Genomic DNA, 57,671 nt, shown 5'->3' with positions numbered 1-57,671 from the left:
TGGTTCGAGAAGTGATTTTAAAGTTTACCGGAGTAGAGCATCGGATTGAGTTTGTTGCAGAGAAACATGGAGTTTTCTATTACAATGATTCTAAAGGAACAAATCCGGATGCAGCAATCCGTGGGATACGGGCGATGAACCGTCCAACGTGTCTGATCGGCGGAGGATATGATAAGGAATCGGAGTACGATGAATGGATTCAGGCATTTGACGGAAAAGTAAAAAAATTTGTTCTGATTGGTAAAACAAGAGAAAAGATAGCTGCCTGTGCCAGAAAATACGGATTTCCGGAAGAGGATATTCTTATGGCAGACACTTTTGAAGAGGCAGTGGCATTCTGTACGGCGAATGCACAACCGGGAGACGCAGTGCTTTTATCACCGGCATGCGCAAGCTGGGGAATGTTCAAAAATTATGAAGAACGTGGAGATAAATTCAAAGAACTTGTAAATGCATTATAGGGAGTGATGAACGATTGCCGCGTTCCGATAAAAAGAAAACATACGATACAACACTGCTTGTAATTGTATTTCTGCTGGCGGGGATAGGACTTTTAATCCTTTACAGCACAAGTGCATATAACGGGCGTGTGAAATTCCATGATTCTTTTTACTATTTGAAAAAACAGGCTTTTGCCACACTACTTGGATTTGGGATGATGTTTCTTACCGCGAAGATTGATTATCATATATGGCGGCCGCTGGCGCTGCCGGGATATCTGCTTGCGATTGCGTTGTCTACAGCCGTATTATTTGTGGGAGAAGAGATTAATGGGTCCAAAAGATGGTTATCTTTGGGCCCGTTGTCATTTCAGCCGTCTGAATATGCAAAGGTAGCGCTGATTCTCTATCTGGCCTGTATCGTTGTACAGAATGTAAAAAAGATTGACCGGATCGGGACGTTGATCCGGATTATGCTTCTGGTGCTTCCAATCGTAGGACTTGTAGGCTCTAATAACTTGAGTACGGCAATTATTATTCTTGGGATTGCGGTTATTTTGATTTTCATCGCAAGTCCGAAATACGGACAGTTTATATGGATGGGGGCAGCCGGAGCAGGATTTCTTGGGATTTTTCTTGCGCTGGAGAGCTATCGTCTGGAACGGATTGCAATCTGGAGGCATCCTGAACTTTATGAAAAAGGGTATCAGACATTGCAAGGGCTTTATGCCATTGGCTCCGGAGGGCTGTTCGGCGTGGGACTTGGGAAAAGTATTCAGAAACTCGGATTTGTACCGGAAGCGCAAAATGATATGATTTTTTCTATTATCTGTGAAGAACTTGGTCTTGTCGGGGCGAGTACGATCATTATTTTGTTTCTTATATTAATCTGGCGTTTCTTCGTAATTGCGACAAAGGCAAAGGATCTCTTTGGGGCGCTGATTGCATCAGGAGCTATGGCGCATATGATGATTCAGGTCATTTTAAATATTGCGGTCGTTACCAATAGTATTCCAAATACCGGGATCACACTTCCGTTTATTAGTTATGGAGGAACTTCTGTCATGTTTCTTCTGATTGAGATGGGGCTTGTATTGAGTGTTTCAGCCACAATCACATAGAGGATAAAAGACATAAGAGATGAGTTGTGAAGCCGGCTTCCTTGTGGTTGGAAAAGTTTGTCGGAAGTTTTGCGGGAAAAAGGGGTTGGCGAAGAATCGGAAGTCTGATAGAATAAAAAGGATACCAGAAGAAACAGCAATGCGAGGAGGATCTGTTATGGAAGGGGAAAAACGAAGGATAAAAGGAAAAATCGTGCGTCAGATCTATGCAGTTCTGATTATACTTCTAGGCCTTCTGATTCTGGGAATGAGTGTTGTGATTTTATTTCACACAAAAGAGATTGAGGTTGGCGGATTGGAATATGCTTCCGACACGGAAGTCATAGAATGGGTAAAGCAGGATGAGATGTCTGCAAATACACTTTATCTGCTTTGGAAATATCGCATGCAGAAACCGGAGCTCCTTCCGTTTATAGATGAGGTAAAGGTTACGTTAAAGTCTCCCTGGTCAGTCAAAATAAATGTTACGGAGAAAAAAATTGTCGGATATATTGCAGCGGAGGAAGGCTATTATTATTTTGACAAGGAGGGACTTGTTGTATTCCAAAATGAAGTACCATTGGAAGAGGTTCCGTGTATTGAAGGAATGGAAGTGGAAGAGAAAAAGCTGTACCATCAATTAAAGACTGCAGACAATAAGGTGTTTGCACATATTCTTGATGTAACACAGCTTTTGAAAAAGGAAGAATTAAAACCGGACAGAATTTTAAGTGACGGAAAGAATGTAACGCTGTATTTTGGCGCAATTTGTGTGGAGCTTGGTTCAGGAGGTTATGCCAATAAAGTTGTACAGCTTCCGGCAGTGCTTGGAAAACTGGAAGGTCAGACCGGAATTCTGCAGATGAAGTATTATAATGCAGACAGTAAATATATTAGTTTCCGCCGGACGGATCCGGAAGCGGAGGCGGCAAAAGCGGAAGCAGAAGCTGCAGCAGCAGAGGCAGCCCGGCAGGAAGCTGAAAATCAGGAAGAAGGAGCCGGGGATGCGCAAGAGAACGCAGAAGAAGACGGCATGACAGATGACGGCATGGGAGATAATATTGACAGCAGCGATACATCCGGGGAGGACTACGGAAGCGATTCCGGAAGTGACTCGGGAGAAGATTCTTATGAGGGAGAAGATTATTAAATTCCAAAGAAAAAGAAATGCATTTTAAGAAACAAAAAATATTCCCGTAAAAAGCATAAAAATTTAGAAAAATAGAAAAAATGCTATTGATTATTTTCCAGAAAACTTATATTATATAACTATGTGGACATTGCACTATTAAAATAAGAAAAGGCAGCAAGGGAAGTATAAAGATAAAAGGTGACAAAGGAGGAGAAACTCTTGTTAGAAATTAAGACAAATGAATCAGAAGCAGCAGCAAGAATTATAGTGGTTGGTGTCGGTGGAGGCGGAAATAACGCAGTCAACCGAATGATAGATGAACAGATCGTTGGTGTTGAATTTATCGCGATCAACACAGATAAACAGGCACTTCAGTTATGTAAGGCTCCGACATTAATGCAGATTGGAGACAAGCTTACAAAAGGACTTGGTGCAGGAGCAAAACCGGAGATCGGTGAGAAAGCAGCAGAAGAAAGTGCAGAAGAAATCCAGGCAGCATTAAAAGGTGCAGACATGGTATTCGTTACATGTGGTATGGGCGGCGGAACAGGAACAGGTGCAACTCCTGTTGTTGCAAAGATCGCAAAAGACATGGGTGCTTTGACTGTAGGTGTTGTTACAAAACCATTCCACTTTGAGTCTAAGACTCGTATGAACAATGCGTTATCAGGAATTGAGAAATTAAAAGAAAATGTAGATACATTAATCGTCATCCCGAATGACAAGCTTCTTGAGATCGTTGACAGAAGAACAACAATGCCGGAAGCTTTAAAGAAAGCGGATGAGGTACTTCAGCAGGGTATTCAGGGAATCACAGACCTGATCAATGTACCGTCTCTGATCAACCTTGACTTTGCCGATGTTCAGACAGTTATGACAGACAAAGGTATTGCTCATATCGGTATCGGTTATGGTAAGGGTGATGAGAAAGCATTGGATGCAGTAAAAGAGGCTGTAGCAAGTCCATTGCTTGAGACAACAATTGCAGGTGCTTCTCATGTTATCATCAATATTTCCGGAGATATTTCTCTTATGGATGCAAGTGATGCAGCAGAATATGTTCAGGATCTTGCAGGAGAAGAGGCAAATATCATCTTTGGTGCGATGTATGATGATTCTAAGACAGATGAAGCAATCATTACAGTTATCGCTACAGGTCTTCATACAACCGGAGGCGCAGCAGCAAAATTGAAATCAAGACTGGAAGGACAGCGTCAGGCATCCGTATTTGGCGGACAGCAGGCTCCTCACCAGGGAACACAGAGAGGTCTTGACTACAGCATGGCACCGGGACAGTATGCGACACCGCATTACACACCGGGACAGTATTCTCAGAGAACATCTGATCAGGCTCCTTCTTTCAATCAGCCAAAGGCTCCGCAGGGAAGCAGAGTGAAAGAACAGTCCATTAAGATTCCGGATTTCTTTAAGAGATAAGAAATGCTATAAAAGAATCAGAACATAATCAGAAGAGTCATTGTGACAGGCAGAACAATTGCCGTCCGATGACTCTTTTTTTGGTTACATAGAAAATCTCTTCGGAATCCGATGTAATCGAAAACGCATTTCCTGTAAAAAGTTGCAGATAGCAGTTCCTGTCGAAAGATTTCCGGTTTTTCTTACTGCATCTGACAAAATTCTAAAATATTTTATTCTATAATAAACGTTGCTTGCATACCAAATCGATTTTGTATCAAAAGAAGAAAGAGGGCGGAACATGTATTATGAATTGTATATAGATGTCTTGTTTCTCGTAAATTTTATGATGGATTATCTGCTTTTACTGGCAGTAAGCAGAATCCTCACATGTACTGCCACACATGTGTCAATCTTTGCGGGAGCATTTATGGGAGCAATCTCTACCTGTGCGGTTATCTGCATACCGGGGCATCATTTTCTGATGAAATTCATTTTGTTCCATATTGTCATAAATACTATTATGATTCGAGCAGGACTTAAAATCAAGGAAAGAAAAAAGTTTCTTCAAGCGTATTTACTCCTTTACATATGCGCTTTTTTTCTGGGAGGTGCGATGCAGTTTCTCGGGAGTCATGTGAAAACAGCGGGGCTTTTTGTGCTGATTGCTGCAATCAGTTATGAAGTGATGCAGGGAGCTTTCTGGATGCTGGCACAATTGCGGAGTATTCAGAATTACAGATGCAAAGTGACGGTGTATTTGAATGGAATTTCCCATACCGTAGAAGCGCTGATTGATACTGGAAATCAGCTCTGTGATCCGATTACAAAAGTACCGGTTCATGTACTGGGTGCAGAGACGATGCCAAAGGAGTGGAAGAGACAGAAGGTGCAGGGAATTCGCATGATTCCATTTCATTCTGTTGGAAAGAGTGAAGGAATGATTCCGGCGATTTTTGCAGAAAAGATGGTTGTAGAATCGGGAAAAGAGAGTATCTGTATTGAGAAACCTTTAATCGGAATCTGCCAGGAAAAAGCGGTTTTTCAGGGGAGCTGCCAGATGATTTTAAATCCTGATATATTTTAGGAGGGATAGGAAAATGGTCATTAAAGTTGCCGTACCACACCAGTTTAAATTTAAAGTGATTCCAAATCTTCGGACACTGCTGTTTCAGAAAGAACAGGAAGTACATTATATCGGCGGTTCGGAGGTGCTTCCGGCGCCGCTGGAGGCAGAAAAAGAAAATGAAGCAATCAGGAATCTTGGATCGGAATACGATGAAGAGGCAAAAAAGCTTCTGATTGAACATAATCTTCGGTTAGTTGTTTATATTGCAAAAAAATTTGACAATACGGGAGTAGGAGTGGAAGATCTGATTTCGATTGGAACCATTGGGCTGATCAAAGCAATCAATACATTTAATCCTTGTAAAAATATTAAATTGGCTACATATGCTTCCCGCTGTATTGAAAATGAGATTCTTATGTATCTGCGCAGAAACAGTAAGACGAAAATGGAAGTCTCGATAGATGAGCCGCTTAATGTGGACTGGGACGGAAATGAACTGCTGCTGTCGGATATTTTAGGTACAGAGGAAGATACGATCTACAAGGATATGGAGACAGAAGCAGAGCGGAAAGTGCTGATCCGGGCGATTGGAAAGCTGTCTGACCGTGAGCGTACGATTGTGATGATGAGATTTGGGCTGAATGAACCGGATGGGAAAGAAAAGACACAGAAAGAAGTTGCAGATCTTCTTGGAATCTCTCAGTCTTATATATCCAGACTGGAGAAAAAAATCATGCAGCGGCTTCGAAGAGAAATTGTCAGATATGAATAAAAATATGTTAAAAAATATTATATTTTTGTAAAATATAAAAAAATAGTCAGATTTATGATATAATATTGGAAGATAAATGCTTTTGACATAATATTATGACTGACAAAGGGGGTTGAACTTATGAAATTAACATTCATAGGAGCAGCGCATGAGGTGACAGGAAGCTGTCATTTACTGGAAACGAACGGGAAACACATTTTGATTGACTGTGGTATGGAGCAGGGGCCGGATTTGTATGAGAATCAGGAACTGCCGGTAACAGCAGGGGAAATCGATTATGTACTTTTAACACATGCACATATTGATCATTCAGGTTTGCTCCCTTTGCTTTATAAAAATGGATTTACAGGACAGATTGTTACCACATTTGCTACAGCAGATCTTTGTAACATTATGCTTCGTGACAGTGCCCATATTCAGGAATTCGAGGCTGAGTGGCGCAACCGCAAGGCAAGGCGTTCCGGAGCAGAATTATATGAGCCGCTGTACAAGATGCAGGATGCGTTGGGGGCAATCGAACATCTTGCACCGTGCGGCTATAACCAGATCATAGATCTGTGTGATGGTGTCCGGGTAAGATTTACAGATATAGGACATTTGCTCGGATCGGCAAGTATTGAAATCTGGATCAAGGAAGCGGATGTGGAGAAGAAGATTGTCTTTTCCGGTGATGTAGGTAATGTGAATCAGCCGATTATTAAAGATCCGACACCGGTAAGATCCGCAGACTATGTTGTGATTGAATCCACTTATGGCGACCGGACGCACGGAGATGAGATACCGGATTATGTGACAGAATTTACAAGAATCCTTCGGGAGACATTTCAAAAAGGCGGCAATGTTGTCGTACCTTCCTTTGCGGTTGGCCGTACGCAGGAACTGCTGTATTTCATTCGTGAGATCAAAGAGAAGAATCTGCTTCCGGAGTTTCCGGGCTTTGAAGTGTATGTAGACAGCCCGCTTGCAATTGAAGCAACGCATGTATTTACAAAGAATATGAGGGAGTGCTTTGACGAAGATGCACTGGCTCTTGTGAATGCGGGAATCAACCCACTGATCTTTCCGGGATTAAAGACAACGATTACAAGCGAAGAGTCAAAACAGATCAATGCAGACGAGCGGCCGAAAGTAATCATTTCCGCTTCAGGTATGTGTGAAGCAGGTCGGATTCGCCATCATTTGAAACATAATCTCTGGAGAAAAGAGAATACGATTCTGTTTGTCGGATATCAGGCAGTAGGAACGCTTGGACGTAAGCTCCTTGAGGGAGCCCAGGTTGTGAAGCTCTTTGGAGAGACGATCGAGGTTCATGCGAGGATCGAATCTCTTCGCGGTATCAGTGGTCACGCAGATATGAATGGACTGCTTGGATGGCTTGATGGATTTGAAAAGAAACCGGAGCAGGTATTTGTAGTACATGGCGAGGATCAGGTTACAGATTCCTTTGCTCAGACGATTACGGACAGATTTGGGATTCCGGCATTTGCACCGTATTCCGGCGGAATGGTAGATCTCGCTTCCGGAAAGATTCTGACAGAAGGCGTAAAACAACCGAAGAAGAGTGTTGAGAAGCCGTCTACTGCAAGAGCACGCAGTGCATTTGAACGTGTCATTGCAGCTGCAAGACACCTCATGAATGTTGTTTTGAAGAATGAGGGGCTTGCCAATAAAGATCTGGCGAAGTTTGAATCACAGATTCATAATCTGGCTGATAAATGGGACAGAGATGATGTGGATCTGTAAAGAAATAAGATCAGAAGAGTTTGTCAAGGTCTATTAATTTTTATATTTTCCTTAGAATTGTATAGAAGCGCCGGTATAGGTGAAGAATCTTAGAAAGAAATCTTTCTAGGAGGATACTAGCATGGCGCTAAATAAAGTGGAAATATGCGGTGTCAATACGTCAAGTCTGCCGCTGCTAAAAGAGGAAGAAAAAGACGCTCTGTTTGAGCGGATCAAGGCAGGAGATGAAGCGGCAAAGGAAGAATATATCCGCGGAAATCTCAGACTGGTTCTGAGTGTAATTAAGCGTTTCTCCGGCAGCAACGAAAATGCGGACGATCTGTTTCAGATTGGATGCATTGGGCTGATTAAAGCAGTGAATAATTTTAATACAGAACTGGATGTAAAGTTTTCTACTTATGCGGTTCCAATGATTATCGGAGAGATTCGCAGATATATGAGAGACAATAATTCAATCCGTGTCAGCCGCTCGCTCAGAGACACCGCTTATAAAGCAATTTATGCGAAAGAAAGTTATGTGAAAAGAAATTTAAAAGAGCCAACGATTCAGGAGATCGCAGAAGAGATTGGAATTTCAAAAGAAGATATCGTATTTGCGCTTGATGCGATCCAAAGTCCTGTCAGTCTGCAGGAGCCGGTATATAATGACAGCGGCGATGCAGTCTATGTGATGGATCAGATCAGTGATAAAAAGAACCGGGAGGAAAATTGGATAGAGGAGCTGTCTCTTCAGGCGGCAATGAACCATTTGAATCCACGGGAGCGTTATATTATCGAGCTTCGCTTTTTCCATGGGAGAACGCAGATGGAAGTAGCGGAGGATATTCACATTTCCCAGGCGCAGGTCAGTCGTTTGGAAAAGAATGCGCTGAGAACAATGAAGCATTATTTAGAGTAGCTGAATTTGTAAGCACATACAGGAATAAAAAATGCAGCCCCTGCATATACTGTAATGTAAGGGGTTGATAGAAAGCATGTGTGCGGAAAAAAGAAAACGGTTCCTGAAAAAAGCGGGAATTGCAGCGATCATCTTATTGAGCATCATCGTGCAGACGGCAAGCTCGGCAATGTTTTAATGCCGGGGTTGCCGTTTTTCGTTGCAAGCAAAGCCTGAGCGTGTTATCATGTTTCCGAAAGGATGTGGCAGGAATGAATGTATGTATATTTGATCTGGACGGAACGCTGACAGATACACTGGAATCGCTTGTATATGCGACGAATCAGACGTTGGAAAACTTAGGACTGAATCCGATTACAGCGGAGCAATGCCGGGCATTTGTGGGAAACGGTGCGAGAAAATTAGTGATGGCTGCACTGGAAGCAGGAGGAGACAGAGAACTTACACATATGGAAGAAGCAATGGAATTGTATCTAAAGATATTTTCTGAGAACTGTCTTTATCATGTGAAGCCGTATGAAGGAATTTTAGAATTACTAAAAGATCTGCAGGAGAGAGGAATACGTCTTGCGGTACATTCGAATAAACCGCATGAACAGGCAGTAGATGTCGTGAGAAATATTTTCGGAGACGGGATTTTTGATGTTGTACAGGGACAGGAGGAAGGTCTTGCGCGAAAACCTGATCCGGCCGGAGTTGTACGGATTGCCGGACAGATGGACGTGGATATCAAGGAATGTATTTACATTGGAGATTCGGAAGTAGACATTCAGACCGGGGCAAATGCAGGCATTCCGGCAGTCGGAGCAGCCTGGGGATTTCGCGGCAGAACGCTTCTTTCTGAGGCGGGAGCAAAAATAATAATTGACAGACCGGAAGAATTGCTGCATTATGTTTAATATAGGACATATGAGGAGGAGAGACAATGTACGAATATGATGAAGAATGTTTAAGAGTATTCTTAAAGAAACAGGCACAGTTATTTGATGAACCGGTGGCAGAGACACTTGAGGAAGCAGAAGCGTTTCTGGAAGATTGTATGGCTGTTGTCGTAGATTCCGTGAAGGAAGTGAAAGAATACCTTGATGAAGCAGGAATGGATGTGGACGGTATGAGTGATGAAGAGATCGAAGAAGCATCCGAAGTATTCGCATTATCTGACGGACGTTATCTGATTGTAGAAGGATAACAGAGGAATCCAGAAGGTCCGGATTCGGACGACAGGAAAGAAGCCACAGTTTTATGACGCTGTGGCTTTTTTCAATGCTGTCTCGATGGCATCTAAAATGATGCGGGAAGTGTACGGATTATCTTCAGAACAGGAAATGTCTTCAAGGGATTGTTTCTCGCAGATTTGTTCTGCAATTTCTTCAATAGTTGGCTGGATAAGAGGAAACATAGTAGTGACAGCTTCACTCAGATTGACAAAGCGAATGGAGTTGATTTTGTTTTTATCAACAGTAACTTCGACTTCCAGTTCCATATTGTTTAAAGTAATCCCCGAAGTATACACACCTGGCACATAGGAGGCGCTTTTGGAGGCGTCTTTTTTGTGACCGGAACCGAACATAAAGAAGAGAAAAAGGATGAGAAGAATTGTCAGAACAGCGAAAATGACAGTGTAGATAATTTCCTTCATATGAAGTACAACGATTTTAGTTTTTGAATTCATACAGGCCTCCTGATTCATGAAAAATTCTGATGTTGTTTTTAATAATATATGAGACAGCGCAGAAAAGTATTCATAATCATGGGCTTAGGAATAGATTAAGAAAAGAGAGGAAGATAGAAGATGTTTATTATTGTAGGACTTGGAAACCCGGGAAAAGAATATGAAGGTACAAGACATAATGCGGGATTTGATGTCATAGACAGACTGGCAGATCAATATCATATTTCTGTAGAGGAGCGCAAGCACAGAGCTTTCTGCGGGAAGGGCGTGATCGGAGGACAGAAGGTAGTTCTTGTGAAGCCGCAGACATACATGAATCTTAGCGGGGAGAGTGTAAGGAGTATTGTAGATTACTATAAGATTGATGAAGAAAGTGAGCTGCTTGTAATCTTTGATGATATCAGTCTTGATGTAGGACAGATCCGTATCCGGAAAAAAGGAAGTGCGGGAGGGCATAATGGGATTAAAAATATTATTGCTCAGCTTGGGACAACGGAGTTTCAGCGAATTAAAGTCGGAGTTGGTGAGAAGCCAAAACACTATGATCTGGCAGATTATGTGCTTGGACATTTTTCCAAAGGAGAACGGGAAATTATGGAAGAGGGCTATGAAAGAGCAGTAAAAGCAGCAGAACTGATTGTAGCCGGAGCGATTGAAGAAGCAATGAATGAATATAACAAAAAAGTTGTTGTAAAGGAGTCTTAAGATGAAGGCTTTTGTAGAGCCGCTCTATGAGCTGGCAGAATTTGAGGAAATCAGAAAAAAGAGTAAGACAGGCGGTGGAATGCTGCTTCTCTCAGGTTGTGTTACTTCTCAGAAGACACACATGATGTATGCGCTGAGTGAAGGATTCCGACACAAATTAATCATCTGTGCCAGTGAATCTAAGGCGAAGGAGATGTTTGAGGAGTATCGGTTTCTTGATTCAGACATTTACTATTATCCGGCAAAGGATCTTCTCTTTTATCAGGCAGATATCCGGGGAAAAGAACTGATCCGGGAGAGAATGGAAGTGCTTCAGGCATGGATGGAGGAGGAACAGCTGACGGTTGTTACAAGCTTTGACGGTTTTATGGATTCTCTGATCCCGCCGGAAGAGATGAAGAAGCGAGTGATTCGGATCGGGGCAGCAGATGAACTGGATCTTCAGAGTATGGAAGCGTGTCTTGTAAAATTCGGATATGACAGGGAAGTACAGATTGAGGCGCCGGGACAGTTTGCAGTGCGCGGAGGGATTCTCGATATTTATCCACTGACGGAGGAAGTGCCAATCCGTATTGAACTGTGGGGAGATGAAGTGGATTCCATCCGTACTTTTGATGTGGAAAGCCAGCGTTCTATTGAGAATCTGGAAGAGGTTCTGATCTATCCGGCAACAGAGTTTCCGGAAGAAGAGGCAAAAAGAAAGTCATTTCTTGAGTATTTTGATGCGAAAGATACGATTTTGTTTCTTGATGAGCCGTCGAGATTGCTGGAAAAGGGCAATGCGGTAGAGGAAGAGTTTGTTCAGGCGCAGACCAATCGATTTGAGAGTGGCTATCATGTATCAGAGGAAGAAATGAAACTCTTTTCGGTAAAAGAGATTGTAAAGAAGATGAACGGATTTTCCATGATAGGATTCTCTATGTTAGATACGAGAAATCCGGAATTTCAGCTCAAAGACAGTTATCTGCTGACAGCAAAGGGGGTAAATCCCTATAACAATAGTTTTGAGACGTTGACAAGAGATCTGAAGCGGCTGAAACGAAGCGGCTACCGGGTAATTCTTCTGTCAGGTTCCAGGACGAGGGCAAAACGTCTTGCGGAGGATCTGAGAGACTATGATCTGAGCAGTTTCTACAGTGAAGATCAGGAACGGGCAGTAGGAGCGGGAGAGATTATGGTGTCTTATGGCCATGTGACAGAAGGATATGAGTATCCGATGCTGAAATTCATGGTCATTTCAGAGACGGACATTTTCGGAAAAAAGAAAAAGAAACGGAAACGTAAGACGTATGACGGACAGCGGATACAGAGCTTCTCAGAATTGAAGATTGGAGACTATGTGGTACATGAAACACATGGACTCGGAATTTATCAGGGAATTGAGAAGATGGAAGTGGACCGGGTAGCAAAAGACTATATTAAAATTGCTTATGCGGCAGGAGGAAATCTCTACATTCCTGCAACGCAGCTTGATCTGATACAGAAATATGCCAGTGCGGATGCAAAGACGCCGAAGTTAAATAAGCTTGGCGGAACGGAGTGGAAAAAGACAAAAGCCCGTGTGCGCAGCGCCGTGCGGGATATTGCGAAAGATCTGGTAGCGCTTTATGCTGCAAGACAAAAAGAGCAGGGATTCCAGTATGGGCCGGATACGATCTGGCAGCAGGAATTTGAGGAAATGTTCCCGTTTGAGGAGACAGATGACCAGCTGGCAGCGATTGCGGCTACGAAGGAAGATATGGAAAGTACGAAGATTATGGACCGCCTTGTCTGCGGAGATGTGGGATACGGAAAGACGGAGATTGCGATCCGGGCAGCATTTAAGGCAGTGCAGGAAAGTAAACAGGTTGTATATCTTGTTCCGACAACGATTCTGGCTCAGCAGCATTATAATACATTTTTACAGAGAATGAAGGAATTTCCGGTGCGGGTGGATCTGCTCTGCCGTTTCCGAACAAGCGCCCAGCAGAAAAAAACGATAGAGGATACGAAAAAAGGACTGGTAGATATTTTGATCGGAACACACCGGCTTCTGAGCGATGATATCGTGTATAAAGATCTGGGGCTGCTAATTATTGATGAGGAGCAGCGGTTCGGGGTACAGCATAAGGAAAAGATCAAAAAATTAAAAGAAAACGTAGACGTACTGACATTGACGGCGACACCAATCCCGCGGACGCTTCACATGAGTCTGATCGGAATTAGAGATATGAGTGTTCTGGAAGAAGCGCCAATGGACCGTATGCCGATTCAGACGTATGTGATGGAATATAGTGATGAGATGGTGCGGGAGGCGATTGAACGTGAGATTTCCAGAGGAGGACAGGTATATTATGTGTACAATCGCGTCAACGATATTGAAGAGATCACAGATCGGATCAGGAAACTTGTTCCGGATGCAGTCGTAGAATATGCCCACGGGCAGATGCGGGAACATCAATTAGAAAAAATTATGTTTGAATTTATTAATGGTGAGATTGATGTGCTCATTTCTACAACCATCATTGAAACCGGACTTGACATTTCCAATGCCAATACAATGATTATTCACGATGCAGACCGCTTCGGTCTGTCGCAGCTTTATCAGCTTCGCGGCAGGGTGGGACGTTCTAACAGGATGGCGTATGCATTTCTTCTCTATAAACGTGATAAGCTGCTGAAAGAAGTGGCAGAGAAAAGACTGGCGGCGATCCGTGAGTTTACCGATCTTGGTTCCGGTTTTAAGATCGCAATGCGTGATCTGGAGATCAGAGGCGCAGGAAATCTGCTTGGAGCGGAACAGCATGGACATATGGAAGCAGTGGGATATGATCTGTACTGTAAGATGCTGAATGAGGCGGTGAAACATCTAAAAGGAGAGCGGGAAGAGGAAGAAGATTTTGTGACAACACTGGATCTGAATATCGATGCCTTTATTCCTTCGTCTTATATTGCAAATGAATATCAGAAGCTTGACATCTATAAGAGGATTGCAGCAATCGAATCAGAAGAAGAAATGGATGATATGATCGAGGAGTTAATTGACCGGTTTGGAGATATTCCGAGAAAGGTACAGAAACTTTTAAATGTGGCGCTGCTGAAATCTCTTGCCCACAGCGCTTATGTGGCAGCAGTAGAACAAAAGGGAGATGTATTTCAGTTTACAATGTACGAAAAAGCGAAAGTCAACGCACAGCAGATTCCGGTACTTCTGCAGAAATATAAAGGCGAGCTGCAGTTTAAGGTAGAGACGCCGCCATATTTTATTTATGAGAAGAAACGTAAGAATAAGGTGGAGAAAGATGAAGATATCCTTCAGCTTGTGAAACAGATTTTGACTGATATGAAAAGTCTTTCTTTTGAATATGGGAAAATAAATAGAATAGAAAAGTAGTGTGAAAGGAAAAACAGGAGCAAATATTGACATGCTCCTGTTTTTCGTTTTAAAGATTTAATTGATAAACTTTTACTGGGCGTCCTTTTGAAGTTGTAGAGCGCGTATGAATGATAGTGGCAGCGCCTCCGTTCTCAAGATTACGAAGAATACGATTTGCATTACGGTCTGTAACTTTCAAATAAGATGCAAGCTCTTTCGTAGTGAATTCGCGAGATCCGGTTATCTTTATGATAGAAATTAGTTTTTGCAGTGTTAAGGTAGATAATTTGCATGCTTCGGCAGTTTTAAAAAGAGTTTCAGAAAGATTCTGCTGTAAATCAGGGAGCTTGGAGCTGTCGAGCGGTCCGATTAATTGACGCGATTCTGTCATAGCAAAACAACCGCCGGAAAGCTTAGATTCATGCAGTGCATATTCTGCATGTTTTTTGGCTTCTGTAATTGTATTTCCGATTCCATAGCCGACAGCAGCGGAAAGCTGATATTCATTTTCTAACAGGGTTGTAAAATATCCGGTTTCAAAATTTTTTGTAATCATTAGAATAACGCGGCGCGTTGTATAAATATAATGGGTGCCGGATTCAAACTGTGTGATGGCATCGATCAAGAAATCTTTTTTAATCTTCTGAACAATATTGTAAAACTTTTCTTTGGATTCTGGTACGGTTGTGTCATTGAATTCTGTAATGGCAATCGCAGCAGGAAGATTTTCTATATAGTTTTCAAATTGAATTTCCGATAACAGTTCTCTAATCTGAGCTTCTAATTGGGATTTTACTGGATAGAAGAAATAATAGGGAATGCCATTGGACTCCAATATAGGGGCAAGGCTGCTGTAAGAACATAAAACCATATCGATTTTTCCGCTGTTCCAAAGTTTAAGTGTTTTATCAGCAATATCAGATATGACGAGTGAAAAGTTGCCGATAGTATTTGCATCAATCCACTCGTTCATGGTTATATCCAGTTGTTTTTGATCTAACTGACGAATCAGGTACTCAACAGATATGTCAGAAGTATTTTCAAAATCATGACTGAGCGGAAGTAAAAAGTCAAAAATACAGCGTTTAGAATCTAAATCTTTTCGTGCGAGAAAAAGAGTAACTAATGCATGATAAAAAGAAAGCCAATCCGCTTGAAAAGAAATGACAGGTTTTTTAAACTCGCCTATATCATGCTTGATTGCAGCAACGGTTCCACTGCCGCTAATCATAAAACCATCTGCGGTATCTTCATATTTTCTGTAAATAGTGCCGATGTGTTCAAAAGTTGTATAGTCAACAATTGTGACATCACACTCATTATGAAATTCTTCAAATACTTTTTCAATGTAAGAGTGAAGATATATACTCGTAATAATAACAATATTTGCCTTCATGGTAACCACCTCGTATCTATTCTAACGGAAAGTCCTATAGAACTCAAGGTAAAAGTTGCGAAAAGAACATGAAAAATATAATCAATGTGATAAAGATAATTATATTTGTTTTATTTTGATTGACATATTCCAAAAGTGTTGTTAAAATATTCTAAAAATATTCCGTAAATATTCCAAAAATATTCTAAAACAAATTTGGACGGAGAATCTATCAAAGGAGGAAACAAAATGAATTATTATGAAAGAGCTCTGGAGCTAAAAGAAGAGACAATTGCCAATCGTCGTTTTCTGCATACAAATGCTGAAGTTGGGCTGAATATGCCGAAAGCAAAGAAATTTGTAATGGAGAAATTAAGAGAGTATGGGGTGGAACCTCAAGAATGTGGATATGGAGTGACAGCTACATTAGGACATGGAGGGAAAGTACTAATGCTCCGTGCGGATATGGATGCACTGCCTTTGCCGGAAGAGAGTGGTGAACCATTTGCGTGTCCTACAGGGACAGAGATGCATGCTTGTGGACATGATTTTCATGCGGCAATGCTTCTGACTGCAGCTAAAATGTTGAAAGAAAATGAAGCAAAGCTGAAAGGAACTGTAAAATTTATGTTCCAGCCGGCAGAAGAAACTTTTGAGGGAAGTAAAAATATGATTGCAAATGGAATTCTTGAGAACCCAAAAGTTGATGCTGCGCTTGCCTATCATGTAGGTTCAGGAAGGATGCCGGTTGGGATTTATATGTATAATAACAGCGGGGCAATGATGTATTCGGTAGATGGTTTTAGAATTGAAGTAAAAGGTAAAGGTTCTCATGGAGCATATCCGGAGCAGTCAATTGATCCGATTAATATTGCAGTTCACGTTTATTTGGCGTTAGAGGCAATTATGGCAAGAGAAGTAGATTCCACAAAATCTTGTGTGATGACTGTAGGAAAATTTGTTGCAGGAACAGCAGCAAATATTATTCCGGAGACAACTGTGCTTGAAGGAACAATACGCTGCAATGATAAAAAAGAGAGAGAACTAATGGTTCGAAGAATGAAAGAAGTGGCAGAAAAAACAGCAGATACCTATGGCGGCTCTGTAGAAATTACAATGCTTTCAGAAGTACCACCGTTAATCTGTGATTCAAAACTGACAGATGAATTTGTTAATTATATGAAAGAATTAGAAATTCCAGGGATGATGCCATATCCGGGAGTTACGGCAAACGCGTCCGAAGACTTTGCCAACATTGCAGAGCGTATACCGGCAACATTTATGTATCTTTCTGCTGGATATATGGATGAAAGAGGAGATTATGGGGCGCATAATCCAAAAGTTAGGTTTAATGAAGATGTATGTCCGATTGGAGCTAGCTGCATGGCTTATTGTGCAACAAGATGGCTTGAGGATAATCAATAATAATATGAACGAAAGGGGCATTTAATTATGGAAAAAGAACAATCAACTGTGGCAATTTTATTACCGAAAAAGAAGAAAAATGCTGTTCAGATTGGATGTATTTGCATGATGCTTTCAGTGGCCATGTACGGACTTGTATTTTCGACATTAACAGCACCAATTTTGGAAAGTGTAAATGCAATGGGATATGTATCTTTGTTTTCAATTTTCGCGGGACTTGGTTTATCAATCATGACACCGATCGGAGGAAAACTTGGGGATTTAATTGGCAGGAGAAATATTGTAGTAATACCGGGAATTATTTGTGCAGTGTGCGGGATTGCGTTTGCGTTTGTACATTCACTTGTTCCGTTGATGGTGTTAAGACTTTTGATTGGCTTTGCACAGGGAGCATTTGCGGCAGCGCCTTATATTATTGCGGGATTAATTAATGAGAAAAAAGATGTACCAAAAGCAATGGGAATGTTGGCAACTGCAGTTGCGGTCGGAGGTTTTGGCGGCAGTATTATTGCTGGATTTCTTACAGATATGGGACTTTTGACCGTTGCAATTTTGATGCCTTCTATCCCTTTACTTGCAGGTGTGCTTTTGATAGGAATTAATATGCCGAATCAAAAAAGAGAGGGAAAAGTGGTAATTGATGTTCCTGGTATTATAGCGCTTGTTATTGCAATTTGTGGAATTTTGCTTGCGTTAAATTTTGGTTCTTCACTGGGGTGGACACATCCGGCAATTATCGCAGGATTTATTATTGGTATTGCAGCGCTGGTTGCATTGATAAAAATAGAAGAAAAGGCAAAGGAGCCATTGATTCCGCTAAAGTTATTTAAAAATTCTCAGTATACGGTATTTCTGATTGTAGGATTTATTTGCTATTTTTATCAAAATGCAATGAACATTTATGCGCCGATTGGTGCTATGAAGGTTATGGGAACTTCAACAAGTATGGCGGGAGCTTTACAGATGCCGCGGACTATTATTACAATCTTCTTGCCAACTATTGCAGGAGTCTGGGTAGGAAAAAAATTGGCAAATTCATGGAAAGCTATGGCAATAGGAACATTATTGGCCGGAATTCCAATGGCAGTTATGGGCTTTACTACGCCTAAAACACCTATTTTGGTTTATTTTATCGCATTGACAATTACTGGTATTGCAGAAAGCTATCGTTCGGTTTCTATCACAGCTTGTGCACAAGCTACGTTGCAGCCGGCAGATATGGGAGTTGGAACATCTCTTGTTAATTTTGTAAATAGTCTTTCCGGTACAATTGCTTCGGCTGTATACGGAGTTGCCTATGATTTCAATACAGTATCAGATCCGACAAATGTATCTAATATCCAAAATGGAGTAAATGCGGTATTCTGGTTAGCGGCTATTGTATCGATAATAGGATTTTTCATCGTGATTTTTGCAGTAAAGCCGAAAATGAAAGAGTAAGAAGCGTGAGAATGAAGAAAATTGCTTTAAGTGAATGTACCGAAGCTCTATAAGTTTTTATCACATTTCCATATTGCAAACGTGAAAAATTTGTGATAAGCATTGATACTCATAAGAAAAAGGACTATAATAGGATAGTTACTAAGTATCAGGAGGAAGAAGATGAAAGGCTTAAAGAAAAGAGCAGCAGTACTTGCGGCAGCAGCAGCGCTGGCGATTTCAGGTGTTACTGGCTGCGGGACAGTGAATGCAGATAAAGTTATTGCAAAAGTAGACGATACAGAGATCACAATGGGACTTTTAAATTTCTATGTGCGCTATCAGCAGGGTGTTTATGAGACAAATTATGCACAGATGATGGGCGGCATTGATGCGATGTGGTCTGCAGAAGTCGGTGAAGGGAAAACATATGAGCAGTCTATGAAAGAGACATCTGTAGAGCTGCTGAAACAGATGTGCGTTCTGGAAGATCATATGGACGAATACGAAATCACTCTGACAGAAGCAGAGAAGGAAAAGATTAAGAAAGCTGCCGAAGAGTTTGTAAAAGCCAATAAGGAAGAAGATCTGGAGGCGGTTTCAGGAGATGAGGAGACAGTGGAACGTCTTCTTACACTTATGACAGAGCAGAAGAAGATGCATGATGCAATTACTGCAAAAGCAGATACGGAAGTTTCTGATGATGAGGCAAGACGCAAAGGAATGCAGTATGTACTTTTCTCTTTTACAAAGACGAAAGAGGATGGAACAACTGAGACAATGACAGCGGAAGAGAAAAAGGATCTGAAGAAGGAAGCGGAAGCATTTGCAAAGAGTGTCAAAAATGAAAAAGATTTTGAGGCATTTGCAGAGAAAAACGGATATTCAGCAGTAGATTCTTCATTTGGAGAAGGTACGACAGCGCCGACAGAAGATATGGTAAAACAGCTGAATGAATTAAAAGTGGGCGGAACAACAGATGTATTTGAGTCAGACAGTGGTTACTATGTTGGCCGTGTAACAAGTGAACTGGATCGGGACGCAACAGATCAGCGAAAAGAAACAATTGTACAGGAACGCAAGCAGGAGAAATTCAAAGAAGTATACGAAGGCTGGGAGAAAGAAGCTGACATTACAGAAGATAAGAAACTTTTGGAGAAGCTTGACTTTGAAAAGCAGGGAGTAACGCTTAAGACGGAAGAGGCGGATGCAGAAAATGCAGACGCAGACAGTGCAGATACCGGAAACGCTGAGGAAAGTACAGACACGACAGAAGAATAGAAAACAAAACATGTTTATGAATGGGACTATGAGAAATCATAGTCCTTTTTTTGTTATCTAAAGAAAATCATCAGAAATTCACGCCAAATATTTAAAAAGTCTTAATAATTCCATTCATGGATTTTAATTTTGCTCCTGTATGATAAAAGCAGATAAGAAAAGGAAACAAAAGAAGAAAAATGACAGCGATGGGAGGAAAAGACATGGAGAAAAAAGGATTTAGAAGGGCAGTCAATATCGTTACGATATTATGTACGGCAGCTATGATTTCATTTGTCATTTACGGATTGAAAAGCGGAATTTTTACAGATAGAGCGATGATGGAAGAACTGGTAAGCCGGGGTGGTATATGGGGACCGGTTACGTTTATGATCATTCAAATGGTACAGGTTGTTGTTCCGGTCATTCCGGGCGGAATTACATGTGCGGTGGGAGTTGTTGTGTTTGGTCCATGGTACGGACTGCTTTATAACTACATTGGCATTGTGGCAGGTTCCTGTATTAACTTTTATCTGGCCCGCCGATATGGTCAGTGTCTTGTGAAATTCTTTGTGAAGGAAGAAACGTACAATAAATATATTACATGGTTGGAAAAGGGGAAAAAATTCGACAAATTTTTTGCTGCGGCGATTTTCTTCCCATGTGCACCGGACGATGTGCTCTGCATGATTGCAGGTTTAACGAAAATGTCCTGGAAGAAATTTTCCGCTATCATCCTGCTTGGCAAGCCGGCTTCGATTGCAGCATACAGCATGGCACTTGTTTATGCGGGAGGATTTTTATCAGGCTTACTTGGGTAGTGTCAGAAGGAAGAGAGGAAAAAGGTATGAAAATTTTAATTACAAGTGATTTATTTGAGGCAACCATTAACGGTGTTGTTACATCTGTAAAAAATCTGGAGCGGGAACTGACAGCCCAGGGACATGAAGTAAAGATTCTGACAGTATCCAATAGCTGTGTTTCTTACCGGAAAGAAAATGTGTACTATATTATGTCTGTGCCTTCCGGTATTTATCCGGATATCCGGATTCCGGTATCACGGGGCAGCGAATATGTGCGGGAGTTGATTGCATGGAAACCGGATGTGATCCACAGCCAGTGTGAATTTTTTACTTTTGGGTATGCGAAACGAATTGCCAAAGAGACCGGTGCAGTGCTGATTCATACATATCACACATTATATGAACAATATACGGAATATGTTCCGATAGGAAAATCCATTGGCCGCGCAGCTCTTGGGAACTGGATGCGGATGAGGTTAAAGCCGGTGAATATGATTATCGCACCTACAAAAAAAGTCGAGAAAACGCTGCGGGAATATGAAATGGAGCAGGATATTACAGTTATTCCGTCTGGAATAGAAATACAAAAATTTATGGAGAAAGAAAATGATATCGTTTCAAAGGCGATTCGTGAGAAGTACGGGATTGAAGAAGAGAAGAAAGTGATTTTAAGTCTTGGACGGCTTGGATTTGAGAAGCGGATTGAAGAACTGCTCTTCGGAATGCAGGAGCTTTTGAAGACGAGGAAAGATGTGATTCTGATGATCGTGGGAGGCGGACCGGCAAGAGAGAGTCTTGAGAAAACAGCAAGGGAGCTTGGAATTGAAGGATCCGTGCGGTTTACAGGAATGGTTTTACCGGAGGAAACGAAAGACTACTATCAGATGGCAGATATTTTTGTATGTGCTTCCACAAGCGAGACACAGGGACTTACTTATATTGAAGCGATGGCAAGCGGTCTTCCTCTTGTCTGCAGGAAAGACGATTGTCTGGATGGTGTGCTGGAAGAGGGGAAAAATGGATTTGCTTATGAAACACTGGAAGAATTTGCGGCAGGGATTGTGACGCTGATTGATCAGAAAAACGTATATGAAAATGCAGTCATAAGAAGCCGTCAGATTGCAGAGGAATTTGGAACAAAGCGGTTCGGAACAAGGGTAGAGAGCTGTTATTATCACACATTATTGAAAAGAAGGTATGAAGAATATGAAAGTTTTGTTATATGCAAAGAACAGGCAGGTCGTTTTAAAGAGCGGTGTTGGGCGCGCTATGGTCATGCAAGAAGAATCTCTTAGGAGAAATGGCGCCAGTGTGACAATGGATCCGTCAGATTCGTATGATATTGTACATATTAATACCATTTTTCCAAGTGATTACCGAATGGCGAAACGGGCAAAACGGCAAGGAAAAAAAGTAGTCTATCATGCACATTCTACGGAGGAAGATTTTCGCAATTCGTTTATTGGATCGAATGTGATTTCCCCATTGTTTCGAAAGTGGATTACAAAATGCTATAAGACCGGGGACTTGATTTTGACACCGACAGAATATTCCAAGTCGCTGTTGAAAGGATATGGGATTGACAATGAAATTGAAGCAATCTCCAACGGAGTAGACACGAATCTTTTTCAGAAAAATGAAGCTGCAAGAATTTTATTTCGCAGAAAATACGGATTTGGAGCAGAAGAAAAACTGATTATGTCGGTAGGGCTTTATTTTGAGCGGAAAGGAATTCTGGATTTTGTGGCTCTGGCAGAACAGATGCCGGAGTACCAGTTTCTCTGGTTTGGATATACACCGGACAGTCAGATTCCGAAAAAAGTAAGGGAAGCTGTCCATAAGAAGCTGCCGAATCTGCATTTTATGGGATATCTGCCGAAAGAAGAACTGCAGATGGCATACAGCAGCTGCGATTTGTTTTTCTTTCCATCTTATGAAGAAACAGAGGGAATTGTTGTTTTGGAGGCGCTGGCATCTGAGATCCCGGTACTTTTAAGGACGATCCCGGTGTATGATGACTGGCTGATCAATGGAAAGGATGTATATAAAGGAACGAATCTAAAAGATTTTCGGGAAAAGATTCCTGAGATTCTGAATGGAACCCTTCCGGATCTGACACAGCAGGGCCGGAAATGTGCCGAAGAGCGGGATGTGATGTGTCAGGCAAAGAAATTATATCATTTCTATGAGAAACTCAATGCAGATCGGGAAAGAAAAAGCGAAGCCCGGGAGGTTTGTCTGAAACAGAATTGTCATAAGAATATGGAATTATCGTAAAAAATATACTGCAATAAAAAGGGACAGCATTCATTCGTGGAAAATGCTGTCCCCAATATTTTTACTGGAAATAAGACATGAGAATTTCGTTCACAAGCTTGCCATCTGCTTTGCCTTTGACTTTTGGCATCAGGACTTTCATAATCTTGCCTTTGTCTTTCGCGGTCGGAGCTTCTATCTGAACTTCCTGTAATGTCTCGTCAATGATCTGACGAATCTCAGCTTCGTCCATCATCTTTGGAGCAAACTGTTCAAGCACCTGGATGCGCTGTCTGCATTCGTTGATGATGTCTGCCCGGTCTTCAGGAGTTAATTCTAAAGTTTCCTTTGTCTGTTTAATCTCTTTTAATACGACCTGAACTTCTTCCTCTTCCGTCAGATCTGCACGCTTGTCGATGGCTTTGTTCTTAAGGGCAGATAAGAGAAGAGAAAGGGATTCCTTTGTCTCTTTATCACTTGCCTTCATCGCTGCTACCATAGCGCTTCTTACTTTATCTGTCATACTCATGATGTATTCCTCCTAACATTTCTGAATAGTTTTATTATACACAAAAGTCAGGCAGAATACCAGAGAGAAGATTGTATTTCCAAAGAGAGTTTTGTATAATAAATAAAGAATGTCTTACAGGAGAAAGAACATGAAAGAACATATTTTAATTGTAGATGATGAAAAGGAGATTGCAGATCTTCTGGAGCTGTATCTCGGTAATGACGGGTTTTTGATCCATAAATTCTATAATGGAGCAGATGCGCTTGAGTGTATTCGCACAACGAAGCTTGATCTGGCAATTTTAGATGTGATGCTACCGGATATTGACGGGTTTCGAATCTGCCAGAAGATCCGCGAGGAACATTTTTATCCGGTCATCATGCTGACAGCAAAGGTGGCAGATGCGGACAAGATTATGGGGCTGACGATCGGTGCAGATGATTATATTCTGAAACCATTCAATCCGCTGGAAGTCATTGCACGCGTGAAGACTCAGCTTCGCCGGTATAAGAGGTATAATCAGGCAGAACAGTCCAAACAAACAGAAGAGCAGGAGCAGGAGTATGATATTCGTGGCTTATTGATTAATAAAGAAACGCATAAGTGTACACTGTATGGAAAAGAAGTGCCGCTGACGCCGCTGGAATTTGAAATTCTCTGGTACCTTTGTGAACACCGCGGGAAGGTGGTGGCGTCTGAAGAATTGTTTGAAGCAATCTGGGGCGAAAAATATTATGACAATAACAATACGGTTATGGCGCATATCGGGAGAATCAGGGAGAAACTGCATGAACCGGCGCGGAATCCGAAGTTTATAAAAACTGTGTGGGGAGTGGGGTATCAGATTGAGTAAGAAAGAAAGTAATACAGTACGTCAGTCGGTCTATCGGATTTTCCGAAGATATCTGGTGAAATTAATTGCAGGGATGATCGGCTTTCCGATTTTGATGTTTGCCGGATATCTCTTTATGATGGCAGTGGTTTCTTCGATTACATGGTATCCGGGTCCACTGTACGATTTTCTGAAATGGATTGAGATGCGGATTGAACTGTTTTTTATTTTATGTATGATGGTGGGATATCTGCTCATGGTATTGTGGTATTTACGGAAACCGTTTCAGTATCTGATCGATGTACTTACAGGTGTGGAGAGTATTTACAAAGAACAGGGAGAGATGATTGAGCTGTCTCCGGATCTGCGGGATGCAGAAATGCATTTGAATAAAGTAAAGTCCGCTGTGGACCGAAATGCCAGAGCGGCAAAAGAGGCAGAACAGAGGAAGAATGATTTGATCGTTTATCTGGCCCATGATTTAAAAACTCCGCTCACTTCTGTGATCGGTTATTTGACTCTGCTGCGGGACGAACAGCAGATTTCGGAAGAGTTAAGAGAGAAATATTTATCTATTACGCTTGAGAAAGCAGAGCGGCTTGAGGATCTTATCAATGAATTTTTTGAGATTACGAGATTTAATTTGTCCAACCTTACGCTTGAGAAAAGCCGTGTGAATCTGACGCGGATGCTTGAGCAGCTGACATTTGAATTTCAGCCTATGTTGGATGAGAAACATCTGACATGCCGGCTTGATGCACCGAGAGATGTGATGATCGTCTGCGATGCCGGAAAACTGCAGCGAGTATTTGACAATCTGCTGCGAAATGCAGTCAACTACAGTTATGAAGATGAAGAAATCGTATTTTCGGTAAACTATGCTAAAGATCAGAAAGGAATGCTTTGCATTACCTGTACAAACCGTGGTGTAACGATCCCGCCGGAGAAGCTGTCAAGAATTTTTGAACAATTCTATCGGCTGGACACTGCAAGGACGACGAAGAGCGGAGGTGCCGGTCTCGGTCTTGCGATTGCCAAAGAGATTGTGGAACTGCATGGCGGAACAATCACAGCCTACAGCGCTGAGGAAGTGATTCGGTTTGAGATTCAGCTGCCTTGCGGTGAAACCGGAAGCTTCGGGGCATCTTCATAAAATCTAAAGAATTTACGGAGAAATTTGTATTATATCTGTGAGGAGAAACGAAAAATTGACCTCTTTACTTTTGATAAAATCATGTTATCAAAAGTAAGGAGGTTTTTATTTTATGAAAATAGCAGTATTATTCGGAGGCTGTTCTACAGAATATCCGGTTTCATTACAGTCTGCACATGCAGTACTTAGTCATTTAGATGAAAAAACATATGAGGTGATCCGAATCGGGATCACAAGAGAGGGAAAATGGTATCGATATTCCGGAGCTTTAGACAGACTGCTGGATGATAGTTGGCATAAGCAGGAAGAGGAGTTATGCCCGGCAGTCATATCTCCGGACAGAAGTCATCACGGTGTGCTGGAATGGAGAGACGGAAAAATGCAGGTGATAAAAATTGACGCTGCATTTCCGATGCTTCACGGAAAAAATGGGGAAGACGGAACGGTACAGGGGATTCTGGAGCTTGCAGGAATTCCGGTAATAGGATGCGGCATGCTGGCCTCGGCAATTTGTATGGATAAAGACAGAGCACATCGTCTGGCAGAAGAGGCAGGCATTCGCGCACCAAAGGCAGTTGTGATTTCGAAAGCACAGTGGTTGGAAGCAAAGCACGAATCAGAACTTCTTTTGAAAATCAAAGAGCAGATCCGGGAGATCAGCTATCCTGTTTTTGTGAAACCAGTTCGTGCAGGATCTTCTTTTGGAATTACAAAAGTTTATAAAGAAACGGAATTGTTTGATGCAATGGAAAATGCTTTCACACATGACAACGAAGTGATTGTAGAAGAGACGATTGCAGGGTTTGAAGTAGGATGTGCAGTTCTCGGAACCGAAGAACTTCTGACAGGACGTGCAGATGAGATTGAGCTGACGGAAGGATTTTTTGATTATACAGAAAAATATACATTAAAGACATCTAAGATCCATATGCCGGCAAGAATTGATGAGGAGACGGAGCGTAAAATACAGGAAACGGCAAAGCGGATCTATCGGGCGCTTGGATGCAGCGGATTTGCCAGGGTCGATATGTTTCTGACACCGGAGCGTGAACTTATTTTTAATGAAGTCAATACGATTCCGGGATTTACGTCTCATAGCCGTTATCCGAACATGATGAAAGGAATCGGGATGGGATTTGCAGAGATTCTTGACAAATTGATTCAGGTATCTGTCAAATGCCGGTAAGGAGGATGTGATGAGAGAAGTGTGTTTTCGAAAAGAGGATGTGTACCGTGGAGATCTGATTCTTGTAAATGAAGACTTTGCTTTGAAAAGGCAGAATGCAGTACAGCGCCTTGTTCCGGCAGACAGCAGATATCCGGAAGTTTTGCTCGGGAACAGAGCGGCTTCGATGCTTGCATGTCTTATTCGGGAGATTTGCGGAGAAGCAGAAATTATTCCCGTCAGCGGTTACCGCTCATTTGAAGAGCAGACAAAGATTTATGAAGACGCGCTGCTGGAACACGGAGAAAGTTTTACAAGAAAGTATGTGGCGCTTCCGGATCACAGTGAGCATCAGACAGGACTTGCGATTGATGTTGGACAGGCGGCAACAGAACTGGATTTTATTTGTCCGGAGTTTCCTTATGAGGGAATCTGCCAAAAATTCCGGGAGAAAGCACCGAGATATGGGTTTGTAGAGCGCTACGGAAAAGAGAAGGAAAACGTTACAAAAATCGGCTGGGAACCATGGCATTTTCGATATGTAGGAGTACCGCATGCAAGGTTTATGAAAGAACATGCGATTTGCCTGGAAGAATATATTGAACTGATCAGACAGTATCCGTATCCGGAAAAGGCATTGGAAATAAAAGGGGAGGAATGGACGGCATCCGTTTCTTATCTGCGGCAGAGTACAGAGGAAATGTTTGTCACATTGCCGGAAGATATACTGTATCAGGTATCGGGCAATAATGTAGACGGGTTCATTCTGACCGTATGGAGTGAAAATACGAATGGAGAGTAAAACAAAAGAATATGCAGGCATTGATGTGTTTCGGGTGGTGGCTGCGGTTCTGGTAGCAGCAATCCATATTTCGCCGCTGGCATCTTATAACGAACTGGCAGATATGGCGCTGACAAAGATAGCGGCGCGCACGGCAGTTCCGTTTTTCTTTATGACAACAGGATTCTTTTTGCTCGGAGGAAAGGAAGACGAAAGAAGACGATATGAACATTTGAAACAGTTTTGTAAAAAGACGGGTATGATTTATGTCTGGGCAATCCTGTTATATCTTCCGGTCAATATTTATACAGGATATTTTCAAAAGAATTCTGTCGGAGAAATTGTCCGGGATCTTTTGATCAATGGAACATTTTATCATCTCTGGTATCTGCCGGCCGTCATGTTGGGAGTAGCGGTTACCGGATGGCTTTTATATACATTTGGAATGAAAGCAACGTGGAAGTGTGTGCTTGCGCTCTATCTGGCAGGGTTGTTAGGCGATAGCTATTATGGCATATCACATAATCTTCCCATTGTGCGTTCGATATACGAAATGATCTTTCATGTATGCGATTATACGAGAAATGGTCTGTTTTTTGCACCGGTTTATCTGCTCCTTGGAGCTTGTATAAAACGGGGGAGGAAATGTACGGTGCGGGAAGGAACGATAGGTCTTTGCATCTCGTCTGTGCTGCTTTTTATCGAAGCCTTCTGGCTTCACAGCGCCGATCTTCCAAGACATGACAGTATGTATATCATGCTTGTGCCGGTGATGTATTTTCTATTTTCACTTCTTCTGCATGTAAGAGGAAGAAGACGTCCGAAATGTGCCGATATTGCGCTTGCAGTTTATGTGATACATCCACTTGTGATTATCGGAATGCGCGGAGCGGCAAAGCTGATACATCAGGAGAAGCTTTTGGTGGAAAACAGTTTGATCCAGTTTGTGAGTGTCACAGTGGTCAGTATGATAGTGGCAGCAGGGTGGAGTTACAGCAAGAAATGGATTGGAAAGAGAAAACTTAGATTATAAGAAAGAAGGACAGCTATGAGAAAGGAAACAATGAAAAAAGACCGGGCATGGATAGAAGTGAATCTGAAACAGTTACAGAAAAATGCAGAAATCATTCAAAAATTTCTGAAAGAAGGCTGCGAGCTGATGGCAGTTGTGAAAGCCAATGGGTACGGTCATGGAGCCGTAGAGACGGCAAAGGCATTAAATGCTGTTGGAGTCTGCTCTTTTGCGGTGGCAACGATTGATGAAGGAATTGCACTTCGGCGGGAAGGAATTTGCGGAAAAATTCTAATCCTCGGCTATACAGATCCGGAGAGAGCGGAAGAATTAAAGAAATACGAACTCTGTCAGACGATTATCAGTCTGCCGTATGCGGATGCACTAAAAAGGCGGGAACAGGGACTGCAGGCAGAAGTAAAGATTGACACGGGGATGCATCGGCAGGGAGTGAGATGGGATCAGCTTCAAGATATAAAAAGACTCTTTTTAGATCCGGCATTTCATATCTGCGGCATGTATACGCATTTTTGTGCAGCAGACAGCCAAGAAGCACAAGATATGTTATTTACGAAGGAACAGATCAGAAGATTTGAGGAAGTAGTGAAATATTTACGATCAGAACAAATCCCGCTTCCGTCTCTGCATATGCAGAGCAGCTATGGACTTGTGAATTACCCGGAACTTGTATGTGACTGTGCAAGAATTGGGATTCTCCTCTATGGGAGTCTTTCATCAGGCAGGGATGAAGTGCGTGTGGAGATTCCGGTTGCGCCGGTTATGGAGATAAAAGCAAGGGTAACTTCCGTGCGAAAACTTGAGGAAGGAGAACAGGCAGGATATGGACGGGCATTTCAGGCTGAGAGAAAAACAAAACTTGCCTGTATCTCTGTCGGATATGCAGACGGTTTGCCAAGAGCGCTGTCATGTGGAAAAGGAGAAGTGCTGGTGCATGGAAAACGTGTTCCGCTTGTGGGAAGAATCTGTATGGATCAGGCGCTGATTGATGTGACAGAAATAGAAGATGTAAAAGAAGGAGATGTTGTGACGCTGGTCGGACGAGACGGTAAAGAAGAAATTCAAATGTCAGAACTGGCAGATCGGGCAGATACAATTGCAAATGAATTGTTCAGCCGTCTTGGCAGCAGACTGAAACGGATCTATCATTTTTAAAAACAGGATGAAGCAGATACGAAAATGGTAAAGAAAATTTTGCATAAGAAATCTTTCATTTGCAGATACTATTCCCAGAAATGGAAAGAATAGTCAATGGAGGATTTTTTATATGAAAGCAACAGGAATTGTGCGCAGAATTGATGATCTGGGGCGTGTTGTGATCCCGAAGGAAATTCGAAGGACGCTTCGCATCCGGGAGGGAGATCCGCTGGAAATTTTTACAGACCGGGAAGGGGAGATTATTTTAAAAAAATATTCGCCCATTGGTGAGATGGGAACGTTCGCAGGAGTGTATGCGGAATGTCTTGCCCAGACAACAGGTAGTCTCGTATGTATCTGCGATAAGGATCAGGTCATTGCAGCAAGCGGCAGCAGAAGGAAAGAACTGGCGGAGAAATATATTACAAAGGAACTGTCACAAGCTATTGAGAAGAGAGAATTATTAAAAAGCGGTGCCGGAGAAGTGTCTTATGTACCGATTACAGAGCAGGAACGGGAAGCATATGAACAGGAACTCATCTGTCCGGTCATCTGTGAAGGAGATACGATTGGAGCTGTGATTTTACTTGGGCGGGAAGGAAGCGCTGTTTTTGGAGAGCCGCAGGAGAAACTTGCCCGCTGCGCAGCAATTTTTCTTGCAAGACAGATGGAACAATAGGTAAGAATCAGTTATATTTGAAATAAGAAGAGCATACCCTTTGATAACAGCAAAGCGATTGGTTGGGCGTTGTATCGGGAAAGGGGTAGAAAGATATGGACAAAAAGTTAAGAACAGATATGAGGATGGTACAAATGATGAAAGCACTTCTGGCATCGTATGTGGTGACGGGGGTGCTTCTTGTATTGCTGGCAGCAATGCTGTTCTGGCAAAATCTGGATGAGAGTAAAGTATCCTTTGGGATTAAGGTAATTTATTTCATTTCTACATTTTCAGGCGGACTTATCATGGGGAAAATTGCAGGACAGAGACGTTATCTCTGGGGAATTTTTGTGGGAATCTGTTATTTTCTTCTGCTGGCATTGATTTCCTTTGGCATTTACAGAACATTTCAGGGAAGCGCAGTGAATATTTTTATGACCTGTCTGCTTTGTGTCGGAGGGGGAATGGCTGGAGGAATGGTTTCGTGAAAAAAATGCTTTTAAAACAGATACAGATATGCTATACTATATGCGATTAATATTATGCGTGAGGAGGAACAAGAAATGAAACATATTAAAACATTGAATACACAGACACTTAATCAGACATTGAAAAAAGGCGGATGCGGAGAATGCCAGACATCTTGCCAGTCTGCTTGTAAGACATCCTGCACAGTAGGAAACCAGACTTGCGAACACAGCAAATAAATTACATATTTGAGATGTGTGAGAGCAGCGGCTTAGGTCGCTGCTTGTTATTGTTATAGAATTTATATAGAAAGGGGTAACTGTTGTGATTCATCAGTACCAGAACAATGGATACCGGATCGTACTTGATGTCAACAGCGGCGCCGTACATGTTGTAGATGAGCTTGTGTATGATGTGATTGCTGTACTTGACAGCATGAAAGCAGATAAGACAGAGGCGATGCTTCAGGAAGAAAGTACTGTCCGTGAAGTAAGAGAGAAGCTGGAGGAGAAATATCCTGCAGAAGAGCTTGCAGAAGCTCTGGAAGATATTACAGAGCTTGTAAGAGAAGGAAAGCTGTTTACAAAAGACATTTATGAGCCGATCATCGAGGATGTGAAGAAGCGGAAAACAGTTGTGAAAGCACTTTGTCTTCACATTGCACATGACTGTAATCTTGCGTGCAAATATTGCTTCGCAGAAGAAGGCGAATACCACGGAAGACGGGCGCTCATGTCTTACGAGGTCGGAAAGAAAGCGCTTGATTTCCTGATTGCGAATTCAGGAAGCAGAAGAAATCTGGAAGTCGATTTCTTTGGCGGGGAACCGCTTATGAACTGGCAGGTTGTGAAAGACCTTGTGGCATACGGAAGAGAGCAGGAGAAGCTCCATGACAAACATTTCCGTTTTACTGTTACAACGAACGGTGTGCTGCTCAATGACGAGATTCAGGAGTTTATTAATAAAGAGATGGACAATGTCGTCCTGAGTCTTGATGGAAGAAAAGAAGTCAATGACTTTATGCGTCCGTTCCGAAATGGCAAAGGAAGCTACGATCTGATCGTGCCGAAGTTCCAGAAGCTTGCAGACAGCAGAGATCAGGAACGCTATTATGTACGAGGTACGTTTACAAGAAACAATCTGGATTTTTCAGAGGATGTGAAACATTTTGCAGAGCTTGGATTTCAGCAGATGTCTATCGAGCCGGTAGTCGGAGACGAGTCTGAGCCGTATGCGATCCAGAAAGAAGATCTTCCTAAGATTTTTGAAGAGTACGATAAGCTTGCGAAGTATATGATCGAGCGAGAGAAGGAAGGAAAAGGTTTTAACTTCTTCCACTTTATGATCGATCTGACAGGCGGACCGTGTATTTATAAGAGAATGTCCGGATGTGGATCCGGAACAGAATATCTTGCGGTAACACCGTGGGGAGACTTATATCCTTGTCACCAGTTTGTCGGTGAAGATGATTTCCTGATGGGAAATGTGGACGAGGGAATTACGAAACCGGAGATTGCAGACCGTTTCCGCGACTGCAATGTGTACACAAAAGAAAAATGCAAAAACTGTTTTGCAAAGTTCTACTGCAGCGGCGGATGTGCAGCAAACGGGCATAAGCTTTGCGGTTCTATCAATGACGTATATGAAGTCGGCTGTGAGATGGAGCGCAAGAGAGTAGAATGTGCAATTATGATTAAGGCAGCTCTGGCAGAGGAAAGGATGTAAGTGATGAAGAAGAATAAAGGCATAGGCGTCCTGATTGCAACGGCAGCAGTAATTGCGCTTCTTGCATTTACAACGATTGTCGGATTCGGACCGAAGAAAACAGGTGCGGCAGAGCACATTAAGCTTGGACTTGATCTTGCCGGCGGTGTCAGTATCACCTACCAGGCACAAGGAGATAAGATTACACAGGAAGCAATGGACGATACCATCTATAAGCTTCAGAAGCGTGTAGATCAATATAGTACAGAGGCAACTGTTTATCAGGAAGGCGATGACCGGATCAATATTGAAATTCCGGGTGTGTCTGATGCCAATAAAGTATTAACAGAACTTGGAAAACCAGGCTCACTCTATTTTATTGCCCACAAAGATGCAGAGGGCAATGAGAACTATACATTAGATACTGCAACGGGAGAGTATAAGCTGACGAAAGAGCTCAGTGAACTCCAGGAGAATGGCGGAATTGTACTGAATGGTACAGATGTAAGTTCTGCAAAGGCCGGACAGTATGAAGATCAGCAGTCAGGTGCGACACAGTATGTGGTAGAACTGACTTTGACAAAAGAAGGTACAACAAAATTTGCGAAAGCAACAAAAACAGCTTTCGAAGCCGGAAGAGATACGATTGGTATTTATTATGATGATGCATTTGTCAGTGTGCCGAGCGTAAATGGTGAAATTTCCGGAGGAACAGCAGAAATCACCGGTATGGCAAGCTTTGAAGAGGCAGAAAATCTTGCTTCCACAATCCGTATCGGAGGACTTCAGTTAGAACTTCATGAACTCCGTTCCAATGTTGTCGGCGCACAGCTCGGAGAAGAAGCGGTATCGACAAGTTTAAAAGCCGGTGCGATCGGACTTGCGATTGTCATTATTTTTATGTGTATTGTATACCTGATTCCGGGACTTGCTTCCGGACTTGCACTTCTGATCTATACAGGATTGACGCTGGTTGTGTTAAACGCATTTGATATTACGCTGACACTTCCGGGAATTGCAGGTATTATCCTGTCTATCGGTATGGCGGTAGATGCCAATGTCATTATCTTTGCCCGGGTGCGGGAAGAACTGGCAGCAGGAAGAACTGTCCGTACAGCGTTAAAGACCGGATTTGAGAAAGCGCTCTCTGCGATTATCGACGGTAATGTGACAACGCTGATCGCAGCTCTTGTGTTAGGACTGAAGGGAACCGGAAGTGTAAAGGGATTTGCACAGACATTGGCACTTGGTATCGTGCTTTCGATGTTCACAGCAATCTTTGTGACGAAATTTATTGTGAACGCTCTGTATGCTGTTGGATTCCGCGATGTGAAATTCTACAATCCGAAGAGTGGAAAAGGAAGTATTGACTTCCTTGCCAAGAAGAAGTATTTCTTTGCATTTTCTATTGCCATTATGGTGATTGGGTTCGGAATCATGGGATTCAATGCAAGTCAGGGAAAAGGTGCGTTTAATTACAGCCTTGATTTCAAGGGAGGAACTTCTACAAATGTGACATTTGATAAGGAATACACATTGAAAGAAGTCGATGCGGAAATTATTCCGGTCATTGAAAAGATTACAGGCGATAAGAATGTACAGCAGCAGATTGTAAAGGGAACAACGCAAGTGATCTTTAAAACGCAGACGCTGGATCTGGAGACAAGAGAAGAACTTTCCAAAGCGCTCGTAGAGCAGTTTGGCGCCAAAGAAGATCAAATTACAACGGAAAATATCAGTTCAACGGTTAGTAAGGAGATGCGTGCCGATGCGGTTGTTGCAGTTGTGATCGCAGCGATCTGTATGCTTCTTTATATCTGGTTCCGATTCAGTGATATCCGTTTCGCTACAAGTGCAGTTACAGCGCTGCTTCATGACGTGCTTGTTGTCATTGCATTCTACGGTGTGGCAAGAATTTCTGTCGGAACGACCTTTATTGCATGTATGCTGACGATTGTCGGATATTCAATCAATGCAACGATTGTTATTTTTGACCGTATCCGTGAGGAGTTAAAGACAATCCATGGAGTAAAGACAAAAGAGAAGATTCAGGAAGTGGTCAACCGCAGTATTACAAGAACGCTGACGAGAAGTATTTATACTTCCCTGACAACTTTTATTATGGTAGCAGTACTTTATGTTATGGGTGTAAGCTCTATTAAAGAATTTGCGCTTCCGCTTATGGTAGGAATTGTCTGGGGTGCATATTCTTCTGTATGTATTACAGGTTCACTGTGGTATCTTATGAAGACAAAAATTGGTAAAAATAAAATAGCAGAATAAAATACAGGAGGGTGTTCCGGAAGGCGGAACGCCCTTTTTGGATAAATGGGGCATTTGTATGGAGAAATGGTTTATTTTAAGAAAAGGAGCAGATTTTCAGAAAATCGGAAAAAAATTCGGAATCAGTCCGCGACTTGCCTGTCTGATACGAAATCGCGATGTGATATCCGAAGAGGAAATTCATAATTATCTGTATGGAACGATCGCAGATCTTCTCGACGGAATGTTGATGAAAGATATGGATGTTGCGGTTGAAATTCTTTGCGAGAAGATACGCGGAGGTGATGCGATACGAATTATTGGCGATTATGATATTGATGGAGTAAATGCAACCTATATTTTATCAGAAGCAATCAGAAGGCTTGGCGGAAATGTAGATACGGATATTCCCGATCGGATGAAAGATGGATATGGATTGAACCGGGATCTGATCGATCGGGCATTGGAAGCAGAAATCGATACCATTGTGACGTGTGATAATGGAATTGCAGCGGCATCGGAAATTGCCTATGCAAAGGAGATGGGACTGACAGTTATTGTGACAGACCACCATGAAATTCCATTTGAGGAGACGGAGGAAGGGCGTAAATATCATCTGCCGCCGGCAGATGCGGTGGTAGATCCAAAGCAGGAAGGGTGTCCTTATCCGTTTAAAGGGCTTTGCGGTGCAGCGGTGGCCTATAAGCTTATGGAGGCAGTATACAATGTGATGGCAGGCGATGCAGATGAAATTGATGATCTCATGGAAAATGTGGCAATTGCTACGGTAGGAGATGTGATGGATCTTGTTGGCGAAAATCGTATTTTTGTGAAGCAGGGATTGGAAATGCTCCGACGGACAAAAAATCATGGATTAAAAGCTTTGATGGAAGTAACGGGTGTAGATCCGGAAACAGTCGGAACGTATCATATTGGGTTTGTCATTGGGCCATGTATTAATGCGGGAGGACGTCTGGATACTGCGAAAAGAGCATTGCGGCTTCTGGAAGCTTCCGACAAGCGGGATGCAGATATTCTGGCAGGAGAGTTGAAGGCTTTAAATGATAACCGGAAAGATATGACAGAAAAAGCAGTAGAACTGGCGGCGGCTCAGGCAGAAGAATTGTATCCGGAAGACCGGGTGCTTGTATTGTATCTTCCGGACTGCCATGAAAGTCTGGCGGGGATTGTAGCCGGAAGAATCCGGGAGCGGTACCATAAACCGGTGTTTGTTTTAACGAAGGCTGAGGAGGGAATCAAAGGCTCCGGACGTTCCATCGAAACGTATCATATGTATGAGGAAATGAACCGCTGCAGTGAATTATTTACAAAGTTCGGCGGACATAAACTGGCGGCAGGAGTTTCTATGCCGGAAGAGAATCTGGAGAAATTCCGCAGCAGGTTAAATCATCTCTGCCGACTGACAGAGGAAGATCTGATTGAAAAAGTAAGTATTGATATGCAGATGCCTTTGGGAGCAGTAACAGAATCTTTTGTAAATGAGATAGAATTATTGGCGCCTTTCGGAAAAGGAAACCGAAAACCTCTGTTTGTGGAGAAAAACCTGGAAATTCTGGAAGCAAGGATACTGGGCAAAAATAAAAATGTTTTGAAAATGTATGTGAGAGATAGTGCAGGGACATGCCTGGAAGCAATGTATTTTGGAGATGTTGAAGCATTTTATACCTATGTGGAATCTGTGTATGGGACAGTAGAAGGAGCCAGGATGGCATTTACCTATTATCCGGGGATCAATGAGTACAGAGGACAGAAAAAAATGCAGATTGTTGTCCAAAATTATCGATAATTACTGTGATTATAAAGGAATAATTTGAATATTGCAGGGAAGAGTGGTATAATAAAATACACGTTTTTTATTTGTACGAAGGAATGGGAGGGAAGAGAGATGGAAGAAGAAAGCAAGAAGATTGAGAATCCGGCATTAAAGATTGTAGATGGACACGCAGTCAAAGACCCGAAAGATTATCAGGATCCGGATGAACTTTATGATGTTCTGATCAAAAGGATCCGGAAATACCATCCGTCAGCAGACCTCACAATCGTACAGAAAGCCTATCAGCTTGCAAAGGATGCCCACGAAGGACAGTTTCGAAAGTCAGGGGAAGCATATATCATTCATCCGCTCTGGGTAGGAATTATTCTTGCCAATCTGGAATTGGATAAAGAGACGATTGTTGCAGGAATTCTGCATGATGTTGTAGAAGATACAGTAATGACATCGGAAGAGATTGCAGCACAGTTTGGAGAGGAAGTTGCGCTTCTTGTAGAAGGTGTTACGAAGATCGGTCAGCTGTCATACTCAAAGGATAAAGATAAGCTTGAGATGCAGGCAGAGACGCTGCGTAAGATGTTTCTTGCCATGTCGAAAGATATCCGTGTTATTTTGATCAAGCTTGCAGACCGTCTTCATAATATGAGAACAGCGCAATTCTGGCCGCCGGCGAAACAGAAGGAGAAGGCACAGGAAACAATGGACATCTATGCACCGTTGGCACAGCGGCTTGGTATTTCCAAGATTAAGACAGAACTTGATGATCTGGCGCTCAGATATTCAGAACCGGAAGTATATTTTGATCTTGTCAGACAGATTAATGCAAGAAAGACGGAGCGGGAAGAATTTGTAGGTCAGATTGTGGATGAAGTTTCCAATCATATGGCCAACGCAGGGATTCGGGCAGATGTGAAGGGAAGAGTAAAGCATTTCTTCAGCATTTACCGAAAGATGGTCAATCAGGATAAGACAGTAGATCAGATTTATGATTTATTTGCTGTGCGTATTATTGTAGATTCCGTAAAGGACTGCTATGCAGCTCTTGGTGTGATCCATGAGATGTATACACCGGTCCCGGGCAGATTTAAAGATTATATTGCAATGCCGAAGGCGAACATGTATCAGTCGCTCCATACGACGCTTATGAGTTCTGTCGGACAGCCGTTTGAGATTCAGATCCGGACAGAAGAGATGCATAAGACGGCAGAATACGGAATCGCGGCTCACTGGAAATATAAAGAATCTAATGACGGGAAGAAGAACATCCGGGTACAGGAAGAAGAGAAATTAAGCTGGCTTAGACAGATTCTTGAGTGGCAGCAGAATACAGATAACAGAGAATTTTTGAGTCTGCTCAAGGGAGATCTGAATCTGTTTACAGAAGAGGTATACTGCTTTACACCGAATGGAGATGTGAAGCACCTTCCGAATGGTTCCACACCGATTGATTTCGCCTATAGTATTCACAGCGCTGTCGGTAATAAGATGGTCGGTGCCAGAGTGAACGGGAAATTAGTTCCGATTGAATATAAGCTCCAGAACGGTGACCGCATTGAGATCCTGACATCTCAGAACTCCAAAGGTCCAAGCCGTGACTGGCTGAATATCGTCCGAAGTACACAGGCGAAGAACAAGATCAATCAGTGGTTTAAGAAAGAATTCAAAGAAGAGAATGTTACCAGAGGCAAGGAGATGCTTTATGCATACTGTAAGTCCAAAGGAATTACGCTTTCAGATCTTTTGAAACAGAAATATGAACAGGTTGTGCAGCAGAAATACGGTTTTCGTGACTGGGATTCCGTATTGGCGGCAATTGGTCATGGCGGCTTGAAAGAAGGTCAGGTTGTAAATCGGCTTGTAGAAGAGTATACGAAGGACCATAAAGAAGCTATCACAGATGAGACGATTCTTGAACGTGTTTCGGAGGCGGCTAAGAACAAAGTACATGTCACGAAGTCCAAGAGCGGAATTGTTGTGAAAGGAATTGACGATATTGCAGTACGTTTTTCAAGATGCTGCAATCCGGTACCCGGAGATGAGATTGTTGGTTTCGTTACACGCGGACGCGGACTTACGATTCACCGGACAGACTGTGTGAATGTGCTGCATCTGACAGAAGCTGAACGGGCAAGACTGATCGATGCTGAATGGGAGAATGAAGGCAGCGCCGGCGGTGAGGGAACGTATCTGGCTCAGGTCAAGATGTATGCAGCAGATAAGCCGGGTGTCTTAATGGAGATTTCCAAAGTCTTTACAGAGATGAAGATTGATGTGAAGACGATGAATGTTCGAACGAACAAACAGGGCATCGGAACAATTGAGATGGGCTTTGTCGTGCATGGCAGGGAAGAACTGACGAGAGTGACAGAGAAGCTAAGACAGCTTCCGGAGATTATGGATATAGAACGTACAGCGGGGTAAGAGCAAATTATGAAAATAGAGATTTTTTCAGCAGGAATTTTGGGAACGAATTGTTACTTTGTGATAAATGAAGAGACAAAAGAGACTGTGATCGTAGATCCGGGCGGATATAATAAGAAGATGAAAGCGTATCTGGAGCAGGAAGCATTAAAGCCGGTGGCGGTTCTTCTGACACATGGACATTTTGACCATATGATGGGAGTTCCGGGGCTGCGTGAGGACTATGAGATGCCGGTATATATTTATGATTCTGAGGAGTGCATCGTGGATGATCCGAAAAAGAACCTGTCGGCAACTTATACGAATGGACTGACACTCGATCATCTTGAAACAGTACGGGATGGACAGGTATTAGCACTTGCCGGATTTCGTTTCCGTGTAATCTACACACCGGGACATACGGCGGATGGCTGCTGTTACTATATGGAACAGGAGAATATGCTTTTCAGCGGAGACACACTGTTTCAGGCATCGGTTGGAAGAAGTGATCTTCCAACAGGAAGCGAAAGTACATTGATCCGTTCCATCAAAGAACGGCTTCTTGTACTTCCGGAAGAAGTGAAGGTATTTCCGGGGCATATGGGAGCAACGACCATTGGAGATGAGAAGAAACAAAATCCATATATTGTATAGCAATATGAGCAGACAGAGGATGCTTCGGCAAGACGAGGCATCCTCCAAATTTTGTTTCCGGCAAATAACAGGAGGAAACCATGATCAAATTAATTTTTCAGAATGAAATATATCCGTATGATGTATATCATTTGACAAAAGCATTTTTTCCGGGCGAAGAAATTGTGCAGGAAATCTGTCCGGAAGCGGAGCTGTTGATAAAAGCAGAGAGAAATGGAGAAAAACTTTTGGAAATTTCCCATGCAAGTGTGGAAAACATCCCGGAACGAAAGGAAAAGAAGTATTTTGTAAATAAATTTGTTTACGAAACATATGAGAAACTGACAGGAAAAGGACTTGCCTGGGGAATCCTTACCGGAATTCGTCCGACGAAGATTATGATGGGAGCCCTGGAAGAAGGACGAAAAGAAAAAGAAATCTTAGAGGAGATGCAGACGCATTACCTAATGACTGAGGAGAAGGCGCGACTGGGTTTGGAAATTGCAAAGCGCGAGAAAATGCTTCTGGAAAAGCTGGATTATGAGAATGGATACAGCTTGTATGTGGGGATTCCTTTTTGCCCTACAACATGCATTTACTGTTCATTTACTTCCTATCCGCTTGCTTCCTGGAAGAATTATGTGGAAGAGTATCTGACAGCATTGTTTAAAGAAATCTCCGCGGTAGGATTGCATATGCAGGGAAAGAAATTAAATACAATCTACATTGGCGGAGGGACTCCGACAACATTGAGTGCAGAGCAGCTCGACCGCCTGCTGAGCCATTTGGAAGCGACCTTTTCCTATGAGTTTTTGCTGGAATTTACCGTGGAGGCAGGTCGTCCGGACAGTATTACGAGGGAGAAACTGGAAGTGCTTCGAAAACATCGGATTTCCCGTATTTCAATTAATCCTCAGACGATGCAGCAGAAGACACTGGATCTGATCGGGAGACGACATACGGTAGACGATATCATACAGGTATACCGGATGGCGCGGGAACTGGGATTTGATAATATTAATATGGATCTGATCGCAGGACTTCCGGGAGAGACACCGGAGGATATGGAAGATACATTAAAGGCAATCTGTCGTCTGGATCCGGACAATCTTACCGTACATTCTCTTGCGGTAAAGCGGGCGTCAAAACTTCGTCAGATGGAAGAATTCCGGAGAACAGCTGAAGAAGAGGAAAAGATGGCGAAGGATCTGTCCGGCATGATTGAATTGTCTTATGAATATGCAGAGAAGATGGGGATGACGCCTTATTATCTGTACCGTCAGAAAAATATCGCAGGAAATTTTGAAAATGTTGGCTATGCGAAGGTTGACAAAGCGGGAATATACAATATACTTATTATGGAAGAGAAACAGACAATCGTTGCCTGCGGGGCGGGCGCCAGCACAAAGGCGGTGTGGCCGGAAGCTTCCGGGAACGGATGTCGGATTGAACGTGCAGAGAATGTAAAAGATCTGAAAGAATACATTGCACGAATAGACGAAATGATAGACAGAAAAGGAGAATTATTATGGCATTAAAGAAAAAACCGGTAACTGGTATGAAGGACATGCTTCCGAGAGAAATGGAGATCAGAGACTATGTCATTCATATGATCAAAGAAACTTACAAAAGTTTCGGCTTCTCTTCAATGGAAACTCCTTGTGTAGAACATATTGATAACCTGCTCAGTAAACAGGGTGGAGAAAATGAAAAACTGATTTTCAAGATTTTGAAACGCGGCGAGAAATTGAAACTTGCGGAAGCCAAGACAGAGGCAGATCTTGTAGACGGAGGACTTCGTTATGATCTGACACTTCCGCTTTCCAGATATTATTCCAACAATGCCAATGAGCTGCCTTCTCCGTTTAAGGCACTTCAGATGGGAAATGTATGGCGTGCAGACAGACCTCAGAGAGGACGTTTCCGCCAGTTTATGCAATGCGATATTGACATCCTCGGCGAGGCTGGAAATATTGCAGAGATCGAACTTATCCTTGCTACGACAACATTGCTTGGAAAGCTTGATTTTAAAAACTTTACGATCCGGATTAATGACAGAAGAATGTTAAAAGCAATGGCAGCTTACAGCGGATTTGCAGAAGCAGATTATGATAATGTATTTATCATTTTAGACAAGATGGATAAGATCGGACTGGAGGGAGTGGCATCAGAGCTGGAAGCTTCCGGGTATGCGAAGGAATCCATCGATAAATATCTGGAGTTGTTTGAGCTGATTACGACAGATGTGGAAGGCGTTCGTTTCTGTAAAGAGAAGCTGGAAGGATATCTGGACGCAGAAGTGGCAGACAGTCTGGAGAAGATTATTACAAGTGTATTGGAAGTAAAATCAGCAGATTTTGCGATCAAATTTGATCCAACGCTTGTGCGTGGGATGTCTTACTATACAGGTACGATTTTTGAGATTGCGATGGATGAATTCGGGGGTTCTGTTGGCGGCGGCGGACGATACGATGAGATGATCGGCAAATTTACCGGACAGAATACGCCGGCATGTGGATTTTCCATTGGATTTGAGAGAATTGTCATGCTGCTTCTTGAACGAGGATACGAAGTACCGCATCAGGAAGAAAAGAAAGCTTACCTGTTAGAGAAAGGGCTTCCGCAGAGTGAATTTATCAACATTATGAAGACAGCATGTGATGAGCGTGCCGCTGGTAAGCAGGTCACAGTCCTGAATATGAAGAAAAATAAAAAATTCCAGAAAGAACAGCTGGCGGAAATGGGTTATACAAACATTGTAGAATGTTTTAAAAACTAATTTTTACAGGAGGTGCAGTATGATGAATGAAGCTAAAAAAATCGCATATGTAAAGCAGGCAGAAGGAATTATCAAAGGACTTGCAAAACGTAATATGGAAGGCTTCTACTGTGCAACAAAAGAAGAGGCGGTAGAGAAAGTAAAGGAACTGGTGGAAAAAGGAGCTTCTGTGACTTGGGGAGGCTCTGTGACGCTTTCTGAGAGCGGTGTGATGGACCTTTTGAAAAATGGAGACTATGATGTGCTTGACCGGTCAACAGCGAAGACACCGGAAGAGCAGAGAGCATTTTATCAGAAGTCTGTTGGAGCAGATTATTTCTTTATGAGTACAAATGCAATTACATTGGACGGAGAGCTTGTCAATATTGACGGCAACGGCAATCGGGTAGCATGTCTGATCCATGGACCGAAATATGTAATTGTAATTGCAGGTGTGAATAAGATTGTGCCGGATATTGAAAGTGCAGTTCCACGAATCCGCAATGTATCCAGTCCTGCCAATGCAGCAAGACTTCATCCGAATACACCTTGTGAAATGACAGGAATGTGCGGTGACTGCCAGTCTCCGGGCTGCATGTGTTGTGAGATTGTTGTGACAAGACGGTCAAGACATGAGGGAAGAATTAAAGTCATTCTCGTAGGAGAAGAATTGGGATTCTAAAGATATGGTTGTGCAGGCAATCACAAAAAAATAAAAAAAGTTAAAAAAAGTGTTGACATCTGTGGTTGCCTGTAATATAATATCAATTGTTCAAGCGGTGCTGAACAAAACAAAAGATGCACGAGTGGCTCAGTGGTGGAGTATCGCCTTGCCAAGGCGAGGGTCGCGGGTTCGAATCCCGTCTCGTGCTTTCCTGAAAAGGAAGCAGATTTCCTCTTTCAGCAATTTTAAATTTCATAGTAGAATCAATAAGATATGCACGAGTGGCTCAGTGGTGGAGTATCGCCTTGCCAAGGCGAGGGTCGCGGGTTCGAATCCCGTCTCGTGCTTTTTTTGTACCCATTTTTAGGAAAAAGGCAGGTTGCTATCCTGCCAAAATTGTGTTACACTTGTGGTTGTACAGGTAACTGTTGCCTGTATAGACAATTAAGCAAGAGCAGAGTAGAGATGAGCGCGTTAAGTGTCAGACGGACGGGGAGTTGCCGGCTGAACGAAAAGTATTTATACTTGCGGTGCACATTTCGCATCCCGCTGCTACACATAGAGAGGGAGCCTGAAGTTCCCGGGAAGGTATACCTGCTATGCGTAGCTTTCGGACTACTGCAAAGGAGGTATTTTTTATGAGAAAATTAAAAGAACAGTTTGTAAACTCCTGGTGTGAACTAAAGCATGTGAATTGTATTGCGATTACGGCAATGCTGATTGCGGTCGGGGTAATTCTCGGTTATTTTTCTGTTCAGGTAACAGATTTTCTGAGAATCGGCTTTTCAGGATTGGCCAATGAACTGGCTGCATTTATGTTTGGACCTGTCGTAGGCGGGCTCATGGGAGGCGTTGGAGACATCCTTAAATATATTATGAAGCCGACCGGAGCATTTTTCTTTGGGTGGACGTTGAATGCGATTCTCGGACCGGTGATCTACGGAATCATGCTCTATCATCGCCCGATCAATTTGAAACGGATTTTTGCAGCGAAGATTCTTGTAGCGGTGCTCGTTAATCTGCTGCTTGGAACGCTGTGGCTGTCCGTCATGTATGGAAAAGCATTTTTTGTATTGCTTCCGGCAAGAGCGGTAAAACAACTCGTATCTGTGCCGGTAGATGCACTGCTTCTATATGTAGTTTTGCAGATGCTGTCTAAAGCAAAAGTATTTGCGCTGGTTCATTCCAGATAGGAGAAATGAGGAGGAAGAGACATGAGTTATGCAGATCAGGTGTTTATTAAAATGTGCCGTGATATTATCGATCACGGGTGCAGTACAGAAGGAGAAAAAGTGCGCCCGCATTGGGAAGACGGAACGCCGGCGTATACGGTAAAGCAATTTGGAGTTGTGAACCGCTATGATCTGTCGAAAGAATTTCCGGCGCTGACACTTCGCAAAACCGGGATTAAGAGCTGTACGGATGAGCTTTTATGGATCTGGCAGAAGAAATCGAATAATATTCATGATCTGGGACCGCGTATCTGGGACAGTTGGGCAGACGAAGATGGTTCTATCGGTAAGGCATACGGATATCAGCTTGGGGTAAAGCATCAGTATCGTGAAGGAATGATGGATCAGGTTGACCGGGTGATCTATGATCTGAAGAATCATCCGTACAGCCGACGAATTATGACGAATATATATGTACACCAGGATCTGCATGAGATGAATCTGTATCCATGTGCATACAGTATGACATTTAATGTGACGAAGAAGGCAGGAAGCGATCGTCTGATATTAAATGCAATTTTAAACCAGCGTTCTCAGGATGTACTGGCAGCTAATAACTGGAATGTTTGTCAATATGCTGTTCTTGTACATATGCTGGCGCAGGTTTGCGATATGAATGTGGGTGAGTTTGTGCATGTGATTGCAGATGCACATATTTATGACCGCCATATCCCGCTTGTGGAGGAATTGATTACAAGAGAGACGCATCCTGCACCGAAGTTCTGGCTGAATCCGGAGATAAAAGATTTTTATCAGTTTACGAAAGACGATGTACGCCTGGATGAGTATGTGGCCGGACCGCAGATTAAAAATATTCCAATTGCAGTTTAGGAGGAGAAAGACATGAATCTGATTGTTGCTGTAGATAAAAACTGGGCGATTGGCTTATCCAATAAGCTTCTCGTAAGTATACCGGCAGATATGAAGTTTTTCCGGGAGACGACGAGCGGAAAAGTCGTTGCGATGGGAAGAAAGACACTGGAAAGTTTTCCGGGGGGACAGCCGCTGAAAAACCGAACCAATATCATTCTGACAAAAGATCAAAATTACAAAGTAAAGGACGCTGTAGTTGTAGGAACATTGGAAGAGATGATAGAAGAGCTGAAGAAATATCCATCGGAAGATATTTATGTAATCGGTGGGGAAAGTGTTTACCGTCAGTTGCTCCCGTACTGTGATACAGCTTATGTAACGAAGATCGACCATGTCTATGAGGCTGATACATTTTTCCCAAACCTGGACGAAATGAAAGACTGGAAGATGACAGGAGTTACAGAGGAGCAGACGTACTTCGATTTGGAATATGTTTTTGCTAAATATGAGCGAGTATAGAAATACAATAGAATTGATATAATTTAATCTGAGAGTTGGTTAAATACGCTGTGTTGACATTGATGTAATGTAATCATATAATGTTTTTATTGAAGAAATTCCGCAATGGCTGCGGAATTCATGAATGACACGGGAGCGTATTAGAAGTTCCGTTATCTGGAAGAGAATGAGCACCCCGGCAGTTTTGTCCGGGGTGTTTTTTTATCAGAGGCAATAGAGGAGGAAAGCGGATGAAGAAAATATCAGGGAATAAATTACTTGTAAAAGCATTAAAAGAAGAAGGAGTTGAGGTATTATTTGGATATCCGGGCGCCTGCACAATAGATATTTGTGACGAATTGTGGAAACAGGATCATACGCGAGTAATTCTTCCGCGGCATGAACAGGCGCTTGTGCATGAGGCAGATGCGTATGCACGCATAACCGGAAAAGTTGGTGTCTGCCTTGTGACAAGTGGTCCGGGAGCAACGAATCTTGTGACAGGAATTGCCACTGCCAATTATGACAGCGTTCCGCTTGTATGTTTTACCGGCCAGGTTCCGGTGAATCTGATCGGCAATGATGCGTTTCAAGAAGTGGATATCATCGGAATCACACGAACAATCTGTAAATATGGAATTACTGTGAAACGAAGAGAAGATTTGGGAAGAATTGTGAAGGAAGCATTTTATATTGCCCGGACAGGGCGGCCGGGTCCGGTAGTGGTAGATCTTCCGAAAGATGTCATGGCAGAACTTGGAAGTTCGGAATATCCAAAGGAAGTATCGATTCGTGGATATAAGCCAAATCCACCGGTACATATTGGTCAGTTAAAACGAGGGATCAAGATGCTTCACAAAGCAGAGCGGCCGCTGTTTCTGGCGGGCGGCGGTGTGAATATTTCCAGAGCCAACGAAGCATTTCGGCAATTAGTGGAGAAGACAGGAATTCCGGTTGTGACAACGATTATGGGAAAGGGAGCAATTCCGTCAGACCATCCGCTATATATCGGCAATCTTGGAATGCACGGTACCTATGCGGCAAATATGGCGGTAGGGGCCTGTGATCTTCTGTTTTCTATCGGCACACGCTTTAATGACCGGATTACCGGAAAACTGCATGAATTTGCTACAAATGCACAGATTGTTCATATTGATATTGATACGGCATCTATTTCCAGAAATATTCAGGTAGATATTCCGATCGTTGCAGATGCGAAAGAAGCGATTGAGAAAATGCTCGCATATGTGGAAAACTGCGAAAAGAAAGATTGGATCGCCCAGATCAGAGACTGGAAAGAAGCGTATCCGCTCCAGATGAAAAAGAGAAACGGTATGAGTCCTCAGAAAATCATTGAAACTGCAGATGAAGTTTTTGATGATATGATCGCTGTGACGGATGTTGGACAGCATCAGATGTGGGTAACGCAGTTTCTTCGTCTCAATGAAAAACGTCGTTTGCTGACTTCAGGCGGTCTTGGAACAATGGGATATGGTCTGCCTGGCGCTATCGGTGCAAAGATCGCATGTCCGGATGTGCCGGTAGTTATGTTTTCCGGAGATGGAGGCATGCAGATGAATATTCAGGAACTGGCGACAGCTGCAGCACAGGAACTGCCACTTGTTTTATGCGTGTTTAATAACAGTTTTCTTGGGATGGTGCGTCAATGGCAGAAATTATTTTATGGGAAGCGGTATTCGATGACTTGTTTGAAGTATCGGAGAAGTTGTGACGGTCAATGCGGGAACTGCGAATGTCCTCCATACCTTCCGGATTTTGTGAAACTGGCAGAGAGTTATGGGGCCTGCGGAATCCGGGTTACAAAAGAGGAAGAAATCCGGGATGCGTTTCTGCAGGCAAAGGAAAATATGAAAACACCGACAGTGATAGAGTTTATTATTGACAGTGAAGAAATGGTATATCCGATGTTAAAGCCGGGCGGTACATTGGAAGAAATGCTGATGAGTTAGGAGGTACGGATATGAATAATCATTTGAAAAAGAGATGGATTTCTCTATATGTCGAGAATCAGGTAGGTGTGCTTTCTAAGATTTCAGGGTTATTTTCAGGGAAATGTTATAATCTGGAAAGTCTGACCGTCGGAACAACGGAAGATCCGACGGTGTCTCGGATGACGCTGGAGACAAAAAGCGATGAAGAGACATTTGAGCAGATTAAAAAGCAGCTGAACCGTATGGTGGAAGTGATTAAAGTCATTGATTTTACAGATCTTTCTGTTTGTATGAAAGAGATTTTATATATTAAAGTCAGAAATTGCAGTCATGAAGATAAGGAAGAGATTTTTCAGATTGCCCAGGCGTTTCGGGCTGAAGTTGTGGACTACGGAAGAGACAGCCTGCTTTTAGAATTCGTCCAGACAGCAGCGAAAAATGATTCCGTAATTGAATTAATGCAGAAAGAATTTCAGCAGATTGAAGTGGTAAGAGGGGGAAGCGTTGGGATTGAGGCGATCAGCATGAACGAACGCTAAGAGAATAAAAACAGAGCGCACTCTTGAATTTTATGTTTGACCGTATTATAATGAAGAGCATAAAAAGTGCAAATGTGCCAGCAATAGTGATTGGAGTGAAGGAATATGGAGAAAAAAGAGATGGACTGGGCCAATCTTGGATTTGCCTATGTACAGACAGATCAGAGATACGTTGCAGATTTTAAAGATGGGAAATGGCAGGAAGGAAAGCTGACATCGGATGCGAATGTCGTTATCAATGAGTGTGCAGGTGTACTACAGTATGCGCAGACGTGTTTTGAAGGGTTAAAAGCATATACAACAGAAGACGGAAGAATTGTCACATTCCGGCCGGATCTGAATGGACAGCGTATGGAAGATTCTGCGAGACGGCTTGAAATGCCGGTATTTCCGAAAGAGAAGTTTGTGGAAGCAGTGGAGCAAGTTGTAGCGGCGAATGCTGAGTGGGTTCCGCCGTTTGGCTCCGGAGCTACTTTATATATTCGCCCATATCTGTTTGGCACAAATCCAGTCATTGGAGTGAAACCGGCAGATGAATATCAGTTCCGTATATTTGTAACACCGGTGGGACCGTATTTTAAAGGCGGTGCAAAGCCGCTTACGATTAAAGTATCTGATTTTGACAGGGCGGCGCCGCATGGAACAGGACATATTAAAGCCGGACTGAACTATGCAATGAGCCTTCATGCAATTATGACAGCTCATAAAGAAGGATATGATGAGAATTTATATCTGGATCCGGGTACAAGAACAAAAGTAGAAGAGACCGGAGGTGCGAATTTTATTTTTGTCACAAAAGATAATAAAGTGATTACGCCAAAGTCAGACAGCATTTTACCTTCGATTACGAGACGTTCGCTCGTCTATGTTGCCAGAGAATATCTGGGATTGGAAGTGGAAGAGCGGGAAGTAACACTTGAAGAAGTAAAAACATTTGCAGAATGTGGACTTTGCGGGACAGCAGCAGTCATTTCTCCGGTAGGAAAGATTGTGGATCATGGGGAAGAAATCTGCTTCCCAAGCGGTATGGAAGCGATGGGACCTGTTACGAAGAAGCTGTATGACACACTGACCGGAATCCAGATGGGACGAATTGAAGCGCCGGAAGGATGGATTCACGAAATTAAAGTAAAATAGAATACAAAAGAGAAGCTGCTCTCTGAAAATAAAAAAAGGGGCTGTCGGGAAATGATAGTTCCAAACAGGGGCAGATTTGACTTGTATGAGTCAAACCTGCCCCTGAAACTTTTCCATAAAAAGAGAAAAAGATGGCTAACGACAACCATCATTTTCTCCGTTCCATGTTATAATGGAACTATGCTAAACAAAGACTATTATAACGATTTTTTTGAATTAGGGCAACAGAAAATTAACTTCAGTTTCTTCGAATTGTGTTTACCAGACGACGATCCAGTCTATACCCTGAAAAAAGTGATGGAGGAGTTAGATTTTTCTGGCTTATTAGCCAATTGTTCTGATAAGGGAAGAACCGGGTACAACCCAATCATGATGTATGCTGTAGTTACTTACGCAAACATGCGTGGGATAAGAGCTGTTGACCGTATTGTAGAATTATGTGAAAGAGATCTCGCCTTTATCTGGCTTACGAAAGGTCAGAAGCCGAAACGGGATGCTTTTTATGACTTCAAGAATAAGAAACTGACCGCTGATGTACTGGATGAGCTGAATTATCAGTTTCTTCGTCGCCTGCAAAAAGAAGGATTCATCACACTAAAAAATCTTTTTATTGACGGTACAAAAATAGAAGCCAATGCGAACCGTTATACGTTTGTCTGGAGAGGAACAATCAATTATCATCTTGCAGGACTACTGGATACTATTGATTTATTGTATCAAAAGTATAACGTTTTGATTGATGAAAATGAGTATGGCATCAAATATGACATTCCCCATGCACATATGTTCGTGATCGAAGGAATGGAGAAAGTACGGGATGTCATTGAAAAGAACCGAAAAAGAAAACTGACAAAACATAAAAAGTTATCCAATAATACAATCATAGAGATTGACAATTGTTCTCCGTTGGAGATACTGAAGCTCCAAAAAAATCTGATACAGATAGCAGAACAGGAACAGATTACATTTGTTTATGGAAAAGGAAAAAGAAAATCGGAAATCCAGCAGCTTTACGAAGAATTGGAAGCCTGTGGTGAACGTCTTATGGGATATAAAGAGTGTTTTGAGATCATGGGAACAGACAGAAACAGTTATTCCAAAACAGATCTGGAAGCTACTTTTATGCGGATGAAAGAGGATCATATGCTGAACGGGCAATTAAAAGCGGCATATAATGTTCAGATTGCAGTAGAGAATTATTTCATTGTCCAGACTTATGTCAGCAATGATCGGACAGATTATAATACGTTGATTCCGGTTTTGGAAAAACATCAAAAAGCATTTGGGGATATTCTTGAGGAAGTGACAGCAGATAGCGGGTATTGCAGCGAAAGAAACCTACTGTACTTAAAAGAACATAAAATCTCCAGCTATATCAAGCTGCAGGATCATGAAAAACGGAAAACACGTGCGTATACAGAAGAAATCGGAAAGTATTACAACATGAAAACGCAGATATTTGAAGATGAGTTGTATTATATTTGCCATGACGGAAGAGAATTGCATCATATCCGAACAGAAACAAAAGCACAGACTGGTTATACACAAACCTTTGAAGTGTATGGATGTGCAGACTGCAGTGGTTGTGAACATAAAGCAAAATGTCTCTATAAATATGATGCCGAAAAAGATAGAGAGAAAAATAAAGTGATGAAGATCAACGAACAATGGGAAGCTTTGAAAGAAGAATCCCATAAAAACATCCAGAGTGAGAAAGGGATCTTAAATCGTCAGATTCGTTCCATCCAGACAGAGGGACATTTTGGAGACATTAAAGAAAATGACAGTTTCCGCCGATTCAATTACCGGACATCCGAAAAAGTATATAAAGAATTCATGCTGTATGCGATTGGAAGAAATATAAATAAATACCATCGTTTTCTTCATGAAAAAATCCAAAAATTTGAGAAAAAAATCGAAGAAACAGTTGCTTAGAAAATGTGTACGTTTAAATATGCAGGTTGAGGGGTTTTTGTGCCCAAAAATACATACGAAAAAGACAAAATACGAATCTCTCATAGAAGATCAGGTGCGAAAAACACTGATTTCTAAAGGAGATTCGTATTTTGAGATTTAGAGCCTAAAAATCGGTATTAACCGACAGCCCCTTTTTAAGTAACTAAACTGACAGGTGGAAAATCATTGTTGCAATCTGGAAATAGATCATGACAGAACAGGTATCTACGATTGTTGTAATGAGAGGCGCCGCCATGATTGCCGGATCGAAATGGAATTTTTTGGCAAACAGCGGCAGTGTACAACCGATCAATTTAGAAATAATGATTGTAGCTACAAGAGAGAGTGATACAACAACAGCCAGAGAGACATCTTTATACATTAGGAAAATACGCAATCCGTTTGCCAGGGCAAGAAAGGCGCCTACAAGCAAAGAAACGCGGAATTCCTTAAACATAATCCTGAAAATGTCTTTGAATTCGAATTCATCAAGTGCAAGACCGCGAATGATCAATGTAGAACTCTGGGAGCCGCAGTTTCCGCCCGTATCCATTAACATTGGAATGAAGGATACAAGAAGCGGGACTGCCGCAAATGCATTCTCATACTTCGTAATGATCATACCGGTAAATGTAGCAGAAATCATAAGAACGAGAAGCCAGACGATACGGTTCTTGGCATGTTCAAATACACTGGCTTCAAAATATCCCTTTTCACTTGGAGTTACAGCGCCCATGAGAGCCATATCTTCTGTTGTCTCTTCTTCGATGACATCCATCGCATCATCGAACGTAACAATACCTACCATGAGATCGTCCTGGTCAAGCACCGGAATCGCAAGCAGATCATATTTTGAAAACAGTTTGGCTACCTCTTCCTGGTCTGTGTGAGTAGAAACAGAAATGATTTCAGTTTCCATCAGTTCTTCCATTGTGAGATCGTCATCCATCGTCATCAAATCTTTGGCAGAAACAATGCCGAGAAGACGGCGATGCTCCAAAACATAACAGGTATATATGGTTTCCTTGTGGATTCCGGTTCGTTTGATATGGGAGAGCGCCTGGCGCACAGTGTCTGTCTTCTTCAAATCGACATATTCTGTTGTCATTACACTGCCGGCGCTGTCTTCCGGATAATTTAAAAGTGTATTAATCTTCGTGCGTTTCTCCTGGTCTACTGCCTCCAGAATCCGTGTCACAAGATTTGCCGGGAGATCTTCGAGAAGATCAACGGTATCATCCAGAAAGAGCTCGTCGAGAAGTTCTTTCAATTCTTTCTCAGTAAAAATCTCAACGAGATATGACTGCATGGAATTATTCATATTGGCAAATACATCTGCAGCCTTAGTCTTCGGAATGAGCCGAAATGCCAGTGCAAGCTCTTTATCTTCCAGTTCTGACATGAGAGCAGCAATGTCCACTGCATTCATGACATTCAAAATACTTCTTACAGCCTTGAATTCCCGCGCCTGTAAGAGATCCATAAAGATTTCTTTGTTCATAACAAAAACTCCTTTTCCTGATGAAATTGTCTATAAAGCTCCACGAAGGATAACTGGCTCCTGCGTCCATGCTGCTCACCTGCCTTTCCGTTCAAATTTTCCAGTTCATTATAACGTGGGTAAGAAAGGGTGTCAAGAAAATGTGAAAGCAAAGGGCAGAAAAGCAATCAATACTTGAAAAATCTATTGACAAAATCATTAAAAAATGCTAGTTTAATAGCAAGCAGATAAAAGGGAGTAGCCAAACATCCTACGGGATGGGTTTGAAACCGTCAATCGATACCGAGAGGTATCCGTATCAAATGAGAACGCAAGACTTTTATTGTGGCAGATGTCATAATAGGAGTCTTTTTTTACTTTATAGGAAAGTTCGACTTTCGTCGAACTTTTGAATGAAAATAGCCCGCACAAAGGCGGGCAAAGGAAATAGACGGTTTGAGTTTAGAAGATATAAAAACCTTCTTCGCCGAAATCGTCATCATCCAGATCATCAAATTCGTGTAAGAAATAATCCATATCCAAAAGATCATCATCGCTCATGTCGCGGACTTCGTCAGAAGTCATGCCTTCTGGAGGATTTTTAATATACTGTTCCCGAAGTTCCTTTGCAAGTTCTGCCTCAGTGATTCGTTTCATAGTGATCGCCTCCATTTCCATATTAGATACGTTGATTGTACCATGTAACAGGAGACTGTGGAAGAGAAGAAGGAGAGGCAGGAGAACGGCATCGGTGCTTACGCATCACTCTTTCATATAATTCATGCAAAGGAACAGGTTCATGGTTGAAATATAACTCAAGGAAAAGCATAGTTGTACCACAAGAAGGGCATTTTAGAGGATCATAACCAAAAGTATGAAGGATAGAATCTCGCCACCGATTAAAGGAAAGGAATATTTTGTGCTTTTCCCTGGAGATTGCTCTGTGAAGAGACTGGTCAGATTTACGATGTCTGGCATATATGCCGTAATAACGAATCATCTTGAAATGTTTTTCAGGGATATGCTGAGTAAGTCGTGCCATGAAATCAAGAACAGGGAGAGTTTCAGTGACCAGTTTTTCGTCTTCATGACGATTATAGTGAAAAGTAACAAATTCACCGTCGTAAGAATCAATACGAGAGGTTGCAATGACTGGTCTGCCAAGATAACGGCCAATGTAGTTAATCACATGAGAGGGGTTGCATTTATTGGGCATAGCTCGAACATAAAAACCATTTTTATGTTCGGTGTAGATAGAAGCCTTAAGTTTTTTAAAGGAGTCACCGAGCTTAGAATGTAACTCGTTCAAAAGAGCCGTTTGGAATGAATCGCGCAAAAACCTATAATTGAAATGTTTTTTGTGACGCCAATGAAGAGAATTCCCAACGCCACCTTCGGAAATGAGACAATGGATATGGGGATTCCACTTTAAATCTCTGCCAAAGGTATGAAGAACACAGATAAAGCCAGGAGTAAAGAGTTCGGTTTTGTTATCTTTATGGAACATGCGAGTGACAACACTGTTGACAGCAGAGAAAAGGCAGTTTAAAAGAGAACGGTCGTTTAAAAATAGAGGACGTAGTTCTCGAGCAATGGTAAACACACAGTGGCGATGCTGGACATTGATGATCTTAAAAGACATAGAAGTAGTTCTGTCGATGGAATACATGTTGCCGCAGGTAGGACAAAACCTAGAATGACAGCGGAAAGGAACATATTTGAAATTTCCGCAGGAAGGGCAGGCATACATGGCACCGCCAAAAGAAGGATCGCCACAATGAATCATTTTTTCTACATTTTCGATGACGGAGTCACGAGGATGTTGAATATAAATCATTTCCTCAAAATGGTCTTTAAAAATTTTTTGTAAAACATTCATAAGACTATTATGAGGGAAAATGAGAAAAAAAGAAACCCCTAATCCCTCAAGAGTGAGGGGAAGGGGAGTTGAAGTGTCGGAGACACTTTTTTATTATCCACTCTATCGCATTTGCCGCAGAGAAGCTGCAAAGAAGAGAAAGGAGAATATGATAATGCAAGAAGTAACAAACTATGGAAAAGAATTGTACCGGATCGAGAGAGGAGTTGAAGTTTAATATGGGATGTTTAGGAAATTTATTATGGTTTTTCTGTGGAGGATTTATTAGTGGGATCAGCTGGCTGTTTGCAGGAGTGCTCTGGTGTATTACGATTGTCGGGATTCCTGTGGGACTGCAGTGTTTTAAATTTGCGTCACTTAGTTTCTTTCCGTTTGGAAAGGAAGTAAAATACGGTGGCGGAGCAGGATCGCTTCTGTTGAATATTATATGGATCCTAGTTTCAGGGCTGCCGCTGGCATTAGAATCAGTTCTGATCGGGGCAGTGCTTTGTGCTACGATCATCGGTATTCCGTTCGGAATACAGCAGTTTAAACTTGCTAAGCTGGCGCTGATGCCGTTCGGAAGTGAAGTATATTAATAGGAAAAAGCGATGGAAATCCTTGTGTAAAGATATCGACATCGAGAGACAGTCTTGCTATAATGGGAAGATGAAACAGGAGGAATAACATGGAAGCATATACAGGGTTTGCGGCGGTCTATGATACATTCATGGATAACATTCCATATGAAGAATGGGCTGCTTATATTAGAAAACGATTAGTTCAGTATGACATCCGGGATGGTCTGCTTCTGGATCTGGGATGCGGTACCGGAACACTCACCGAGATAATGGCACAAAATGGATATGATATGATCGGTGTCGATGTATCAGAAGAGATGCTTGAAATTGCGATGGATAAACGGATCGCATCGGGACATGATATTCTGTATTTACTGCAGGATATGCGGGAGTTCGAATTATATGGAACTGTCCGGGCAGTGATCAGTGTCTGTGATTCATTGAATTATATTACAGAGGAAGAAGAACTCTGTGAAGTATTTCGGCTCGTGAATAATTATCTGGATCCGGGCGGTATATTTATTTTTGATTTTAATACAACGTACAAATACCGGGAATTACTTGGAGATCGTACGATTGCGGAGAGCAGGGAAGAATGCAGTTTTATCTGGGATAATTATTATTATGAAGAAGAAAAAATTAATGAGTATGAGTTGAGTCTGTTTATCCGGGAGGAAGAAGATCTGTATCGGAGATATCAGGAAACACATTATCAGAAAGCGTATGAGTTAGAGACGATGAAGGAGCTTCTTGGGAAGGCAGGGCTGGAGTTTGTGACAGCTTATGAGGCATTTACAGAAGAAGCGCCATCTGAAATGAGTGAGCGTATTTATGTAGTTGCAAGAGAGTGTCAGAAGATGGCAGATAACAGATAAACCAGAAAATGGAATAAATGAAACAAGAATTAGAGGGAGAAGAGAGATTATGACAGATTATATTGTAAGAGCAACAGCGGCAGGCAATCAGATCAGGGCGTTTGCAGCAACGACAAAGGATACGGTAGAGGCTGCAAGACAAGCGCACAATACAAGTCCGGTAGCAACGGCTGCTCTGGGACGGCTTTTGACAGCCGGAACGATGATGGGAAGTATGATGAAGAATGAGAGTGATCTTTTGACGCTTCAGATTCAGTGTGACGGACCGATTGGAGGACTGACGGTAACAGCCGACAATCAGGGCCGGGTAAAAGGCTATGTGAACAATCCGGAAGTGCTGATTCACGCAAATGCCAAAGGAAAGCTTGATGTAGCTGAGGCGCTGGGACTTGGAATCCTGAATGTGATTAAGGATATGGGACTGAAGGAACCGTATGTGGGACAGACAATTCTGCATACGAGTGAGATTGCAGAAGACCTGACATATTATTTTGCAACATCCGAGCAGATCCCGTCTTCTGTCGGCCTGGGTGTTTTGATGAATAAAGATAATACTGTGCGTCAGGCAGGAGGATTTATCGTTCAGGTCATGCCGTTTGTCGAAGATGCAGTTGTTGATCGTCTGGAAGAAAATATTAAAAAAATTGATTCTGTTACGGCAATGCTGGACCGCGGATATACACCGGAACAGATTCTTCAGGAAGTGCTTCAGGGGATGGATGTGGAATTTACCGATCAGATGCCGGCAGAGTTTTATTGCAATTGTTCTAAAGAGCGTGTGGAGCGCGCACTGATCAGCATTGGGCGCAAAGAACTCCAGAGCTTGATTAGCGAAGGAAAGGAAGTGGAGATGAATTGCCACTTCTGTAATCGGAATTACACATTTTCTATAGAAGAGTTGAAGGAGCTCCTAAAGAAAGCAAATCGATAAGACGCTGAAACGGCCTGTGAGAAAGGGAAAATGAAGATGAAAAATGGGTTTGTAAAAGTGGCGGCAGCGACAGCAGAGATACGAGTTGCCGATGTGGCTTATAATATGGAAAAGATTTTAGAAGCAATGAAAGAAACAGAACGACAGGGGGCGAAGGTTGTTGTATTTCCGGAGCTCTGTCTGACCGGTTATACATGCGGTGATCTGTTCGGCCAGGAACTTCTGCTGAAGCAGACGAAAGAGGCAGTTCATATACTGGCAGAGGCAACAGAACATATGGATGGACTTTTCTTTGTGGGAGCGCCGCTAGAAATTGAACATAAGCTTTATAATACGGCTGTCGTATTAAATCACGGTGCAATTCTTGGAATTGTAACGAAAACATTTCTTCCTAATTATGGAGAATTTTATGATATGAGACAGTTTCAGCCGGGACCTGCGGAGGCAAAATGGATTTTGTTTGACGGAGAGCGGATTCCATTTGGACCACAGCTGCTTTTCCAGGCAGTTACCATGGAAGAACTTGTCGTTTCAGCAGAAATCTGTGAAGATGTGTGGTCAGCGATTCCGCCGAGTATTGAAGCTGCAAGGGCAGGAGCAACGGTAATTGTCAATTGTTCTGCCAGCGATGAGACGATGGGGAAATCACAGATGAGAAGAAATCTTCTGGCAGCACATTCGATGCGGTTGTTTGCCGGTTATGTATATGCCAATGCAGGAGAAGGGGAATCAACGACAGACCTTGTATTTGACGGTCATAATATGATTCTGGAACATGGAGAACTTCTCTGCGAATCAGAGCAATTTAGCAACGAAATCATTTACAGTGAAATCGATGTGCAGAAACTGATCAGTGAGCGCAGAAAAAATACGACATTTCAGCCGGAAGAACAGGATCACATTCGTGTGCCGTTTTATGTTGAAGCAGAAGAAATCACTTTAACGAGACATATACAAGCAAATCCGTTCATCCCGGAACAAAAAGATGCCTGTGACGAAGCGATGAAGGAACTTCTGATGCTGCAGGC

At 42.4% G+C, this 57,671-nt stretch carries 53 protein-coding genes and 2 tRNA genes (2 of these 55 cut by a window edge); 49 read left to right on the top strand and 6 right to left on the bottom strand.

Annotated elements, in window-relative coordinates; all coding sequences use genetic code 11:
• From murD to KFE17_06715, 10 genes are all read left to right on the top strand, one after another.
• Positions 1-461 carry the 3' end of a UDP-N-acetylmuramoyl-L-alanine--D-glutamate ligase gene (gene murD, locus KFE17_06760; GenBank protein ID QUO33417.1) on the top strand. The gene continues 895 nt to the left of window position 1, outside the view, so the window shows 461 of its 1,356 coding nt (coding positions 896-1,356); its start codon lies off the left edge, out of view; it ends in the stop codon at positions 459-461.
• 14 nt (positions 462-475) lie between these two features.
• A complete protein-coding gene (locus tag KFE17_06755) occupies positions 476-1,561 on the top strand; it encodes a cell division protein FtsW (GenBank protein QUO33416.1) in 1,086 nt (361 codons plus the stop codon).
• Positions 1,562-1,718: 157 nt separating this feature from the next.
• On the top strand, positions 1,719-2,690 hold the full coding sequence (locus tag KFE17_06750; GenBank protein QUO33415.1) for a hypothetical protein: 972 nt from the start codon (positions 1,719-1,721) through the stop codon (positions 2,688-2,690).
• A 201-nt stretch (positions 2,691-2,891) separates the two neighbouring features.
• Complete coding sequence (gene ftsZ / locus KFE17_06745; protein ID QUO33414.1) at positions 2,892-4,109, top strand: cell division protein FtsZ; 1,218 nt, start codon at positions 2,892-2,894, stop codon at positions 4,107-4,109.
• A 280-nt stretch (positions 4,110-4,389) separates the two neighbouring features.
• Entirely contained in the window at positions 4,390-5,175 is a 786-nt protein-coding gene (locus tag KFE17_06740; GenBank protein QUO33413.1) for a sigma-E processing peptidase SpoIIGA, read from the top strand.
• 13 nt (positions 5,176-5,188) lie between these two features.
• The gene (sigE, locus tag KFE17_06735; protein ID QUO33412.1) at positions 5,189-5,929 is read left to right on the top strand and encodes an RNA polymerase sporulation sigma factor SigE; all 741 of its coding nucleotides are present in this window, start codon (positions 5,189-5,191) and stop codon (positions 5,927-5,929) included.
• 120 nt (positions 5,930-6,049) lie between these two features.
• Positions 6,050-7,672, top strand: coding sequence for an MBL fold metallo-hydrolase (locus tag KFE17_06730; protein QUO33411.1), 1,623 nt, complete (start codon positions 6,050-6,052; stop codon positions 7,670-7,672).
• 121 nt (positions 7,673-7,793) lie between these two features.
• On the top strand, positions 7,794-8,570 hold the full coding sequence (gene sigG / locus KFE17_06725) for an RNA polymerase sporulation sigma factor SigG (GenBank protein ID QUO33410.1): 777 nt from the start codon (positions 7,794-7,796) through the stop codon (positions 8,568-8,570).
• 251 nt (positions 8,571-8,821) lie between these two features.
• The gene (locus tag KFE17_06720; protein ID QUO33409.1) at positions 8,822-9,469 is read left to right on the top strand and encodes an HAD family hydrolase; all 648 of its coding nucleotides are present in this window, start codon (positions 8,822-8,824) and stop codon (positions 9,467-9,469) included.
• Positions 9,470-9,495: 26 nt separating this feature from the next.
• Positions 9,496-9,759 (top strand): glyoxalase, encoded by a 264-nt coding sequence (locus KFE17_06715; protein QUO33408.1) that lies wholly within the window; start codon positions 9,496-9,498, stop codon positions 9,757-9,759.
• A gap of 51 nt (positions 9,760-9,810) precedes the next feature.
• Here the strand turns inward: KFE17_06715 and KFE17_06710 are convergent, their stop codons facing one another.
• Positions 9,811-10,242 carry a hypothetical protein gene (locus KFE17_06710; protein ID QUO33407.1) on the bottom strand — a complete coding sequence of 144 codons (432 nt, stop codon included), beginning with the start codon at positions 10,240-10,242 and terminating at the stop codon, positions 9,811-9,813.
• Between the two features lie 120 nt (positions 10,243-10,362).
• On the opposite strand from KFE17_06710, the gene pth reads away from it, so the two are divergent.
• Both pth and mfd read left to right on the top strand, forming a co-directional pair.
• Positions 10,363-10,947, top strand: a complete 585-nt coding sequence (gene pth / locus KFE17_06705) for an aminoacyl-tRNA hydrolase (GenBank protein ID QUO33406.1) — start codon at positions 10,363-10,365, stop codon at positions 10,945-10,947.
• Position 10,948: 1 nt separating this feature from the next.
• A complete protein-coding gene (mfd, locus tag KFE17_06700; protein ID QUO33405.1) occupies positions 10,949-14,320 on the top strand; it encodes a transcription-repair coupling factor in 3,372 nt (1,123 codons plus the stop codon).
• 49 nt (positions 14,321-14,369) lie between these two features.
• Here the strand turns inward: mfd and KFE17_06695 are convergent, their stop codons facing one another.
• Entirely contained in the window at positions 14,370-15,698 is a 1,329-nt protein-coding gene (locus KFE17_06695) for a hypothetical protein (protein ID QUO33404.1), read from the bottom strand.
• A gap of 228 nt (positions 15,699-15,926) precedes the next feature.
• On the opposite strand from KFE17_06695, the gene KFE17_06690 reads away from it, so the two are divergent.
• The 6 genes from KFE17_06690 (at position 15,927) to KFE17_06665 (ending at position 22,861) form a co-directional block, all read left to right on the top strand.
• Positions 15,927-17,102 carry an amidohydrolase gene (locus tag KFE17_06690; GenBank protein QUO33403.1) on the top strand — a complete coding sequence of 392 codons (1,176 nt, stop codon included), beginning with the start codon at positions 15,927-15,929 and terminating at the stop codon, positions 17,100-17,102.
• Positions 17,103-17,129: 27 nt separating this feature from the next.
• The gene (locus KFE17_06685) at positions 17,130-18,542 is read left to right on the top strand and encodes an MFS transporter (GenBank protein ID QUO33402.1); all 1,413 of its coding nucleotides are present in this window, start codon (positions 17,130-17,132) and stop codon (positions 18,540-18,542) included.
• Positions 18,543-18,704: 162 nt separating this feature from the next.
• Entirely contained in the window at positions 18,705-19,802 is a 1,098-nt protein-coding gene (locus KFE17_06680) for a peptidyl-prolyl cis-trans isomerase (protein ID QUO33401.1), read from the top strand.
• A 203-nt stretch (positions 19,803-20,005) separates the two neighbouring features.
• Complete coding sequence (locus KFE17_06675; GenBank protein QUO33400.1) at positions 20,006-20,602, top strand: TVP38/TMEM64 family protein; 597 nt, start codon at positions 20,006-20,008, stop codon at positions 20,600-20,602.
• Between the two features lie 26 nt (positions 20,603-20,628).
• Positions 20,629-21,879: a glycosyltransferase family 4 protein gene (locus KFE17_06670; protein QUO33399.1), complete on the top strand. Its 1,251-nt coding sequence runs from the start codon at positions 20,629-20,631 to the stop codon at positions 21,877-21,879.
• Positions 21,791-22,861 (top strand): glycosyltransferase family 4 protein, encoded by a 1,071-nt coding sequence (locus tag KFE17_06665; protein QUO33398.1) that lies wholly within the window; start codon positions 21,791-21,793, stop codon positions 22,859-22,861. Before KFE17_06670 ends, KFE17_06665 begins: the two co-directional genes overlap by 89 nt.
• 61 nt (positions 22,862-22,922) lie before the next feature.
• On the opposite strand, the gene KFE17_06660 is transcribed toward KFE17_06665, so the two are convergent.
• Positions 22,923-23,369, bottom strand: coding sequence for a GatB/YqeY domain-containing protein (locus tag KFE17_06660; GenBank protein QUO33397.1), 447 nt, complete (start codon positions 23,367-23,369; stop codon positions 22,923-22,925).
• A 130-nt stretch (positions 23,370-23,499) separates the two neighbouring features.
• On the opposite strand from KFE17_06660, the gene vanR reads away from it, so the two are divergent.
• The 26 genes from vanR (at position 23,500) to KFE17_06530 (ending at position 50,897) form a co-directional block, all read left to right on the top strand.
• The gene (gene vanR / locus KFE17_06655; protein ID QUO33396.1) at positions 23,500-24,204 is read left to right on the top strand and encodes a VanR-ABDEGLN family response regulator transcription factor; all 705 of its coding nucleotides are present in this window, start codon (positions 23,500-23,502) and stop codon (positions 24,202-24,204) included.
• A 73-nt stretch (positions 24,205-24,277) separates the two neighbouring features.
• Positions 24,278-25,336, top strand: a complete 1,059-nt coding sequence (locus tag KFE17_06650; GenBank protein ID QUO33654.1) for a HAMP domain-containing histidine kinase — start codon at positions 24,278-24,280, stop codon at positions 25,334-25,336.
• A gap of 112 nt (positions 25,337-25,448) precedes the next feature.
• Positions 25,449-26,522, top strand: coding sequence for a D-alanine--D-serine ligase VanG (gene vanG, locus KFE17_06645; GenBank protein QUO33395.1), 1,074 nt, complete (start codon positions 25,449-25,451; stop codon positions 26,520-26,522).
• Positions 26,523-26,532: 10 nt separating this feature from the next.
• Positions 26,533-27,303, top strand: a complete 771-nt coding sequence (locus KFE17_06640) for a M15 family metallopeptidase (GenBank protein QUO33394.1) — start codon at positions 26,533-26,535, stop codon at positions 27,301-27,303.
• Positions 27,293-28,315 carry an acyltransferase family protein gene (locus KFE17_06635; protein ID QUO33393.1) on the top strand — a complete coding sequence of 341 codons (1,023 nt, stop codon included), beginning with the start codon at positions 27,293-27,295 and terminating at the stop codon, positions 28,313-28,315. Before KFE17_06640 ends, KFE17_06635 begins: the two co-directional genes overlap by 11 nt.
• Positions 28,316-28,345: 30 nt before the next feature.
• Entirely contained in the window at positions 28,346-29,467 is a 1,122-nt protein-coding gene (gene vanT / locus KFE17_06630) for a serine racemase VanT catalytic subunit (protein QUO33653.1), read from the top strand.
• A gap of 112 nt (positions 29,468-29,579) precedes the next feature.
• A complete protein-coding gene (spoVT, locus tag KFE17_06625) occupies positions 29,580-30,128 on the top strand; it encodes a stage V sporulation protein T (GenBank protein QUO33392.1) in 549 nt (182 codons plus the stop codon).
• 95 nt (positions 30,129-30,223) lie between these two features.
• Positions 30,224-30,598 carry a TIGR04086 family membrane protein gene (locus KFE17_06620; GenBank protein ID QUO33391.1) on the top strand — a complete coding sequence of 125 codons (375 nt, stop codon included), beginning with the start codon at positions 30,224-30,226 and terminating at the stop codon, positions 30,596-30,598.
• Positions 30,599-30,673: 75 nt separating this feature from the next.
• Complete coding sequence (gene scfA, locus KFE17_06615; protein QUO33390.1) at positions 30,674-30,817, top strand: six-cysteine ranthipeptide SCIFF; 144 nt, start codon at positions 30,674-30,676, stop codon at positions 30,815-30,817.
• Positions 30,818-30,902: 85 nt separating this feature from the next.
• Positions 30,903-32,303, top strand: coding sequence for a thioether cross-link-forming SCIFF peptide maturase (gene scfB / locus KFE17_06610; GenBank protein QUO33389.1), 1,401 nt, complete (start codon positions 30,903-30,905; stop codon positions 32,301-32,303).
• A gap of 3 nt (positions 32,304-32,306) precedes the next feature.
• A complete protein-coding gene (secD, locus tag KFE17_06605; protein QUO33388.1) occupies positions 32,307-34,565 on the top strand; it encodes a protein translocase subunit SecD in 2,259 nt (752 codons plus the stop codon).
• Positions 34,566-34,623: 58 nt separating this feature from the next.
• Positions 34,624-36,351, top strand: coding sequence for a single-stranded-DNA-specific exonuclease RecJ (gene recJ, locus KFE17_06600; protein ID QUO33387.1), 1,728 nt, complete (start codon positions 34,624-34,626; stop codon positions 36,349-36,351).
• 99 nt (positions 36,352-36,450) lie between these two features.
• Positions 36,451-38,757: a bifunctional (p)ppGpp synthetase/guanosine-3',5'-bis(diphosphate) 3'-pyrophosphohydrolase gene (locus KFE17_06595; protein ID QUO33386.1), complete on the top strand. Its 2,307-nt coding sequence runs from the start codon at positions 36,451-36,453 to the stop codon at positions 38,755-38,757.
• Between the two features lie 9 nt (positions 38,758-38,766).
• A complete protein-coding gene (locus KFE17_06590) occupies positions 38,767-39,390 on the top strand; it encodes an MBL fold metallo-hydrolase (GenBank protein QUO33385.1) in 624 nt (207 codons plus the stop codon).
• Between the two features lie 80 nt (positions 39,391-39,470).
• Complete coding sequence (gene hemZ / locus KFE17_06585; GenBank protein ID QUO33384.1) at positions 39,471-40,907, top strand: coproporphyrinogen dehydrogenase HemZ; 1,437 nt, start codon at positions 39,471-39,473, stop codon at positions 40,905-40,907.
• The gene (gene hisS / locus KFE17_06580; protein QUO33383.1) at positions 40,898-42,148 is read left to right on the top strand and encodes a histidine--tRNA ligase; all 1,251 of its coding nucleotides are present in this window, start codon (positions 40,898-40,900) and stop codon (positions 42,146-42,148) included. The genes hemZ and hisS overlap by 10 nt, the downstream gene beginning before the upstream one ends.
• Positions 42,149-42,170: 22 nt before the next feature.
• A complete protein-coding gene (locus KFE17_06575) occupies positions 42,171-42,809 on the top strand; it encodes a lactate utilization protein (protein ID QUO33652.1) in 639 nt (212 codons plus the stop codon).
• Positions 42,810-42,927: 118 nt separating this feature from the next.
• A tRNA-Gly gene (locus KFE17_06570) sits at positions 42,928-42,999 on the top strand.
• Positions 43,000-43,066: 67 nt separating this feature from the next.
• A tRNA-Gly gene (locus tag KFE17_06565) sits at positions 43,067-43,138 on the top strand.
• A 291-nt stretch (positions 43,139-43,429) separates the two neighbouring features.
• Entirely contained in the window at positions 43,430-43,984 is a 555-nt protein-coding gene (locus tag KFE17_06560) for a folate family ECF transporter S component (GenBank protein QUO33382.1), read from the top strand.
• Positions 43,985-44,005: 21 nt separating this feature from the next.
• The gene (gene thyA / locus KFE17_06555) at positions 44,006-44,854 is read left to right on the top strand and encodes a thymidylate synthase (GenBank protein ID QUO33381.1); all 849 of its coding nucleotides are present in this window, start codon (positions 44,006-44,008) and stop codon (positions 44,852-44,854) included.
• Between the two features lie 12 nt (positions 44,855-44,866).
• Positions 44,867-45,355: a dihydrofolate reductase gene (locus KFE17_06550; GenBank protein ID QUO33380.1), complete on the top strand. Its 489-nt coding sequence runs from the start codon at positions 44,867-44,869 to the stop codon at positions 45,353-45,355.
• A 230-nt stretch (positions 45,356-45,585) separates the two neighbouring features.
• The gene (gene ilvB / locus KFE17_06545) at positions 45,586-47,304 is read left to right on the top strand and encodes a biosynthetic-type acetolactate synthase large subunit (GenBank protein QUO33379.1); all 1,719 of its coding nucleotides are present in this window, start codon (positions 45,586-45,588) and stop codon (positions 47,302-47,304) included.
• An 11-nt stretch (positions 47,305-47,315) separates the two neighbouring features.
• Positions 47,316-47,825, top strand: a complete 510-nt coding sequence (gene ilvN / locus KFE17_06540; protein QUO33378.1) for an acetolactate synthase small subunit — start codon at positions 47,316-47,318, stop codon at positions 47,823-47,825.
• Between the two features lie 105 nt (positions 47,826-47,930).
• Entirely contained in the window at positions 47,931-48,962 is a 1,032-nt protein-coding gene (locus KFE17_06535) for a branched-chain amino acid aminotransferase (protein QUO33377.1), read from the top strand.
• Positions 48,963-49,142: 180 nt separating this feature from the next.
• Positions 49,143-50,897, top strand: a complete 1,755-nt coding sequence (locus tag KFE17_06530) for an IS1182 family transposase (GenBank protein QUO33651.1) — start codon at positions 49,143-49,145, stop codon at positions 50,895-50,897.
• A gap of 184 nt (positions 50,898-51,081) precedes the next feature.
• Here KFE17_06530 and mgtE read toward each other — a convergent pair whose 3' ends face one another.
• The 3 genes from mgtE to KFE17_06515 form a co-directional block, all read right to left on the bottom strand.
• Positions 51,082-52,419: a magnesium transporter gene (mgtE, locus tag KFE17_06525; protein ID QUO33376.1), complete on the bottom strand. Its 1,338-nt coding sequence runs from the start codon at positions 52,417-52,419 to the stop codon at positions 51,082-51,084.
• Positions 52,420-52,860: 441 nt separating this feature from the next.
• Positions 52,861-53,055, bottom strand: a complete 195-nt coding sequence (locus KFE17_06520; protein QUO33375.1) for a hypothetical protein — start codon at positions 53,053-53,055, stop codon at positions 52,861-52,863.
• A 22-nt stretch (positions 53,056-53,077) separates the two neighbouring features.
• Positions 53,078-54,277 (bottom strand): transposase, encoded by a 1,200-nt coding sequence (locus tag KFE17_06515; protein ID QUO33374.1) that lies wholly within the window; start codon positions 54,275-54,277, stop codon positions 53,078-53,080.
• A gap of 19 nt (positions 54,278-54,296) precedes the next feature.
• On the opposite strand from KFE17_06515, the gene KFE17_06510 reads away from it, so the two are divergent.
• From KFE17_06510 to KFE17_06490, 5 genes are all read left to right on the top strand, one after another.
• Positions 54,297-54,494 (top strand): hypothetical protein, encoded by a 198-nt coding sequence (locus KFE17_06510; protein ID QUO33373.1) that lies wholly within the window; start codon positions 54,297-54,299, stop codon positions 54,492-54,494.
• Between the two features lies 1 nt (position 54,495).
• Positions 54,496-54,855, top strand: coding sequence for a YccF domain-containing protein (locus tag KFE17_06505; GenBank protein ID QUO33372.1), 360 nt, complete (start codon positions 54,496-54,498; stop codon positions 54,853-54,855).
• Positions 54,856-54,944: 89 nt separating this feature from the next.
• Positions 54,945-55,712 carry a class I SAM-dependent methyltransferase gene (locus tag KFE17_06500; GenBank protein QUO33371.1) on the top strand — a complete coding sequence of 256 codons (768 nt, stop codon included), beginning with the start codon at positions 54,945-54,947 and terminating at the stop codon, positions 55,710-55,712.
• A gap of 49 nt (positions 55,713-55,761) precedes the next feature.
• Complete coding sequence (gene hslO / locus KFE17_06495; GenBank protein ID QUO33370.1) at positions 55,762-56,643, top strand: Hsp33 family molecular chaperone HslO; 882 nt, start codon at positions 55,762-55,764, stop codon at positions 56,641-56,643.
• A gap of 36 nt (positions 56,644-56,679) precedes the next feature.
• Positions 56,680-57,671: the 5' portion of an NAD(+) synthase gene (locus KFE17_06490; protein ID QUO33650.1), read on the top strand. 925 nt of this gene lie beyond the right edge of the window; the window shows 992 of its 1,917 coding nt (coding positions 1-992); it begins with the start codon at positions 56,680-56,682; the stop codon falls past the right edge of the window.

The organism is Faecalicatena sp. Marseille-Q4148, assembly GCA_018228665.1.
Taxonomy (GTDB): Bacteria; Bacillota; Clostridia; order Lachnospirales; family Lachnospiraceae; genus UBA9414.
This window is presented reverse-complemented; position numbering and strand designations above follow the sequence as displayed.

Coding starts and splice junctions, on each gene's coding strand:
- KFE17_06650 (QUO33654.1), top strand. CDS start 24,278: ATGATCGGCTTTCCGATTTTGATGTTTGCCGGATATCTCTTTATGATG.
- KFE17_06665 (QUO33398.1), top strand. CDS start 21,791: ATGAAAGTTTTGTTATATGCAAAGAACAGGCAGGTCGTTTTAAAGAGC.
- KFE17_06595 (QUO33386.1), top strand. CDS start 36,451: ATGGAAGAAGAAAGCAAGAAGATTGAGAATCCGGCATTAAAGATTGTA.
- spoVT (QUO33392.1), top strand. CDS start 29,580: ATGAAAGCAACAGGAATTGTGCGCAGAATTGATGATCTGGGGCGTGTT.
- mgtE (QUO33376.1), bottom strand. CDS start 52,419: ATGAACAAAGAAATCTTTATGGATCTCTTACAGGCGCGGGAATTCAAG.
- KFE17_06720 (QUO33409.1), top strand. CDS start 8,822: ATGAATGTATGTATATTTGATCTGGACGGAACGCTGACAGATACACTG.
- vanR (QUO33396.1), top strand. CDS start 23,500: ATGAAAGAACATATTTTAATTGTAGATGATGAAAAGGAGATTGCAGAT.
- KFE17_06550 (QUO33380.1), top strand. CDS start 44,867: ATGAATCTGATTGTTGCTGTAGATAAAAACTGGGCGATTGGCTTATCC.
- KFE17_06560 (QUO33382.1), top strand. CDS start 43,430: ATGAGAAAATTAAAAGAACAGTTTGTAAACTCCTGGTGTGAACTAAAG.
- KFE17_06510 (QUO33373.1), top strand. CDS start 54,297: ATGAGAAAAAAAGAAACCCCTAATCCCTCAAGAGTGAGGGGAAGGGGA.
- KFE17_06730 (QUO33411.1), top strand. CDS start 6,050: ATGAAATTAACATTCATAGGAGCAGCGCATGAGGTGACAGGAAGCTGT.
- scfA (QUO33390.1), top strand. CDS start 30,674: ATGAAACATATTAAAACATTGAATACACAGACACTTAATCAGACATTG.
- KFE17_06685 (QUO33402.1), top strand. CDS start 17,130: ATGGAAAAAGAACAATCAACTGTGGCAATTTTATTACCGAAAAAGAAG.
- KFE17_06710 (QUO33407.1), bottom strand. CDS start 10,242: ATGAATTCAAAAACTAAAATCGTTGTACTTCATATGAAGGAAATTATC.
- pth (QUO33406.1), top strand. CDS start 10,363: ATGTTTATTATTGTAGGACTTGGAAACCCGGGAAAAGAATATGAAGGT.
- mfd (QUO33405.1), top strand. CDS start 10,949: ATGAAGGCTTTTGTAGAGCCGCTCTATGAGCTGGCAGAATTTGAGGAA.
- ilvN (QUO33378.1), top strand. CDS start 47,316: ATGAATAATCATTTGAAAAAGAGATGGATTTCTCTATATGTCGAGAAT.
- KFE17_06750 (QUO33415.1), top strand. CDS start 1,719: ATGGAAGGGGAAAAACGAAGGATAAAAGGAAAAATCGTGCGTCAGATC.
- thyA (QUO33381.1), top strand. CDS start 44,006: ATGAGTTATGCAGATCAGGTGTTTATTAAAATGTGCCGTGATATTATC.
- hisS (QUO33383.1), top strand. CDS start 40,898: ATGGCATTAAAGAAAAAACCGGTAACTGGTATGAAGGACATGCTTCCG.
- KFE17_06505 (QUO33372.1), top strand. CDS start 54,496: ATGGGATGTTTAGGAAATTTATTATGGTTTTTCTGTGGAGGATTTATT.
- KFE17_06575 (QUO33652.1), top strand. CDS start 42,171: ATGAATGAAGCTAAAAAAATCGCATATGTAAAGCAGGCAGAAGGAATT.
- KFE17_06675 (QUO33400.1), top strand. CDS start 20,006: ATGGAGAAAAAAGGATTTAGAAGGGCAGTCAATATCGTTACGATATTA.
- KFE17_06680 (QUO33401.1), top strand. CDS start 18,705: ATGAAAGGCTTAAAGAAAAGAGCAGCAGTACTTGCGGCAGCAGCAGCG.
- KFE17_06635 (QUO33393.1), top strand. CDS start 27,293: ATGGAGAGTAAAACAAAAGAATATGCAGGCATTGATGTGTTTCGGGTG.
- sigG (QUO33410.1), top strand. CDS start 7,794: ATGGCGCTAAATAAAGTGGAAATATGCGGTGTCAATACGTCAAGTCTG.
- hemZ (QUO33384.1), top strand. CDS start 39,471: ATGATCAAATTAATTTTTCAGAATGAAATATATCCGTATGATGTATAT.
- sigE (QUO33412.1), top strand. CDS start 5,189: ATGGTCATTAAAGTTGCCGTACCACACCAGTTTAAATTTAAAGTGATT.
- KFE17_06660 (QUO33397.1), bottom strand. CDS start 23,369: ATGAGTATGACAGATAAAGTAAGAAGCGCTATGGTAGCAGCGATGAAG.
- KFE17_06530 (QUO33651.1), top strand. CDS start 49,143: ATGCTAAACAAAGACTATTATAACGATTTTTTTGAATTAGGGCAACAG.
- KFE17_06500 (QUO33371.1), top strand. CDS start 54,945: ATGGAAGCATATACAGGGTTTGCGGCGGTCTATGATACATTCATGGAT.
- recJ (QUO33387.1), top strand. CDS start 34,624: ATGGAGAAATGGTTTATTTTAAGAAAAGGAGCAGATTTTCAGAAAATC.
- secD (QUO33388.1), top strand. CDS start 32,307: ATGAAGAAGAATAAAGGCATAGGCGTCCTGATTGCAACGGCAGCAGTA.
- vanT (QUO33653.1), top strand. CDS start 28,346: ATGAAAAAAGACCGGGCATGGATAGAAGTGAATCTGAAACAGTTACAG.
- KFE17_06535 (QUO33377.1), top strand. CDS start 47,931: ATGGAGAAAAAAGAGATGGACTGGGCCAATCTTGGATTTGCCTATGTA.
- KFE17_06715 (QUO33408.1), top strand. CDS start 9,496: ATGTACGAATATGATGAAGAATGTTTAAGAGTATTCTTAAAGAAACAG.
- KFE17_06520 (QUO33375.1), bottom strand. CDS start 53,055: ATGAAACGAATCACTGAGGCAGAACTTGCAAAGGAACTTCGGGAACAG.
- KFE17_06670 (QUO33399.1), top strand. CDS start 20,629: ATGAAAATTTTAATTACAAGTGATTTATTTGAGGCAACCATTAACGGT.
- vanG (QUO33395.1), top strand. CDS start 25,449: ATGAAAATAGCAGTATTATTCGGAGGCTGTTCTACAGAATATCCGGTT.
- KFE17_06695 (QUO33404.1), bottom strand. CDS start 15,698: ATGAAGGCAAATATTGTTATTATTACGAGTATATATCTTCACTCTTAC.
- KFE17_06515 (QUO33374.1), bottom strand. CDS start 54,277: ATGAATGTTTTACAAAAAATTTTTAAAGACCATTTTGAGGAAATGATT.
- hslO (QUO33370.1), top strand. CDS start 55,762: ATGACAGATTATATTGTAAGAGCAACAGCGGCAGGCAATCAGATCAGG.
- ilvB (QUO33379.1), top strand. CDS start 45,586: ATGAAGAAAATATCAGGGAATAAATTACTTGTAAAAGCATTAAAAGAA.
- KFE17_06620 (QUO33391.1), top strand. CDS start 30,224: ATGGACAAAAAGTTAAGAACAGATATGAGGATGGTACAAATGATGAAA.
- KFE17_06640 (QUO33394.1), top strand. CDS start 26,533: ATGAGAGAAGTGTGTTTTCGAAAAGAGGATGTGTACCGTGGAGATCTG.
- KFE17_06740 (QUO33413.1), top strand. CDS start 4,390: ATGTATTATGAATTGTATATAGATGTCTTGTTTCTCGTAAATTTTATG.
- KFE17_06590 (QUO33385.1), top strand. CDS start 38,767: ATGAAAATAGAGATTTTTTCAGCAGGAATTTTGGGAACGAATTGTTAC.
- KFE17_06690 (QUO33403.1), top strand. CDS start 15,927: ATGAATTATTATGAAAGAGCTCTGGAGCTAAAAGAAGAGACAATTGCC.